General features: G+C 74.3%; 48 protein-coding genes and 2 pseudogenes (2 of these 50 only partly in view). 24 read left to right on the top strand and 26 right to left on the bottom strand.

The window, feature by feature from the left end; translation table 11 throughout:
• From OG299_RS34950 to OG299_RS34910, 9 genes are all read left to right on the top strand, one after another.
• Nucleotides 1-299 carry the 3' portion of a DUF1996 domain-containing protein gene (locus OG299_RS34950; RefSeq protein WP_266632173.1) on the top strand. Its footprint begins 694 nt before the window's first position, so only the last 299 of its 993 coding nucleotides appear in the window; the start codon falls outside the window, past its left edge; it ends in the stop codon at nt 297-299.
• 99 nt (nt 300-398) lie between these two features.
• Nucleotides 399-995 carry a sigma-70 family RNA polymerase sigma factor gene (locus tag OG299_RS34945; RefSeq protein WP_053787647.1) on the top strand — a complete coding sequence of 199 codons (597 nt, stop codon included), beginning with the start codon at nt 399-401 and terminating at the stop codon, nt 993-995.
• The gene (locus OG299_RS34940) at nt 992-1,720 is read left to right on the top strand and encodes an anti-sigma factor (RefSeq protein WP_266632169.1); all 729 of its coding nucleotides are present in this window, start codon (nt 992-994) and stop codon (nt 1,718-1,720) included. Before OG299_RS34945 ends, OG299_RS34940 begins: the two co-directional genes overlap by 4 nt.
• 125 nt (nt 1,721-1,845) lie before the next feature.
• The gene (locus tag OG299_RS34935; protein ID WP_327363665.1) at nt 1,846-5,214 is read left to right on the top strand and encodes a hypothetical protein; all 3,369 of its coding nucleotides are present in this window, start codon (nt 1,846-1,848) and stop codon (nt 5,212-5,214) included.
• Between the two features lie 142 nt (nt 5,215-5,356).
• Nucleotides 5,357-6,334 (top strand): ATP-grasp domain-containing protein, encoded by a 978-nt coding sequence (locus OG299_RS34930; RefSeq protein WP_327363664.1) that lies wholly within the window; start codon nt 5,357-5,359, stop codon nt 6,332-6,334.
• Nucleotides 6,331-7,131, top strand: a complete 801-nt coding sequence (locus OG299_RS34925) for an ATP-grasp domain-containing protein (protein WP_327363663.1) — start codon at nt 6,331-6,333, stop codon at nt 7,129-7,131. Before OG299_RS34930 ends, OG299_RS34925 begins: the two co-directional genes overlap by 4 nt.
• Nucleotides 7,132-7,239: 108 nt before the next feature.
• Nucleotides 7,240-8,094, top strand: coding sequence for a DMT family transporter (locus OG299_RS34920; RefSeq protein ID WP_327363662.1), 855 nt, complete (start codon nt 7,240-7,242; stop codon nt 8,092-8,094).
• A 55-nt stretch (nt 8,095-8,149) separates the two neighbouring features.
• The gene (locus OG299_RS34915) at nt 8,150-9,202 is read left to right on the top strand and encodes a zinc-dependent alcohol dehydrogenase family protein (RefSeq protein ID WP_266632159.1); all 1,053 of its coding nucleotides are present in this window, start codon (nt 8,150-8,152) and stop codon (nt 9,200-9,202) included.
• A gap of 83 nt (nt 9,203-9,285) precedes the next feature.
• Complete coding sequence (locus OG299_RS34910) at nt 9,286-9,642, top strand: hypothetical protein (protein ID WP_327363661.1); 357 nt, start codon at nt 9,286-9,288, stop codon at nt 9,640-9,642.
• Here the strand turns inward: OG299_RS34910 and OG299_RS34905 are convergent.
• The 9 genes and pseudogenes from OG299_RS34905 to OG299_RS34865 all read right to left on the bottom strand — a co-directional run bounded on the left by OG299_RS34905 (nt 9,639) and on the right by OG299_RS34865 (nt 19,708).
• Nucleotides 9,639-10,472, bottom strand: coding sequence for a PaaX family transcriptional regulator (locus tag OG299_RS34905; protein ID WP_266632155.1), 834 nt, complete (start codon nt 10,470-10,472; stop codon nt 9,639-9,641). The two genes, OG299_RS34910 and OG299_RS34905, sit on opposite strands and share 4 nt — an antisense overlap.
• Before the next feature lie 94 nt (nt 10,473-10,566).
• Nucleotides 10,567-11,292 (bottom strand): maleate cis-trans isomerase family protein, encoded by a 726-nt coding sequence (locus OG299_RS34900; protein ID WP_327364656.1) that lies wholly within the window; start codon nt 11,290-11,292, stop codon nt 10,567-10,569.
• Between the two features lie 88 nt (nt 11,293-11,380).
• The gene (locus OG299_RS34895; protein ID WP_327363660.1) at nt 11,381-12,298 is read right to left on the bottom strand and encodes a fumarylacetoacetate hydrolase family protein; all 918 of its coding nucleotides are present in this window, start codon (nt 12,296-12,298) and stop codon (nt 11,381-11,383) included.
• 17 nt (nt 12,299-12,315) lie between these two features.
• Complete coding sequence (locus OG299_RS34890) at nt 12,316-13,452, bottom strand: cupin domain-containing protein (protein ID WP_327363659.1); 1,137 nt, start codon at nt 13,450-13,452, stop codon at nt 12,316-12,318.
• Complete coding sequence (locus OG299_RS34885) at nt 13,449-14,483, bottom strand: carbon-nitrogen hydrolase family protein (protein WP_327363658.1); 1,035 nt, start codon at nt 14,481-14,483, stop codon at nt 13,449-13,451. Before OG299_RS34885 ends, OG299_RS34890 begins: the two co-directional genes overlap by 4 nt.
• Before the next feature lie 10 nt (nt 14,484-14,493).
• Nucleotides 14,494-16,797, bottom strand: coding sequence for an oxidoreductase (locus OG299_RS34880; RefSeq protein WP_327363657.1), 2,304 nt, complete (start codon nt 16,795-16,797; stop codon nt 14,494-14,496).
• 52 nt (nt 16,798-16,849) lie between these two features.
• Nucleotides 16,850-17,242, bottom strand: a pseudogene (locus OG299_RS34875) (acyl-CoA thioesterase); the annotation flags it as partial.
• 141 nt (nt 17,243-17,383) lie between these two features.
• Nucleotides 17,384-19,036, bottom strand: a pseudogene (locus OG299_RS34870) (AMP-binding protein); the annotation flags it as partial.
• A gap of 129 nt (nt 19,037-19,165) precedes the next feature.
• Entirely contained in the window at nt 19,166-19,708 is a 543-nt protein-coding gene (locus OG299_RS34865; RefSeq protein WP_327363656.1) for an ATP-binding protein, read from the bottom strand.
• Nucleotides 19,709-19,952: 244 nt separating this feature from the next.
• Here OG299_RS34865 and OG299_RS34860 point away from each other — a divergent pair, with 244 nt between their 5' ends.
• Both OG299_RS34860 and OG299_RS34855 read left to right on the top strand, forming a co-directional pair.
• A complete protein-coding gene (locus tag OG299_RS34860; RefSeq protein WP_327363655.1) occupies nt 19,953-20,915 on the top strand; it encodes an alpha/beta hydrolase fold domain-containing protein in 963 nt (320 codons plus the stop codon).
• A gap of 96 nt (nt 20,916-21,011) precedes the next feature.
• Nucleotides 21,012-21,785 (top strand): phosphatase PAP2 family protein, encoded by a 774-nt coding sequence (locus OG299_RS34855; protein ID WP_327363654.1) that lies wholly within the window; start codon nt 21,012-21,014, stop codon nt 21,783-21,785.
• Here the strand turns inward: OG299_RS34855 and OG299_RS34850 are convergent.
• On the bottom strand, nt 21,718-22,140 hold the full coding sequence (locus tag OG299_RS34850) for a MarR family winged helix-turn-helix transcriptional regulator (protein ID WP_266632140.1): 423 nt from the start codon (nt 22,138-22,140) through the stop codon (nt 21,718-21,720). The two genes, OG299_RS34855 and OG299_RS34850, sit on opposite strands and share 68 nt — an antisense overlap.
• A gap of 163 nt (nt 22,141-22,303) precedes the next feature.
• Between OG299_RS34850 and eno the strand changes: the two genes are divergently transcribed.
• Nucleotides 22,304-23,605 (top strand): phosphopyruvate hydratase, encoded by a 1,302-nt coding sequence (gene eno, locus OG299_RS34845; RefSeq protein WP_327363653.1) that lies wholly within the window; start codon nt 22,304-22,306, stop codon nt 23,603-23,605.
• Nucleotides 23,606-23,622: 17 nt separating this feature from the next.
• On the opposite strand, the gene OG299_RS34840 is transcribed toward eno, so the two are convergent.
• From OG299_RS34840 to OG299_RS34830, 3 genes are all read right to left on the bottom strand, one after another.
• Nucleotides 23,623-24,648 carry a LacI family DNA-binding transcriptional regulator gene (locus OG299_RS34840; RefSeq protein WP_327363652.1) on the bottom strand — a complete coding sequence of 342 codons (1,026 nt, stop codon included), beginning with the start codon at nt 24,646-24,648 and terminating at the stop codon, nt 23,623-23,625.
• Between the two features lie 59 nt (nt 24,649-24,707).
• A complete protein-coding gene (locus OG299_RS34835) occupies nt 24,708-26,258 on the bottom strand; it encodes a carboxylesterase/lipase family protein (protein WP_327363651.1) in 1,551 nt (516 codons plus the stop codon).
• A gap of 124 nt (nt 26,259-26,382) precedes the next feature.
• Nucleotides 26,383-27,114 carry a phosphatase PAP2 family protein gene (locus OG299_RS34830; protein ID WP_327363650.1) on the bottom strand — a complete coding sequence of 244 codons (732 nt, stop codon included), beginning with the start codon at nt 27,112-27,114 and terminating at the stop codon, nt 26,383-26,385.
• A gap of 578 nt (nt 27,115-27,692) precedes the next feature.
• On the opposite strand from OG299_RS34830, the gene OG299_RS34825 reads away from it, so the two are divergent.
• The 3 genes from OG299_RS34825 to OG299_RS34815 all read left to right on the top strand — a co-directional run bounded on the left by OG299_RS34825 (nt 27,693) and on the right by OG299_RS34815 (nt 31,632).
• Nucleotides 27,693-28,940, top strand: a complete 1,248-nt coding sequence (locus OG299_RS34825; RefSeq protein WP_266632130.1) for an MFS transporter — start codon at nt 27,693-27,695, stop codon at nt 28,938-28,940.
• 158 nt (nt 28,941-29,098) lie between these two features.
• Nucleotides 29,099-30,025 carry a 5'/3'-nucleotidase SurE gene (gene surE / locus OG299_RS34820; RefSeq protein ID WP_327363649.1) on the top strand — a complete coding sequence of 309 codons (927 nt, stop codon included), beginning with the start codon at nt 29,099-29,101 and terminating at the stop codon, nt 30,023-30,025.
• The gene (locus OG299_RS34815) at nt 30,022-31,632 is read left to right on the top strand and encodes a carboxylesterase/lipase family protein (protein ID WP_327363648.1); all 1,611 of its coding nucleotides are present in this window, start codon (nt 30,022-30,024) and stop codon (nt 31,630-31,632) included. The genes surE and OG299_RS34815 overlap by 4 nt, the downstream gene beginning before the upstream one ends.
• 86 nt (nt 31,633-31,718) lie before the next feature.
• Here OG299_RS34815 and OG299_RS34810 read toward each other — a convergent pair whose 3' ends face one another.
• Nucleotides 31,719-32,789: a DUF2330 domain-containing protein gene (locus OG299_RS34810; protein ID WP_266632124.1), complete on the bottom strand. Its 1,071-nt coding sequence runs from the start codon at nt 32,787-32,789 to the stop codon at nt 31,719-31,721.
• A 223-nt stretch (nt 32,790-33,012) separates the two neighbouring features.
• Between OG299_RS34810 and OG299_RS34805 the strand changes: the two genes are divergently transcribed.
• A complete protein-coding gene (locus OG299_RS34805; RefSeq protein WP_327363647.1) occupies nt 33,013-33,492 on the top strand; it encodes a hypothetical protein in 480 nt (159 codons plus the stop codon).
• Here OG299_RS34805 and OG299_RS34800 read toward each other — a convergent pair.
• Genes OG299_RS34800 through OG299_RS34780 form a run of 5 tightly spaced genes read right to left on the bottom strand, consistent with a single transcriptional unit; the run spans nt 33,450 to nt 38,266 of the window.
• Nucleotides 33,450-34,163, bottom strand: a complete 714-nt coding sequence (locus OG299_RS34800; protein WP_327363646.1) for an HAD family hydrolase — start codon at nt 34,161-34,163, stop codon at nt 33,450-33,452. The two genes, OG299_RS34805 and OG299_RS34800, sit on opposite strands and share 43 nt — an antisense overlap.
• Nucleotides 34,160-35,260, bottom strand: a complete 1,101-nt coding sequence (locus tag OG299_RS34795) for an ABC transporter ATP-binding protein (RefSeq protein ID WP_327363645.1) — start codon at nt 35,258-35,260, stop codon at nt 34,160-34,162. The genes OG299_RS34800 and OG299_RS34795 overlap by 4 nt, the downstream gene beginning before the upstream one ends.
• A 5-nt stretch (nt 35,261-35,265) precedes the next feature.
• Entirely contained in the window at nt 35,266-36,210 is a 945-nt protein-coding gene (locus OG299_RS34790; RefSeq protein ID WP_266632116.1) for an ABC transporter permease, read from the bottom strand.
• On the bottom strand, nt 36,198-37,106 hold the full coding sequence (locus OG299_RS34785) for an ABC transporter permease (RefSeq protein ID WP_327363644.1): 909 nt from the start codon (nt 37,104-37,106) through the stop codon (nt 36,198-36,200). The genes OG299_RS34790 and OG299_RS34785 overlap by 13 nt, the downstream gene beginning before the upstream one ends.
• On the bottom strand, nt 37,106-38,266 hold the full coding sequence (locus OG299_RS34780; protein ID WP_389875251.1) for an ABC transporter substrate-binding protein: 1,161 nt from the start codon (nt 38,264-38,266) through the stop codon (nt 37,106-37,108). Before OG299_RS34780 ends, OG299_RS34785 begins: the two co-directional genes overlap by 1 nt.
• A gap of 243 nt (nt 38,267-38,509) precedes the next feature.
• Between OG299_RS34780 and OG299_RS34775 the strand changes: the two genes are divergently transcribed.
• Nucleotides 38,510-39,256, top strand: coding sequence for a GntR family transcriptional regulator (locus OG299_RS34775; RefSeq protein WP_266632112.1), 747 nt, complete (start codon nt 38,510-38,512; stop codon nt 39,254-39,256).
• A 4-nt stretch (nt 39,257-39,260) separates the two neighbouring features.
• Here the strand turns inward: OG299_RS34775 and OG299_RS34770 are convergent, their stop codons facing one another.
• Nucleotides 39,261-40,187, bottom strand: a complete 927-nt coding sequence (locus OG299_RS34770; protein ID WP_327363643.1) for an NAD-dependent epimerase/dehydratase family protein — start codon at nt 40,185-40,187, stop codon at nt 39,261-39,263.
• Between the two features lie 71 nt (nt 40,188-40,258).
• Between OG299_RS34770 and OG299_RS34765 the strand changes: the two genes are divergently transcribed.
• Complete coding sequence (locus OG299_RS34765) at nt 40,259-41,143, top strand: LysR family transcriptional regulator (protein ID WP_327363642.1); 885 nt, start codon at nt 40,259-40,261, stop codon at nt 41,141-41,143.
• Nucleotides 41,140-42,717 carry a hypothetical protein gene (locus OG299_RS34760; protein WP_327363641.1) on the top strand — a complete coding sequence of 526 codons (1,578 nt, stop codon included), beginning with the start codon at nt 41,140-41,142 and terminating at the stop codon, nt 42,715-42,717. The genes OG299_RS34765 and OG299_RS34760 overlap by 4 nt, the downstream gene beginning before the upstream one ends.
• Nucleotides 42,718-42,747: 30 nt before the next feature.
• On the opposite strand, the gene OG299_RS34755 is transcribed toward OG299_RS34760, so the two are convergent.
• Complete coding sequence (locus tag OG299_RS34755) at nt 42,748-43,458, bottom strand: ABC transporter ATP-binding protein (RefSeq protein WP_266632105.1); 711 nt, start codon at nt 43,456-43,458, stop codon at nt 42,748-42,750.
• Between the two features lie 180 nt (nt 43,459-43,638).
• Here OG299_RS34755 and OG299_RS34750 point away from each other — a divergent pair, with 180 nt between their 5' ends.
• From OG299_RS34750 to OG299_RS34735, 4 genes are all read left to right on the top strand, one after another.
• Nucleotides 43,639-46,938, top strand: coding sequence for an FtsX-like permease family protein (locus tag OG299_RS34750; RefSeq protein WP_327363640.1), 3,300 nt, complete (start codon nt 43,639-43,641; stop codon nt 46,936-46,938).
• A complete protein-coding gene (locus OG299_RS34745) occupies nt 46,935-49,730 on the top strand; it encodes a hypothetical protein (protein ID WP_327363639.1) in 2,796 nt (931 codons plus the stop codon). Before OG299_RS34750 ends, OG299_RS34745 begins: the two co-directional genes overlap by 4 nt.
• Nucleotides 49,727-50,692 (top strand): ABC transporter ATP-binding protein, encoded by a 966-nt coding sequence (locus OG299_RS34740; RefSeq protein ID WP_327363638.1) that lies wholly within the window; start codon nt 49,727-49,729, stop codon nt 50,690-50,692. The genes OG299_RS34745 and OG299_RS34740 overlap by 4 nt, the downstream gene beginning before the upstream one ends.
• 93 nt (nt 50,693-50,785) lie before the next feature.
• A complete protein-coding gene (locus tag OG299_RS34735; RefSeq protein WP_327363637.1) occupies nt 50,786-52,300 on the top strand; it encodes a condensation domain-containing protein in 1,515 nt (504 codons plus the stop codon).
• A 19-nt stretch (nt 52,301-52,319) separates the two neighbouring features.
• Here OG299_RS34735 and OG299_RS34730 read toward each other — a convergent pair whose 3' ends face one another.
• Nucleotides 52,320-53,540: an RNA polymerase sigma factor gene (locus OG299_RS34730; RefSeq protein ID WP_327364654.1), complete on the bottom strand. Its 1,221-nt coding sequence runs from the start codon at nt 53,538-53,540 to the stop codon at nt 52,320-52,322.
• Between the two features lie 89 nt (nt 53,541-53,629).
• Nucleotides 53,630-53,989, bottom strand: coding sequence for a YciI family protein (locus OG299_RS34725; protein WP_327363636.1), 360 nt, complete (start codon nt 53,987-53,989; stop codon nt 53,630-53,632).
• A 175-nt stretch (nt 53,990-54,164) separates the two neighbouring features.
• On the opposite strand from OG299_RS34725, the gene OG299_RS34720 reads away from it, so the two are divergent.
• Nucleotides 54,165-54,539, top strand: a complete 375-nt coding sequence (locus OG299_RS34720; protein ID WP_266632095.1) for a DoxX family protein — start codon at nt 54,165-54,167, stop codon at nt 54,537-54,539.
• 28 nt (nt 54,540-54,567) lie between these two features.
• On the opposite strand, the gene OG299_RS34715 is transcribed toward OG299_RS34720, so the two are convergent.
• The 3 genes from OG299_RS34715 to OG299_RS34705 all read right to left on the bottom strand — a co-directional run.
• The gene (locus OG299_RS34715; protein WP_266632093.1) at nt 54,568-54,837 is read right to left on the bottom strand and encodes a hypothetical protein; all 270 of its coding nucleotides are present in this window, start codon (nt 54,835-54,837) and stop codon (nt 54,568-54,570) included.
• A 70-nt stretch (nt 54,838-54,907) separates the two neighbouring features.
• Complete coding sequence (locus OG299_RS34710) at nt 54,908-56,242, bottom strand: Dyp-type peroxidase (RefSeq protein ID WP_442817556.1); 1,335 nt, start codon at nt 56,240-56,242, stop codon at nt 54,908-54,910.
• Nucleotides 56,239-56,528, bottom strand: the 3' portion of a protein-coding gene (locus OG299_RS34705) for a molybdopterin-dependent oxidoreductase (protein ID WP_327363635.1). It continues 388 nt past the right edge of the window; 290 of the gene's 678 nt are visible here — the last part of the coding sequence; its start codon lies off the right edge, out of view — the gene reads right to left on this strand; it ends in the stop codon at nt 56,239-56,241. The genes OG299_RS34710 and OG299_RS34705 overlap by 4 nt, the downstream gene beginning before the upstream one ends.

The raw sequence follows: 56,528 nt of genomic DNA, 5'->3' as shown, positions 1-56,528 counted from the left end.
GTACGCTCGTCTTCCCCAGCTGCTGGAACGGACTGGACACCGACAGCCCGGGCCACCGCTCGCACCTGGGCTTCCCCGCGGCCAACGGCGTCTGCCCGCAGGGCACCTTCGCCGTGCCGCAGCTGCGCATCTCCCTCGCGTACGAGGTGGCGCCGGGCGTGCCGGTCGCCGTCGACTCCTTCCCCGAGCAGCGGCACAGCCCGAAGACGGACCACGCGATGTTCGTGGACGCCATGGCGGACAAGCAGATGGCCGCGATCGTCGAATGCCTCAACGAGGGGCTCGGCTGCCGCACCTGAGGGCCGCTCCGTCGAAGTGACGGGGGTCACATGAACCAGGTCCCGTCGGGAGGCGTGTTCTGTCCGCACCAGATGGGCGAGGAAGACGGAGAGGGTGAGATGGCCGGACCACTGTGGCCCCGCACGCGGCGGGGCTCGACCGACGAGGCATTGATCAGGTCGGTCTACGAGGAGCACGGCCACGCCCTGCTCGCCTACGCCACCCGGCTGACCGGTGACCGGGCCACGGCCGAGGACGTCGTCCAGGAGACCCTGATCCGGGCCTGGCGGCATTCCGAGGTCCTGGTCAACGGAAAGGGTTCGGTGCGCGGCTGGCTGCTGACGGTGGCCCGCAACATCATCACCGACCGCTACCGGGCCAAGGCCGCCCGCCCCGCGGAGGTTTCCGGGGCCGCAGCCGCTCCCCCGGTCGAGCTGGACCACGCCGATTCCGTGGTCGACACGATGACCGTGCTGGGTGCGCTCGACCAGCTGTCCCCGGAGCACCGGGACGTGCTGAAGGAGTTGTACTACCGCCAGCTCAGCGTGGCCGAGGCGGCCGACAGCCTCGGCATCCCGGCGGGCACGGTCAAATCCCGCGCGCACTACGCCCTCAAGGCACTGCGCGAGGTGTTCCGACAAGGCAGTACCAGGGAGGGCAATCGAATGGGCAGGCCGCCCCAGCAGCCCGCCGGACTGCGTGAGGTGGTGGCATGAACCGGCAGCGGCACGAGGAGGAACTGCTCGGCCCGTACGTTCTCGGCGTCCTGGAGGCGGAGGACGTCCGCCGGGTCGAAGAGCACATGAGCGGCTGCGTGCAATGCCGTGAGGAGGTGGCCGCGTTGCGCGAGATGGAAGCGGCGTTGGGCGAGGTGCCTGCGGAGGCCTTCCTCGACGGACCGCCGCAGGGCGGTGATCTGCTGCTCCAGCGCACGCTGCGGCAGATGCGCAACGAGGCGTCGGGCGAGCGGCGCCGACGATGGGGCATCACAGGACTGGCCGCGGCGGCCTCGCTGGCCGCCGTGTTCTGGGCCGGGGCGCAGTTGGGCTCGGCGGACGGCACGCAGGTGGCCCTGCCACCGCCGCCCACACCGTCGGTCTCGGCACAGCCTTCGCCGCCGCCGGCGGGTACGAAGGTGGCCTCGGCGACCGACGTGCGCACCAATGCGCGGATGACCGTACAGGTCACACCGGCGGCCAAGTGGGTCCGGGTGCACGCGGCCGTGGCGGGGATCCCGCCGGGGGAGCGCTGCCTGCTGATCGTCGTCGGGAAGGACGGCAAGCGCACGACCGCGGGCAGCTGGGTCGTCGGCATCCAGAACGGCGAGGGCAAGGGCGCCTCGCTGGACGGCTCGGCGGCGGTGGACCCGACCGACGTCAAGGAGGTCGTGGTCGAGAACGAATCGGGCAAGCGGTTCGTGTCCGTGCCCATGCCGGTGTAACCGGCGCGCTGCGGCGCACACCAGAGCCCGGGCGGCCGTACGACGGCTGCCCGGGCTCTCTGCCGTACGCGGGCACCGCGAAATCCGCTATCTCCCCAGCGGCCCCGCTGGGCACACTGGCCCCCATGCCACACCCTGTCGAACACCTGCTCGCCGCACTCGATCCGCTCCCGTACGCCGACCGGCTGCGGCTGCTCGCCACCACCGCCCGGGACCTCGCCCGCAGTGGCGAACTGCCCGGCGTGCTGGCCGAGCTGGCCGGCCGGGGCCGGTACGAGCGGCGGCTGGCCGCGCTGGCGGCACTGGCGGGGCGGCAGACCGAGTACCTGGCGCAGCGGCTGGCCGACCCGGACCCGGTGGTGCGGTCCTTCGCCCTACGGGCCGTGCGCACGCTGCCCGTGCCGGACCAGGCGATCGAGGCGGCGTACGAGGACGCCTCCGCCGCGATCCGCCGGGAGCTGTCGCTGGCCGTGTTCCGCGGCTCGCGGCGGGCGCTCGCGCAGCGGCTGACGCCCGTCCTGCGGGCCGAGTGGGGCGACGGCGAGGCCGCTTCCCTGCTCCCGGCCTGCGGGCCGGAGTTCGTCTCCGCCCTGCTGCCCGAGCTGGCCCACGCCGTCACGCACTGGGTCCGGCTGGGCCGCTGCCATCCCGGCCCGGTCCTGGACCAGGCGGCGGCCGAACTGGAGGAGCTGCCGGAGAGCCTGCGCACCGGCTGGTGGCACCGCCGGGCGCCGGGCGTGGCCGCGGCCCTGCCCGCCGCACCGGAGCGCGTGCTCGAGCTGCTGGAGCGGTACGGACCGGGCCGGCTGCCGCAGCCTCTGGAGGGCGGGGTCGGCCATCTGATCGCCGCCGACGCGGAGCGGTTCGTACGGTGGCTGACCGCGCCCGAGCGGGCGGGCGGGTACCAGGAGTACCTCCTTGCGCCCTCCCGCCTGCGACAGCTCGTCCGCGCCGATCCGCCGTCCCTGCCCGCCCTCGGCCGCCGCTGGGCGCAGTCCGGGCACCTGGCCGCGCTGCTGAAGGCGCTGCCCCCGGGCCGGCGCGAGGAGTTCCACGACACGGCCACCGCGCACACCTCCGCCCGGCGCGGGCCCAGCGACCGCAGCCTCCTGGCCGTGCTCCCCCGCGAGCGCCGCGAGGCGGAGGCTCGGCGCGAAGCGGACCGCGGCCGCCGCAAGCCGTGGCCGATCCAACGGCTCCTCGAAGAGGTGGCGTACCTTCCGGTCGCCGAAGCCAGGCCCGAACTCCTCGCCGCAACACGGCGGTCCGACGCCGACATCCGCCGGGCGGCCTGGCCGCGGCTCGTCGAGAACGCGGTGCACGCGTGCGACGCCGAAGCCCTCGGCGAGGTGCTCGACCTGATGACGGGGCGGCTGCGCAACGACCGCGATCCCGTGCGCGCCGCCGCGTTGACGGCGCTGGCGGCGGTGCCGGTGCCGCTGCTCGCCGCCGGGACGGCGGTCGCCTCCCTGGAGCGGATCGCCCTGGACGCCGTCGAGGCCCGCGACTGCTCCTCCGAGACCCACCGGGCCCTGCAGCAGCTGGTGTTCGCGGTGCTGCAGGACCCGGCGCCCCCTTCCGTACTGCTCGACTGGGCGCTGCGCACCCTCCACGAGCTCACCGTCCGCACCGGCCGCCTCGTGCACGGCGGCTACGGGACCGTGCTGCCGCCCGGCCGGGCCCGGCAGGTCTTCGACCTCCTGCGCCCCTGGCTCGACGTACGCGCGGCCCAGGGCGAGCATCAGCCGCTGCTCACGTTCGCGGAACACCTGGGAGAGCGCGGCCACCGCATGCCGGAGCTCCAGCGGATGCTCGACGAGGCTCTGCGGCGGTGCACCGACGGGGTGTTCCCGCAGCTCGCCCGGGTCTGGCTGTCGGATCCGGGGACGCGCGGCGAGCGGGTGGCCGCGCTGCTGGAGCGGGAGCCTTCGGCGGTCGCGCTGTCGCCCGTACTGGACGTGCTGTCGGCGCACCGCACCGATCTGCTGGACTCCGTACTCGCCGCGCGCCCGCCGTACGGCCGGTTCCTGCGCGAGGGCTCCGTTCGGCCGCTCCCCCGGCTGGCCGAGGCGGGCCGGTGGGTGCCCCGCCAGCAGGAGGAGGCGGCCTGGCTGGCCGAGGTCGCCGTCGGCGACGAGTCCCGGGCGGTGTACGAACGGGCCGCAGTCCTGCGCCTCGCGGCGCGGATCCCCGACCACGGGCTGGAGCTCGTACGGCGGCACGCGCGCTCGGCGGACACGCTGCTCGCGGAGACCGCGCTCGCCGCCTCGGCCCGGACGGCGGAGCCGGCGGCGGTGCTGCCCGAACTGCTCGCGCACGCGGGTGACGACCATGCCCGCGTCGCGGTGTACGCCGCCGGGCGGGCCGCGGCCGCGACCGCGCCGACGCGGCTCGCGGAGCTGCTGGACGGGCTGTTGGGCAAGACCGCGGGCGTGAAGGTGACCAGCCGCAAGGAGGCGGTCCGGCTGACCGTGCGGTTCCTGCCACCCCGGCGGGCCGTGGCGCTGCTGGCGCGCATCACGGGCGACGAGGACAGCCACCCCGATGTGGTGACCGCGGCGGTGGGCCTTGCGATCGGGCTCCTGTCGACCGGGGAGGTCTGGCCCCTGCTGGAGACGGCCGCGGCGAGCGGAACGCGCGAGGCGGGGGCCGTGATCGTGCAGACCCCGACGCTGCGGGTGGACCGGCGCCACCGGCCGCACTACGCCCGGCTGGTGGCGCTCCTCGCCGCCTCTCCCCACCGGTCCGTGGCCGCTCAGGCGATCACGGCGCTGCCGGACTGGGTCGCGTACGCGCCCGAGGCGGCGGACCCCGTGCGACAGGCCGTCTGCGACCTCGCGCCGGACCGCGGTTGGAAGGCCGCGGCGACCGCGCTGGAGAAGATCGCCGGTTCGGGGCTGCCGCACCCCGTCGGCGGCGGCGAGCCCGGAAGCCAGTTCCACCGTGCCGTGGCCGAGCTGTTGGCCGTCGTACGGTCCGGTGCGGACCCGGAGGCCGGGGCCGAACGGGACCTGCCGGCCCTCCAGCGGGTCCGGTTCCTGTGCCAGATCGTCTCGGCGGAACACCGGGAGCTGCGCGCGGCCCTGGTGCGGCAGCTCGCCGGAGAACCCGCCCTGGCCACGGTCCGGGTGTCGCTGCTGCGCCGTTCGGTCGACCTGCGCGCGGAGCTGCCGGAGCTGCGGGCGGCCCTGGACACCCTCGTGGCGGCCCACGAGGGCCGGCCCGGGCTGGCCGCGTCGACGGCGAACTCGCTGCGCGAGGGGAACTGGTACGGCGAGCTGGTCCGGGATCCCGCCGTGGTGCTGGAGGCCGTACGCGGGCTCGCGGACGACGACGCCCTGGTTCCGGGGCTGTTCGCCGTCGCGCTCACCGCGGCCATGGGCAGGCGCTGTGACTGGCCGGCACAGTGGCGTGCGGTGCTGCGGGGGCTGAGGCGGCACGCGGAGCCGGAGGTGCGGGAGGCGGCGATGGTGGCGTTCACGCACCAGGAGTGACCGGCGGGCGGCGGCCCGGTGGATCTTGTCACCGATCCTGTCACCATCCGGACTGATCATCACATTGCGCTCCATGGCATCCTGTGACGTCACAACTCGCCGGACGGGATCGGCGGACGTCCGGGGAATATGGGGAAGGTCGATGAGGCTCTGCTTCCTGGTGGAGGAGCACTACCGCCACGACGGCATGCCGAACGAGGTGATCCGGCAGCTCACCGCATGGGGACACCAGGTGGACGTGGTGCGGCCGGGCGGCTCGTTGCTGCGGATGACCGAGGTCGTGGCCTCGGGCACACACGACGCCTGGGTGCTCAAGACGGTGTCGGGCGGGCCCGGGCTCACCCTGCTCGAGGCCGCGGCCGCGGCCGGGATGACCACGGTCAACGACGCCCGCTCGATCCGGGGCGTGCGGGACAAGGCGCTGGCCGCCGCCATCGGCAGGACCCGGGGGCTTCCGATGCCCCCGACGTACGCCGTGGCGCAGCCCGAGCTGCTGCGGGAGATACCGGCGGCGGAGTACCCGCTCGTCGTCAAGCCCGCGGACGGCAGCTCCGGGCGGGCCGTGCACCTGGTGTCCTCGCCCGCGGAGCTCGAGGCGGTCCTGCCCGGGCTGGCGGGCGAGCACATGCTCATCGCCCAGCCGTACGTGCCCAACTCGGGCACCGACATCAAGGTGTACGCGGTCGGCGGGGAGCTGTTCGCCACCGAGCGCTGCTCGCCCCTGCACCCGGATCCGGCGGTGCGGGAGCGGCGCGTACCGCTGTCGGCCGAGGTCGCGGCGATCGCCGCGCAGGTGGGGGCGGTCTACGGGCTCGACCTGTACGGGGTCGACGTGCTGCTCGGTCCGGACGGGCCCGTGGTGGTGGACGTGAACGACTTCCCGAGCTTCCGTCAGGTCCCGGACGCGGCGGCCCGGGTGGCCCGGGCCGTGCTGGGGCTGGCGCGGACGGGCAGCCCGGCGGCCGCGGCGGCAACCGTGGGCCCGCCGCGCGCGCCGCACGGACTGCCCGTCTCGATCCCGGTGCAGGGGTCGCCGGTGCAGGCGTCCGCAGTGCCGGCGTCCCCGGTACAGGCGCCTCCCCTGCAGGCGTCCGCGCGGGCCGGCGAGGCCGCCCTGTGAGGGTCTGCCTGGTCACGCCGGAGCCCGGCCATCCGCTGCTGGCCGCCGCGACGGCGCTGCTCGAAGCCGCCGGGCACCGGGTGGAGTCGCTGGATCCGGGTGCGGTGGGCGAGGCCCCCGACGACCTGGCCGATGTCTACCTGCTGAAGTCGCGCACGCCGCGGGCGCTGGACCTCGCGCGGGAGCTGGAGCGTCGCGGGGCCCCGGTGCTGAACTCGGCGGCGGCGACCACGCTCTGCCAGGACCGCACGGAAATGGCGGAGCTGGCCCTGCGGGGCGGTCTGCCGTTCGCGGGGACCCGTACGTACGGCTCCCTCGCGGCCTGGGCGGCGGGCGAGCCGCTCGGCGCCTCGCCGCTGGTGGTCAAGAGCCGGCACAGCCGCAGGCACGACCTGGTCGCCCGGGTCGACGACAGCGCCCGGCTGCGCGAGCTGGCGGACGCCTGGCCGCAGGAGCCGGTCGTGGTCCAGGAGTTCGCGCCCAACAGCGGCTGGGACCACAAGCTGTGGGCGATCGGGGACCGGGTCTTCGCCGCCCTGCGGCGCTCCGAGCTCGCACCGCAGGGCCGGGGTCCGACCAGGCCGCTGGCCCTGGCCGAACTCCCGCCCGGCTGGGCGGACCTGGTCCGCCGGACCGGCGAGGTCTTCGCGCTCGACGTCTACGGGGTCGACCTCATCGACACCGGCGACGGCACCCCGCTGATCGTGGACGTCAACGCCTTCCCCGGCATCCGGGGCCAGGCCGGCGCCCCGCAGGCCCTGGCGGCGCTCGCCCTGGCCCGGGCCGCCCGCGGCTGATCCCGTCACCGCCGTCACCGCCGTCACCGGAGGACCGGACAGGGGCAATCCGCGCCGCGGGGCGTGTCGGCGGGGCGGGGGTGCGGCGGGCGGCGTGAGGATCGGCGGATGGGCGTCGTGCTGCCGGTCCTCTTCGCGCTGTTCGCGGCGCTCAGCAATGCGCTGGCCACCGTGCTCCAGCGGCGGGCCGCGCTGACCGTGCCGCAGAGCAAGGGCTTCCGGTTCGGTCTGGTCCTCGACCTGCTGAAGCGGCCCGTGTGGATCGCCGGGATCCTGGCCGTGATCGCGGCCGGGGTCGGGCAGGCCGCGGCGCTGGCCACCGGTGCGCTCGTCCTCGTACAGCCGCTGTTCGTACTGGAGCTGCCGCTCGCGCTGCTCATCGCCTCGCTGGTGACCCGGCGGCGGCTGCCCGGGGCCCTGTGGCTGGCCGTGGCGGGGGTGGTCGCCGGGCTCGGGGTGGCGCTGGCCGCGGCCTCCCCCGCCGGGAACCGGACGCACGTGCCGATCGACCGGTGGATCCCGGCGCTCGCCGCGTGCGCGGCGGTCGTCGCGGCCCTGACGGTGGCCGGGTTGCGCAGGCCGCCGGGGCGCGCCCGGGCCGGCTGCCTCGGTGCGGCCACCGCCGTCTGCTACGCGCTGACGGCCGCCCTGATGAAGCACTCCGTGTACGTCCTGACCGAGGGCGGCATCGAGGCGTTCCTGACCACGTGGCAGACCTACGCCTTCGGCGCGACCGGCATCTGCGCCCTGCTGCTGCTCGAACACGCCATGCAGGGCGGGCCGCTGGTCGCCTCGCAGCCCGCGCTGACTCTGGGCGATGCGGGCATCAGCGTCGCGCTGGGCGTGGTCCTGTACGAGGAGCACCTGCGGGCGGGGTGGTGGGTGCTCCCCCAGCTGCTGGGCGTGGCGCTGATCTGTGCGGGCGTCGTCGCCCTCGCGCGGGCCGGTACGGGTGCTCCCTGACGCCGACGGCGGGTGCGGGGTAGCGTGCCGGGCAGTCGAGTGGAGGGCGGTTCCCATGCGCGCGGTGGTGTTCGGGCAGTACGGGCAGCCGGCCGAGGTCCTCGAGGTGCCCGATCCGGTTCCGTCCCCGGGCGGGGTCGTGGTGCGCGTCGAGGCGACCGGGCTGTGCCGCAGCGACTGGCACGGGTGGATGGGGCACGATCCGGACATCGTGCTGCCGCACGTGCCCGGGCACGAACTCGCCGGCGTGGTGGAGGCGGTGGGCTCCGGGGTCGTGGGCTGGCGGCCCGGGGACCGGGCCACCGTGCCGTTCGTCTGCGCCTGCGGGAGCTGCGCCGACTGCGCGGCCGGCGATCAGCAGGTGTGCGCGCGGCAGACGCAGCCCGGGTTCACGCACTGGGGGTCGTTCGCGCAGTACGTGGCATTGGACCATGCCGACGTCAATCTCGTGGCCGTGCCGGAGGAGCTCTCGTACGTGACGGCGGCCGGGCTCGGCTGCCGGTTCGCGACGGCGTTCCGGGCCGTGGTCGCGCAGGGGCGGGTGGCGCCGGGCGAGTGGGTCGCCGTGCACGGGTGCGGCGGGGTGGGCTTGTCGGCGGTGATGGTCGCGGTGGCGGCCGGGGCGCGGGTGGTCGCCGTGGACACGGCTCCCGGAGCGCTGGAGCTGGCGCGGAGGTTCGGGGCGGCGCACTGCGTGGACGCGCGGGCGGGCGGCACGGCCGAGGCCGTACGGGAGCTGACGGGCGGCGGCGCGCACCTCTCGCTGGACGCCCTGGGCTCGCCGGTGACTGCGGCGGCGTCGGTGGCGGGGCTGCGCCGGCGGGGGCGGCACGTACAGGTGGGGCTGCTGCCGGCAGCCGCGGGGGTGACGGTTCTGCCGATGGAACGGGTGATCGGCTGGGAGTTGGAGATCCTCGGCAGCCACGGCATGGCCGCCCACGCCTACCCGCCGATGATGGAACTGGTCCGGTCCGGGGCGCTGCGGCCCGATCTGCTGGTCACCTCGACGATCGCGCTGGACGCGGCCCCGGCCGCCCTCGCCGCGATGGGCACGGCGCCCGGGCGCGGGGTCACGATCATCCTGCCGGGAGCGTCCGCGCAGGCCTGAGTTACGCTCTGCGCGCATTGACCGGATCGTGTTCCAGGAGGTGGCTGGTGGGCGTCCGCCCTCACGGCAGAGTGCCGATATCCGTGACCGCACTGCTGGCGGGCGGCCTGTTGCTCGGCGGCTGCTCCGGCGGCGCGTCCTCTGCGCCGCAGAAGTCCGGTTCGCCGGCGCCGAGTACGAGCGCGAGCCCTCCGGCGACGGCCTCGCCGACTGATGCGTCGCCTGCGGCCACGCCCGCCGCCGCCTCCGCGGAGCCGGACGAGGCCCCGGGCCCGGCGGCCACCCCCGGTGCCCGGCCGAAGGCCTCGGCCGCGCCGCGCGCCTCGCAGAACCCGCAGAACCCGAACCGCGGCCCCCACCCGCCGCCGGCCCCGCCGCGGCCCAGCCTGACGCCCGACTGGACGCCCAACCCGAAGTACACCATCGCGCCGCTGCCCTAGGCGGTGTCCGCCTCCAGGCCCGTGACCTCCCGGACGTGGTGCAGGCTCGGGTCCAGCAGGACCGCGTGGAGCTGCTGGAAGACCTGGCGGGCGGCCACCGCGTTCCAGTCGGCCGGCAGGAGTTCGGTCGGCAGGCCCGGGTCGAGGTACGGCAGGCGGCGCCACTGCGTGAGCAGCGGCACGTAGTGGCGGAACGCCTCCGCCGGGCCGGGCTCCCCCTCGGCCGCGAGGCGCTCGGCGACGGGGGCGTAGGTGTCGGTGAAGGCCGCGTACTGCGTCTGGATCGCCGGGAAGTCCCACCACTCGCTCACCGTCTGCGCCAGGTCGCTGAAGGCGGCGTAGTCGGCGGCGAACAGGTGCACGTACTCGCTGAGGCCGAGCCGTACGAGCATGCCGCGGGCGTCTTCGAGCAGCCGCCCCGGGGCCAGCCACACGCCCGGGGCTATGTTGCCGAAGCCGAGCCAGGTCAGCCGGGTGCGCAGCTGGTAGCGGTGGGAGCGCTCGGACTCCGGTACGGAGAACACCGCCATGGCCCAGCCGTCGGCCAGGTCGGCGGGTTCGAGGCTGGCGAAGATGCGGCGGTCGCCCTCGTCGAAGACGGGGTGCACGGCCGGGCTGAGCCGGTAGCCGGTGGCACCCCGGCGCTCCGGTTCGAGGACGCCGCGCTTCTTGAGCCGCGAGATCGCCGACCGCACCGCCGGGCCGTCGACGTCCAGCTCGCCCATCAGCGTGATCAGGTCCGCGATGGAGATCCAGCCGCCGAGGCGGCGCAGGAACGCTCCGTAGACCGTGTTGATCAACGAGCTGGGCCTGAGGGGGCTGTCCGACATGATCGCCTTCCGTTGTACGCGGTCGCGATCATATCGAGCCCGCCCCGGGCCTGACGGGGACCCAGGGGTGTCCGGCGGATCACCGCCGGCACCCCTACTGCGGCAGCGGGGCCTCCGCATACGCGCCGGAGAGCAGGTGTCCCGCCCCCGGGGCCACCGCCGGCAGGTCGAGGGCGCGCAGCATCTGGTGGGCGGTGCAGACGGCCGCCGACACCACCGGCTTGCCCAGGAGCTGTTCGGCCTCCTCGATGGCGCCCAGGGAGGGCATCTGCACGCAGGCGGAGAGCACGACCGCGTCGGCGTCCGCGTAGTCCAGCGCGCGGGCGAGACCGGGCAGCTCGGCCGGGTCGTGGGCGGCCACGTCGAGGTTGTCCGGGATTTCGAGGGCCTCGTAGTCGAGTACCTCGATGCCCTCGTGGGTGAGGTAGTCCACGACGGTCCGCGTCAGCGGGCGCATGTACGGGGCGAGCAGCGCGATCTTGCGGGCGCCGATGGTGTGCAGTCCGTGGACGAGGGCGCCCGCGCTGGTGACGACAGGGGCGGGGGCGCCGTTCTCGACCGTACGGGTGTGCAGCCGCTGCTCGGAGGTGCGGTGGTAGCCGAGGCCCATGCTCATGATGGCGACCAGGCAGGCGTAGCCGAGCACGTCGACCCGGGCGTCGGACAGTTCCACGGCGCAGCGGTCGGAGTCGGCGTCCATGGCCTTGAGCTGTTCCGGTGTCACATGGGTCATGCGCATCCGGCTGGAGTGGAAGGTGAACCTCTCGTCGGGCAGGACCGCCTGGCGGGCGCGCAGGATGGCGGGGACCTCGGTCTCCATGGTCACGTTCGAGCTCGGCACGATCTGGCCGATGCGGTAGGTGCGGGGCGGCACGGGTGCTCCTCGGTGCTTGCTGGGCGTACGGGGATCAGCGGGCGTCGACGACGGGGTTGGCCAGGGTGCCGATGCGCTCGACGGTCGCCTCGACCGTGTCACCGGGGACCAGGAACTCCGGCGGCACCATGCCGGCGCCGACGCCGGAGGGCGATCCCGTGGCGATGACGTCGCCGGGCTCCAGGGTCACGCCGGAGCTGATGTCGGCGATGAGGCGGGCGATCGGGAACAGCATGTGCCGGGTGTTCGACTTCTGCTTGGTGACGCCGTTGACGCGCAGCGAGAGGTCCAGGACCATGGGGTCGGGGATCTCGTCCGCCGTGACCACCACCGGGCCCAACGGCGCGTACGAGTCCTGCCCCTTGGAGAAGAACCACTGGCCGGAGCGGCGCTGGTCGCGGGCGCTGATGTCGTTGACGATGCTGAAGCCGAAGATGTGGTCGTACGCGTCCTCCTCGCTCACCCGGAACGCGGTGCGGCCGATGACGACGGCGAGTTCGCACTCCCAGTCGAGCTGCTGCGTGAGGTCCCCGTTGTGCAGGATGGGCGCGCCGGGGCCGGTGACGGCGGTGGCGGGCTTGCTGAACAGCACGGGGCGGGGCGGGAGTTCCTTGTCGGTGTCCAGGCTGCGGCTGGACTCCTCGACGTGCTCCACGTAGTTGAGGCCGACCCCGATGATCTTGCCGGGGCGCAGCGGGGCGGCGAGGGTGACGTCTTCGAGCCGGTGGACGGCCCCCGCCGGGCGGGCGGCGGGGTCGGCGTCGACGAGGCGGCGGGCGGCCTCCCGGGCGGTGGGGCCCGCCTGGACGAACGCGAGCAGATCGCGCGGGAGGTCCACGCCGGCGTGGTCGGCCAGGACCCCGAGGTCGAGGACGAGGCCGTCGACGTCGGCGCCGAGGCGGGGGGCGGCCTCGCCGGTGGCGGCGGCGGTGGTGAAGGTCAGCAGACGCATGGTGGGGCTCCTCGGGGTCAGGCGGTGGCGGTCGGGGCGGCGGCCGGCATCGGCTGGTGGCCGTCGTTGTCCGGATACGCCTCTTCGCGGTGGAAGCCGAGCGAGCGCATGACCGGGAAGTCGTTGAAGGAGAACAGGCAGGCGTCCTCGGACTGGTCGAGGTTGTGGTGCTCGTGCCAGGCCCAGGAGGGGACGCAGAAGATGTCGCCCTGGCGCCATGCGAAGCGCTGCCCGGCGATGACCGAGACCCCGTGCCCCTTGGCGGCCGTGTAGATCACCGAGCCGGTGTGCCGGTGGGCGCGGGTGGCCTGCCCGGGGCGCAGCAGCTGCATGTGGGCGCCCATGGTGGGCATCACGGAGCCGCCCGTGACCGGGTTGGTGTACTCGGCGATGATCCCGTCGTACGGGGAGCCCTCGCTCGCCTTCGCGAGGCCCAGCAGGGCCTCGTACGTGGGCTCCCAGGGGTAGGCGAGCAGCGGTGAGTAGGGCCGGCTCCACCGCTCCGAGCCGTACGGGAGCAGGTTCGCGCTGTACTGGAGCACGGAGGAGTTGACCACCTTGCCGGGCGTCTGGTGGAGCTCGGGGTGGACCTCGTAGAACCCGGCGTCCAGGGCGTTGACGAGGGGGATGTCGAGGCCGTCCTGCCAGATGACGGGGGCGTCCTCGGCGTCGTTGCCGTGCTCGTGCCAGGTGCCGTTGGGCGTGATCGCGAAATCGCGCGGGCCGACCTTCAGCTTCTGGCCGTCGACGACGGTCCAGGCGCCGGTGCCCTCGTGGACGAAGCGCAGGGCGGCGGCCTGGTGGCGGTGGGCGGTCATCGCCTCGCCGGGGCCCATGATCTGGAGCCCGGTGTAGAGGAGCCCGGCGGCGGCGCTGACGTCCTTGCGGCCGGGGTTGACGAGCATCACGACGCGCCGGCCGGCGTCGTCGGCCTTGACCATGCCGAGGGCCTTGTGGACCAGGGGCCGCAGCTCCTCGTAGCGCCACAGCACGGGAACCGACTTGGGCTGCGGGTACCAGGGTTCGATGTCGTTGGCGACGGTCCACAGCGCGCCGGCGTCCAGGGCTTCGAGCTCGCCGTAGTACGCGGTGAGCTCGGGGGTGTCGAAGACCCGGGCGCGGCCGAGCATGGTGTCGTCCTGCGGGGTGGTCATACGTCCTCCTCAGGCGTGGTGATCTGGGGGCCCGCGGGCGGCGCGGTGAAGGTCACCGGCAGGCGGGGGCGGTTGTCGACTTCGAGGCGGAAGATGTCGAAGCGGTTGTAGTGGCCGGTGATGTCGTGCATCTGCTTGGGCTGGATGCAGCGGCCGAGGTCGATCTCGCCGTAGACGATGCCCTCGTCGTCGACGAGCGGTTCGGTGACGGGGCGGCCGTCGGGGCCGAAGATCCCGGACAGGGCGCTGCGGGGCCGCTGGAACAGGGCGCGCAGCTCCTCGTCGTCCCCGGCGAGCAGGTCCACGATCTCCGGGGAGACGGTGGAGCAGGCGACGACGGAGAAGACCTTGCCCTCGAAGCTGTGGGCGGCGGTGCGGACGGCGATGGCGTCGGCCATGTCGTAGTCGGCCGGGGCCACGGGCAGGGCGATGTAGCAGGAGGCGTGGACCAGTTCGCCCTGCGCGAGGAGGGTGAAGCGGGCCAGCGTGTTGGTGTTCTCGCCGCAGGCGAGGGCGCCGAGCGGGCCGACGGGGGTGGGGTGGACCCGCAGGGAGCTGCCGTCGCCGCCGGTCCAGGTGAGCTTCTCGGCCCAGGTGGGCACCAGCTTGCGGTGGATGCCGAGGAGTCCGCCGTCGGGTCCGATGGTGAGCAGGGTGTTGTAGAGGACGCCGAGGCTGTGCGCGGCGCGCTCGTTGACGCCGATGACGAGGACGACCCCGTACTGGCGGGCCGCCGCGCGCAGGGTGTCGACGTACGGGCCGGGGATGTCGACCGAGGCGCGCTGGAGTCGCTCGAACCAGGGCGAGCCCTGGACGGGGTTCATCGTCCAGTTCCAGTAGGGGTAGCCGGGGACGAACACCTCGGGGAAGACGACGAGTTCGGCGCCGTTCGCGGCCGCCTCGGCGATCAGCGCGACGGCCTTGTCGACAGTGGCGGCGGGGTCCAGGTAGACGGGCGAGGCCTGGACGGCCGCCGCCGTGAAGCGGGGCAGGTGGTGCAGGGGCGGGCGGTTCGGGGACGGGGTCTGCATCAGGGTCTCCTCAGTTGGCCGGCGCGGTGGCGGCGAGGCGCGGCAGCCAGCGCTGGTGCACCGGCGCGGCGGGCTGCCGCAACAGCTGCAGGCGCGGCGGGACCCGGTCGGTGCGGGCGGCGGGCGGTCTGCCGCTGCCCGCCTTCCAGGAGGGGGCCCACGGGGCGGCGGGCCCGTGGTAGCCCTGGGCGGCCGCGGCGTGCAGGGTCCAGAGCGGGTCGTGCAGCTGGGCGCGGCCCACCCCGCAGAGGTCGGCCCGGCCGGCCAGGACGATCGAGTTCACGTCGTCGTACGTGGAGATCGCACCGACGGCGATCGTGGGGACCCCGGTGGCGTTGCGGATCAGATCGGCGTACGGGGTCTGGTAGCTGCGCCCGTAGCGGGGCCGCTCGTGGGCGACGACCTCGCCGGTGGAGACGTCGATCCCGTCGGCGCCGGCCTCGGCGAGGGCGCGGGCGATGGCCACGGCGTCGGCCTCGGTCAGCCCGCCCTCGGCCCAGTCGGCCGCGGAGATCCGGACGAGCAGGGCCTTGCCGGCGGGCCACACCGCCCTTACGGCGTCCAACACTTCCAGCGGGAAGCGCAGCCGCCCGGCGAGGTCGCCGCCGTACGCGTCGGTGCGCAGGTTGGTCAGCGGCGAGAGGAACCCGGACAGCAGCTGGCCATGCCCGTACTGCAGTTCCAGCACGTCGAAGCCCGCCCGGTCGGCGCGTCGGGCCGCGCGGACGAAGTCCCGTACGAGAAGGTCCATATCGGCCCGGGTGGCCTCGCGCGGGGCCGGGCTGCGCTCGTCCCAGGCCAGGGCGGACGCGGCGATCGGCGGACCGTCCCCGGTACCGGCGCGGCGGCCGGCGTGGGTGAGCTGGATGCCGAGGCAGGTGTCGCACTGGCCGTGGACGAAGTCGGTGATCCGCCGCCAGGCGGCTTCCTGTTCGTCGGTGTAGAGGCCGGGGCAGCCGGGGGCGTCCCGGCCTTCGGCGCTGACGGCGGTCATCCCGGCGAGCACCAGGCCGGAGCCGCCGAGCGCCTGGGTGCTCAGGTGGACGAGGTCGAAGTCCCCCGGGATGCCGTCGCGCGCCGTGCCGAGGGCGGTGGGCGGCACGACGACCCGGTTGCGCAGGAGCAGCCCGCCGAGCGGGAAGGGGCGGAACATCGGGGGCACCGGAGCGGAGGAGTTGACGATGGTGGTGAACTCCTCGTCGCGCACGCGCAGGTTGTCGTAGGTGACGCGGCGGCTGCGGGTCAGCAGGTTGAACGCGAACTGGGGCGGTTCCTGACTCGTGTAGCGGCCGATGTTCTCGAACCACTCGAGGCTGGCCTGGGCGGCGCGCTGGGTCGATTCCACGACCGGGCGGCGCTCTTCCTCGTACGCGGCGAGCGCGCCGGGCACGTCCGGGTGCTCGTGCAGGCAGGCCGCCAGCGCGAGGGCGTCCTCCATGGCCAGCTTGGTGCCGGAGCCGATGGAGAAGTGGGCGGTGTGGGCGGCGTCCCCGAGGAGGACGACGTTCTCGTGCCGCCAGGAGCGGTTGCGCACGGTGGTGAAGCGCAGCCACTTGGAGTTGTTGGGCAGGAGCCGGTGCCCGTCCAGATGGCCGGCGAGTATCTCCTCGCAGCGGCGGATGCTGTCCGTGTCGCTGGTGCCGGGCGGGTGGTCGCGGTCCGCGAACTGCGCGAAGCCCGCGCGCCGCCAGGCGGCCTCGTCCATCTCCACGATGAACGTGGAGCGGGTGGAGTCGTAGGGGTAGGCGTGCACCTGGAGGGTGCCGAAGTCCCGCTCCTCGACGAGGAAGGTGAAGGCCTCGAAGACCTTGTCCGTGCCGAGCCACATGTAGCGGCCGGAGCGTTCGTCCAGGTCGGGCCCGAAGGAGTCCGCGTAGGCGGCGCGGGTGGCCGACCGTACGCCGTCGCAGGCGACGACGAGGTCGTACGCGGCCGCCAGCTCGGCGGCGGGCGGGGCCTGCGTGCGGTAGCGGACGTCCACCGCGAGGGCGGCGCAGCGCTCCTGGAGGATCCGCAGCAGCTGCCGGCGGCCGAGGGCGGCGAAGCCGTGGCCGCCGGAGGTGAGGGTCCGGCGCCGGTGGGTGACGTCGATGTCGCTCCAGCGGGCGAACTCCGCCGACATGGCCGCATAGACCTCGGGGTCGGCCTGCGCGATGCCGTCGAGGGTCTCGTCGGAGAAGACGACCCCGAAGCCGAACGTGTCGTCGGGGGCGCCCCGCTCCCAGACGGTGACGTCCCAGTGGGGGGAGAGCTGCTTGGCCAGGGCTGCGAAGTACAGCCCGCCGGGCCCTCCTCCGATGACTGCTACGCGCACGGCGTACCTCCTCGTGGTTCCGGAACAACATATGGTTCAGATTTGGCGACCGTCAACAATGCTCGATATCCCTCGTGAGGAGTTCCGGTGCCTGGGGGCCCGACTTCGTCAGCACCTCGCGTACGTCGGCGGGCCAGGGCGTGGTCCCGGTCGCACGGGAGGCGGAGTGGGCGATGACCATCCGCCCGGCGGCGGCCTCCACGTCCCCCTCGCCGTGGACCGTGAACACGTAGTGCAGGGAGCTGGCGCCGACCTTGGCGACGCTCAGCTCGATGCGCACGGCCTCGCCGAACCAGAGCCGGGCCCGGTAGTCGGCCTCGAAGTGGACGCGGGGGGTGCTGCCGAAGAGGTGTGCCAGGCCCAGGCGGCGCAGCAGCACGGCCTCGGCCGCCTCGACCCAGCGCACGACGGTGGAGTGGTGGTAGTGCCCGGCGGCGTCGGTGTCGGGCCACTCGACGCGGCGCTCGACGACCACGCTGGGCAGGTGCGGAACGAGGGCCTCGGGGCAGCCGGCGGCGCAGCCGCCGTCGGCGCCGGTCCCGGCTTCGGCCGGGGCGGGGGCGGGGGCCGGGATCCGGGCCGGGGCCGGGGCCTCGGCGGCGGAGCGGGCCCACTCGCGCAGCTCGCCGCGCTGGAGCTTTCCGTTGCCGGTGCGCGGGAGCCGTGTGACGAACTCGACGGCACGCGGGTACTTGTACGGGGCGATGGCCCCCTTGACGTGGGCCTGCAGCTCACGGGCCGTCGCCTCGTCCGCCGGCACACCGGCGCCGAGCACGACGTACGCCTTGACCAGCATGCCGCGCCGGTCGTCGGGGGCGCCGACGACCCCGCACTCCTCGACGTACGGATGGGCGACGAGGGCCTTCTCGACCTCCGGGCCCGCGATGTTGTAGCCGGAGGAGACGATCATGTCGTCGCTGCGGGCCACGTACCAGAAATAGCCGTCGGCATCGCGGATGTAGGTGTCGCCGGTGATGTTCCAGCCGTTCCTCACGTACGCCGTCTGGCGCGGATCCGCGAGGTAGCGGCAGCCGGTGGGTCCGGTGACCGCCAGCAGGCCGGGCTGCCCGTCGGGGACGGGTTCGCCGTACTGGTCCACCACGGCGGCGCGGTACCCGGGCACGGGCCGGCCCGTGGCACCGGGCCGGATGTCCCCGTCGGCGGCGGAGATGAAGACGTGCAGCATCTCGGTGGCGCCGATGCCGTCGATGATGCGCAGTCCGGTGGCGGCGTGGAACTCCTCCCACACGGCGGCGGGCAGCGCCTCTCCGGCGGACACGCAGCGGCGCAGCCCGGCCAGTCGGCCCACTGCCCCGGCCGCCATGATCGCGCGGTAGGCGGTGGGCGCGGTGAACAGCACGCTCACGCCGTGCTCGGCGACGAGGTCGGCCAGCTGCTCCGGGGTCGCCTGCTCGATCAGCAGGGTCGCGGCCCCGACGTGCAGCGGGAAGACCACGAGCCCTCCGAGGCCGAAGGTGAAGGCGAGCGGCGGCGTACCCGTGAAGACGTCGTCGGGGCGCGGCTTCAGCACGTGCCGCGAGAACGTGTCCGCGTTGGCGAGCACGTCGCGGTGGAAGTGCAGGGTCGCCTTGGGGCGCCCGGTCGTACCCGAGGTGAAGGCGATCAGCGCCACGTCGTCCGCGGCGGTGGGGACGGTGGCGAACACGCCGCTCTTGGCCGCGCAGCGCGCGGTCAGGTCCATGACCCCGGGGCCGCCGTAGGCGAGAACCGGCAGGCCGGCGAGGCCCTGGCCGGCGAGGCCCTGGCCGGCGGCCGCGGCGAGCTCGTCGACGTAGCGGTGGTCGCACACGGCGACGGTGGGGCGGCTGATCTCGCACAGCTCGGCGAGTTCGGCGGCGCGCAGCAGCGGCATCGTCGTGACGGCGACGCCGCCGGCCTTGAGGACGCCGAACCAGGCGGCCACGAGCCAGGGGTTGTTGGGGGCGCGCAGCAGGACGCGGTTGCCGGGGACGAGGCCGAAGTCCTCGGTGAGGACCTGGGCGACCTGGTTGGCGCGCTGCTGGAGCTCGCCGTAGGTCCAGCGCTCGGTCGGGGTCAGCAGACAGGTGCGGTCGGCGCCCCAGCGCTCGACGGCATCGTCGAGCAGGCGTCCGGCGCAGTTGAGGCGGTCGGGGTAGGCCAACTCCGGGAGATCGAAGTGGAGTTCGGGCCAGAGGGGGAAGGCCGGCAGCCGGTCCCTGCAGAAGGGGTCGGCGTGGGCGGAAGGGGAGAGCTCCATGGGGCGGCACCTCAATCAGGGAGCAGCGGGGGAGATGCGGAGCAAGTTATCTCGATATTTTTACGTCCGTCAACGTTGCTCGATATTTCGATGAACGCCGGGCAGCCTCCGGACCACCCGCGAACCGGTTCAGACGGTCGGCGCGACCGGCAGGCAGACCCGCACGGAAGTACCGAACTCAGCTGCCACGACGGAGAGTTCGCCACCCGCCTCGGCCGTGAGCAGCTGGACGATCAGCAACCCGCGGCCGCTTTCGGCATCCGGGTCGATCTCGGCGGCAGGGTGGGGCAGTCGGGGCAGCCCGGTCCCCTGGTCGGTGACCTCCAGCCGCAGCCATCCCCCGCCGAAGGCCACCCCGACCCGCATCCGCCCGGTGGCGGCGGCCGCATGCTGGACGACGTTCCCGGCGAGTTCACTGACGGCCAGCAGCAGGACGTCCACGGCCTCGGCGGCGATGCGCCAGCCCTCCAGCACGGCCCGGACGCGGGCCCGCACCAGCGGGACGGCGACCGCGGTGGGCTCGACCGCCCAGTGGGCGAAGCTGCGGACCCGGGCGGGAGCCGGGGCCGGAGCCGGAGCCAGGGCCAGGGCCAGGGCCGGGGCGCCGGCGGGCTGCGCAGGGACGGCGGCGGCCGAGGCGGCTCCGGCGGGAAGGGTGGCGGTGGTGAACATGACGCGCTCCCGGAGGGGGAATGCGACGCTTCCGAAGTGACTCGTGTAACTACCCAGGAACTCGGGTACCCAATGGGCTTGTGGTCAGCGGAAATGCGTCGCTAGAGTCGTGATTACACGTGTAACACGCTATGCCTCCCCGGTGCCCCGCGCAAGCATTTCGGACAAACGTTACGAAGCCTGGGCCGCCCGCACCGGGACCCGCCGGCCTCCGAGGCCGCACACCGAATGGGATGAGCCGTAAATGACGCAGTCTCCCCCGGCCGAGTTCGACATCGCCGACATGACCTGGCCACCCCCGCCGTACCGGCAGCCCGTCGCGCCCGTGACCGGCGCGGACGGCATACGCCGCTTCGACGGGATCACCTACGCGACCACCCCGGGCTACCGCCCCCGCCTCCTCGACGTACAGCTCCCCGCGGGCGAGGGCCCCTTCCCGGCGGTCGTCTGGATCCACGGCGGCGGCTGGCTGGACGGCGACCGCCGCTACCCGCCGCCGACCGTGCCCGCCGCCCTGCTGCACGGCGCCGTCCTCGGCGCCGGGCTCGCGCTCGTCTCCATCGACTACCGGCACAGCCTCGAGGCCCCGTTCCCCGCGCAGCTGCACGACGTCAAGGCCGCCATCCGCTACGTACGGCAGTTCGCCCCCGCCCTCGGCATCGACCCGGACCGGATCGGCGTCTGGGGCGAGTCGGCGGGCGGCCACCTGGCCGCGCTCGCCGGCCTCGTCCGCCCCGGCAGCACGGACTCCGGGACCCTGGCGGCACTGGAGGGTGCCCACGGCGTCGGCTCCGGCGACACCGACGTCCTGGCCGTCGTCGACTGGTACGGGGTCCACGACCTGCCCGCCCTGGCCGCGCACCCGCTGCCGATGCCGACCGGCGCCGAGTTCCCCAACCCGTACGACGCCCTGCTGGGCGTACCCGCGGCCGAGCAGGCGGAGCCGGCCCGGGCCGCGAGCCCGGTCACGTACGCCGTCCCGGGCTCGAACCCGCCGCCGTTCCTGCTGGTGCACGGGACCGCGGACGGGCTCGTCCCGTACAGCCAGAGCGAGGCCCTCGCCGAGGCACTGACGGGCGCGGGGGGTGAGGTGACGCTGCAGCCCGTGGAGGGCGCCGACCACATCTTCCTCGGCTCCCCCGACATCCCCGCGATCGTCGCGGGGAGCGTCGCGTTCCTGGCCCGGCACCTGGACGCGGGGGCCTGAGCCCCGCCCCCGTCCCCGGACACACCACTCCACAGACCGGTCCCACCGTGGGGGCGCGGCCGCGCCGCGCCCCCACGCGTACGTCGAAAGGCAGCCATGTCCCGGCACACAGTCACTTCGGCCCGCCCCACCGCGGCGGCCCGGCCGGAGGCGGCGGACCTGCGCCGCCACCCCGGCACCCTGCTCCTGGCCGCACTGCTGCTCGGCCTGACCGCGGCGCTGGCCCTCACCGTCCGTACGGACGTCGCGAACCCGCCGTTCCAGGGCGCGGACGACCGGTGGCTGCGCTGGATGGGCGGCCCGCACGACGGGCTCCCTGCGGCCCCCGCGGCCGTCCTGAACTGGTTCGGCGGCCCGCTGGGCGTCGTCGTGCCGCTCGGGATGCTGGTCTTCCTGCTCGTCCGCAGGCGCTGGACTTCGGCGGGCTTCCTGCTCGGGGTCTACCTCGTGGGCAGCATGCTGGTGGTGCAGGCGCTCAAGCACCTGGTGGACCGCCCGCGCCCGGCGCACCCGCTGGTCCGCGTCGACCACGGTTCCTTCCCGTCGGGCCATGCGGCGGGGGCGGCCCTGCTCGTCGTACTGGTCGGTGTCCTGCTGGTCCCGGCGGCCCGGCGGCGGGCGTGGTGGGCCGGCGGCGTGTTGTTCACCCTGGCCATGATGTGGAGCCGCACCTGGCTCCATGCCCACTGGCTCACCGACACGGTGGCCGGCGCAGCGGCCGGCGCGGGGGCCGCACTGCTGGCGTGGTGGGCCTTCGCCCCCGCCCTCGCCCGGGAACAGGCCCGTGGTCGCGATCGACTCCCTAGCGCGCGGCGAGCCGCTCCATCAGGACGGCGCTGCGCGCCAGCACCTCGCGCTCCTCGCCGGTGAGCTCGCCCTCGATGGCCTGGGCGAGCCAGCCCGCCCTGCGTCCGCGCTCCGCCTCGAGAGCGGCCCGCCCCGCAGGGGAGAGCTCCACCAGGGACTTGCGGCCGTCCGTGGGGTGCGCCCGGCGGACGACGAGCCCCTGTTCCATGAGCAGCCCGACCGAGCGGGCCATGGACTGGGGCCGTACGCGCTGGTCCGCCGCCAGATCGCTGGTGGTCATGGCCCCGTCGCGATCGAGGGTGCCGAGCACCGAGGCGTGGCCGAGCGGGATCCGGTCCTCGTGCTTCACGCGCCGCGTGAGCTTGCCCATCGCGGTACGCAGTTCGGTGGCGACGGCGGCGGGTTCCGGGGTGGTCATAGGGCACTTTAACCGGTGCTCACCAGCAAAGCGGGCCACCTCATCTGCACAGCCAAACTGAACAGCAGAACTGAACAGCATTGCTGTAGAGTCAGGGCTGTCGCGGCACGCGCCACCGTTGTCGCAGCAGGGCCGCGGCGTGTGTCAACGCGAAGGACCTCCCATGGTTTCCACGGCAGTCGAGTCCACCGTCATCCAGTCCGTCACCGCCCGCAGGGTCCTCGACAGCCGGGGCAACCCCACCGTCGAGGCCGATGTCCTCCTCGCCGACGGATCCCTCGGCCGCGCCGCCGTCCCCTCCGGCGCCTCCACCGGCGCACGGGAAGCCGTGGAGCTGCGTGACGGGGACCCCGGGCGCTGGCACGGCAAGGGCGTCGACCGTGCGGTCGCCCACGTCAACGGTGAGATCGCGGCAGCGGTCGTCGGGCGCGACGCCGGCGACCAGGCGGGACTCGACGCCGCGCTCGTCGCGCTCGACGGCACGGCCGACAAGTCCCGGCTCGGCGCCAACGCGCTCCTCGGCGTCTCCCTCGCCGCCGCGAAGGCCGCAGCTCGCGCCCACCGCCAGCCGCTCTACCGCTACCTCGGCGGCGCCGACGCCCGCCTTCTCCCGCTGCCGATGATGAACATCGTCAACGGCGGCGCCCACGCCGACAACCCGCTGGACTTCCAGGAGTTCATGATCGCTCCGATCGGTGCGGAGACCTTCGCGGAAGCCGTCCGGATGGGCTCCGAGGTCTTCCACACGCTCCGCCGCGATCTGCTGTCCGCCGGACACTCCACGGGCGTCGGCGACGAGGGCGGCTTCGCCCCCGCGCTCCGTACCGCCGAGGAGGCGCTCGACTTCGTCATGAGGGCCGTCGAGCGCACCGGCTACCGGCCCGGCACGGACATCGGCCTGGTCATGGACCCGGCCTCGTCGGAGTTCTTCCAGGACGGTACGTACGTGTACGCGGGCGAGGGCGTCCGCCGCACGCCCACCGAACACGCCGACTACCTGGCCAAGCTGATCGACGCGTACCCGATCGTCTCCATCGAGGACCCGATGGCCGAGGACGACCTCGACGGCTGGCGGGAGCTGACCGCCCGCGTCGGCGACCGCTGCCAGCTCACCGGCGACGACGTGTTCTGCACCAACGAGAACCTGCTGCGCGAGGGCATCCGCACCGGTGTCGGCAATTCGGTCCTGGTCAAGGTCAACCAGATCGGCACCCTGACCGAAGCCCTCGCCACGGTCGCCACCGCACACCGCGCCGGCTGGACCGTCGTCATGTCGCACCGTTCCGGCGAGACGGAGGACACCACCATCGCGGACCTGGCGGTGGCGACGGGCTGCGGCCAGATCAAGACCGGCTCGCTGTCCCGGTCCGACCGTACGGCGAAGTACAACCGGCTCATCAGGATCGAAGAGGAGCTGGGTGCATCCGCGCGGTACGCGGGCGGAGCGGCGCTGGACCGTTCCTGACGGGGGCGAGCGAGGGCTCAGGACGTGGCGCGGTGGACGAGACGGGCCTCTGTCGCGGGGACCGGGGGCGTGTTCCCCGTCTCGATCAGCTCGTGGAGGGCGTCGGCGACGCGGGCTGCCGACGGCAGGTCCAGCCGGACCGTCGTGAGGGGCGGTTGCTGGAGGGAGGCAAGGACCAGGTCGTCGGAGCCGACGATCGCGACCTCGTCCGGTACGGCGATGCCCTCGGCCTGGAGGGCGTGCAGCAGCAGCGCCGCGTACTCGTCGTTGTACGCGAAGACCGCGTCCAGGCCCAGGCTCGGCCAGCGCCGGGCGAGGGCGGTGGCGGACTCCCGGGTGTACGCGAGCTCCACCGGGGTCACCGTCGCCATGTGCCGGGCCGCGACCGACTCGGCCCCGGCGAGGCGCGGGCCGGCGAGGGTGCCGAGGCCGCGTTCCTGGGGCATGACCACGCCGATCCGGCTCCGGCCCCGGGCGATGAGGTGCTCGGCCGCGGCGGCGCCGATGTCCGCGTGGTCGAAGCCGATGGTGTGGACGCCCTCGACCGGGCGGGCGGCGAAGGCCATCAGGGCGCGCACTCCGGCGCGGCTCAGCAGCTCGGCCGCCTGGGCGGTGAAGCGGTCGCCGTCGAGGGCGATGACGGCCGCCGGGCGCAGTTCGGCCCAGGCCCGGGCGGCGTCGAGGGGGTCGGCAAAGCGGCCCGCGTGCAGGACGGCCGTGTAGCCGTGGCGGTCGAGCTCGCTGTGCAGGTCGTCGACCCAGTCGCTGACGAGCCGGCCGATCGCGGAGATCGAGGCGGGCATCAGGACGAGGTTGCTGCGGCCGGCCCGCAGGGACCGGGCTGCGGCGTGCGGTACGTAACCGAGCTGCCGGGCGGCGTCGAGCACCCGCGTGCGGGTGCCCTCGCTGACGCGGTGGCCGGGGGTGTCGTTCAGCACGAACGACACGGTGGCGCGTGACACCCCGGCCAGCCGGGCCACGTCCGCGCTGGTGATCGACACGGGCGACGCGGGGGTGCTCGTCTCCCTGGGCTCCCTGGGCATGGTCCTCGGCGCTCCCTCGGGTCGACCTACACCTCTCCTCCCAGGTTACACGAGTTAGATCATTGGCCTCTGCGGCCTTCGTGCAAGCGCCGCGAGGCCCCTGCGAGGTCATCGAGGGCGGTGACGACCGAGTCGAAACGCATCGTGATCCGCGACTGCGCTCCGTACGGCTGCCACGGCGGCATGCCCGGGTGGTTCGGGTCGCCGGTGCGGACGAACGCGATCCAGGCCCGGTGCATGGTCTGCGCGAGGCCGTCGCGGACGGCGGGAGTGAGCCCGGAGAGGAAGGGTGCGTGCGACCACTGCTCGAAGTTGTCGAAGACGAAGGGGAGTTCGAGGCAGTGCGCGGCGCCGAGCCGGCCCTCGTACGCGGGCGTGGGGAGGTCGAACTGGTAGGCCCAGACCGGGTGCTCCGAACCGGCCCTGGCCTCGGCCAGGGCGACGGAGGGGACCCGGAAGAGCTCGTCCGTGATCAGGTCCATGAGGACGCCGGCCGGACCGGCGCCGGGGCGGGCCGTCTCGTACGCGGCATAGACCTCGGGGGCGGCCTCGGCCCCGAAGGTCTCCGCGATCCGGTCGGTCACCTGCTCCCGGGTGGCGGCCGCGTACCCCTCGTCGAGGCCGAAGCCGAAGTTGGCCTCCTCGCGGGTCCACCCGATCATGACGTCGATGCCGGCCGCGGCCCCGTGCAGCAGGGCCTGCGCCGGATGGCGCTCGAGCGTTTCCCCGTCGACGACGGGCAGGAACGGCGTCGGCCAGTGGCCCCACCGCATCGTGCGGGCGAACAGGCCGCCGGCCGCGCCGATCAGGGCCGGCCAGGGCAGTGCGCGCAGCTCCTGCGCGGTCTTGGCGCCGGCCAGCTCCCGATAGGCCTCGGTGCGCTCCCGGTACGTGTCGGGGTCGGGGAGGTCGAGCCCGAACGGCGGGCTCTGCAGGATCACCCGGCGGATCAGGCCGGCGGCCTGCGGGTGCCCGGCGAGGGCCGCGGTGGAGACGGCGCCGCCGGACTGGCCGGCGACGGTGATGCGGTCGGGGTCGCCGCCGAAGGAGGCGATGTTCTCCTTCACCCAGTGCAGGGCGGCGAGCTGGTCGGAGAGCCAGGGGTTGGCCACCTCGTCGCCCCCGTCGCCGTCGCTGCCCTCCGGGGGGAGGTAACCGAGCGGCCCGATGCGGTAGTTGATGCCGACGAACACCAGGTCGCCGTCCCGCGCGAAGGTCGCGCCGCCGTAGCCGGGCAGCGAGCCCGATCCGGAGACGAAGCCGCCGCCGTGGATCCACACCAGTACCGGGCGTCGGGCGTCGTCCGCCGCGGGCGTCCAGACGTTGAGGGTGAGGCAGTCCTCGTCGAAGGGGGGTGACCCGTGGCCGCCGAGGACCGGATCGCCGCCTTCCACGTACATCTGCGGGGCGCTGGGGCCGTCGGCGCTCGCGTCGCGCGTGCCGCTCCAGCCGGGATGCGGCCGGGCGGGCCGCCAGCGCAGGTCGCCGACGGGGGGTGCGGCGTACGGGACCGCCCGGAAGACGCAGAGCCCGTCTTCGATCGCGCCGCGCAGCCGGCCCGCGGGCAGGTCGACCACGGGGGGCGGGGTGCGGTTCTCGGTGTGTGCCATGGGGGCCTTCCTTTGTTGCTCCGGGGGCCGGCGGCGCGGTGGACGCACGCCGGCTCCGGATCGAGGATATGGCGATTATTGGACGACCGTCAATGATTCTCGATATGCGGTGGGCCTGCGGGTCTCACAGCCACAGGCTGCCGGCCTCGACCCGCTCGGCCTCGACCCGCAGCAGCGGCGCGAACGCCCTCCACAGCAGCATGCAGCTGCCGGCGCCGGCCAGCGCCCCGGCGACGGTGTCGCTGAGCCACTGCGCGTGCAGCCAGGTCCGACTGCCCATCATGGCGACGACGTACAGCGCCGCGAAGAGCCACCACCAGCGGCGCGCCCGCGGCGGGAACACCAGGACGGCGGCCACGAACACCAGCGTCACGGCACTGAACACCTGGCCGGAGGGGAACGAGCCGTCATTGACCAGCACCCACGGGTGCGGCGGGCGGGGACGGTCGACGAGCTGCTTGAGCGGGAGCACCAGGAGGACGTTCGCCACGATGCCGGCGGCGAAGGCGAACAGCCCGGACCGCCAGCGCCCGTAGACGCAGAGGCAGCCGATCAGACCGAGCGGCAGGACCAGGCCGAGCGGGCCGCCGAGCCGGTCGAAGACGGTGGCGAGGCCGGTGAGGGCGTCGGCGCGCGAGCCGTCCATGGATGCGGCCCAGCTGTCGTCGAGCCCCTGGAAAACGGGGCGTTCACCGACCGAGACCAGGAGGCCGATCAGCAGCGACCCGAGCAGGAGACCTGCTCCGACGGGTACGGCATGGCGGGGCGGGACCGCCGGGAGGTGGTGCCGGGGAGCGGGGATCAGGGGCGGGGACGCGCGGTGCCCGGACCGGGGCACGGCGGAGGAACGTGGCATGACAGGCCTTTCACGGTGGTCTCCCCAGGCGGTGGGGGCACGCGGAGAGCAGGCACAGGCGGTGGAGGACTTCACGGGGCCGAAGGCCGGGGGCAGGTGCCCCGGACAGGGGCCCGGGAGCGGTGGCCCAGGAGCGGGGGCCCGGGACGGCAGGCACCAGGAGACGCCGGCCGCGGCCTATTGCGGCGAGCGGTGACGGGAGTCTTCGCGATGCGGCACCGGAGTATTGCGGATGCGTGACTGCCGCCACAAGCGCAAGAGGGATTTTGGACACAACAGCCCAGCTCAGTGGCTTGAGGTGGTGGTTACACGTCCTCGCAGAGTTACCCGCCGGTCGGTCACGATCCGCACATCGCCACGTCCCGGCCTCTAGCAACGCCCCGAAATGGGTGCTACACAGTGTCCAAGCGCCGAAGGTGACACGTGTAACAACATCATGTGAACCACAGCCGCCCGCCGAGCCTTCCCCGGGCGGCAGCACCTCGCCGCAGCCCCACGCACGGTGCACGCCTCTCCGCCACGGGCCCCCCGCGCCGAGCCTCCGCACCCCTTCTCGCCCCGTCCCCCGAGGAGTCGTCATGGCCCAGAACGAACTGATCGATTCACCCGCCCCGGCGGATCCCGAACCTCCCCGCCAGCGCGCGCTCCTGCCCCTGCTGCTGGTCGCGAACTCCGCCCTGCTGGCCGTCTACATGGGCGTCGGATCGATCCTGCTGCCCACTCAGGTCGCGGAGATCGACCCCGCCGACAAGGTCGCCGTACTCGGGGTGATCGGCGGGATCAGCGCGGTCTTCGCGACCGCCTTCAACCCGATCGCCGGCGCCCTCTCCGACCGCAGCGGCCGCCGCAACCCGTGGATCCTCGGCGGCGCCTTCGCCTCGCTCGCCGCGCTCGCCTTCGTCGGATACGCGACCACCGCGCTCCTCGTCGGCATCGGCTGGTGCCTCGTCCAGGCGACCATGAACGTCTACCAGGCCGCGGTCACCGCGATCGTCCCCGACCGGGTGCCCGTCGCCCGGCGCGGCACCGCGTCCGCGCTGGTCGGGCTGGGCCTGCCGATCGGCGGCACGGTCGGAGTGCTCATCGCCTCCAAGACCGCCGACCACCTGCAGACCGGGTACCTGGTCTTCGGCGCGATCGTCGCCGCTTCCGCACTGCTGCTCACCCTGCTGTGCCGGGACGTCCCGCGCACCGGCCCCGCACCGGCCGCCGCCCCGAAGCGGGCCCAACTCGCCGCGTTCCTCTCGGCGTTGGCGAACCACGACTTCCGGTGGGCGTTCATCGGCCGGGCCCTGATGGTCCTCGGCTACTTCTCCGTCGTCGGCTACCAGCTGTACATCCTGGACGACCACATCAGCCTGCCCTCCGGCCTGACCCCGCCCGCCGCGATGGCGGTGCTCACCCCCGTGTCGATGGTCGCGATGGCCCTCTCGACCGTGGTGGGCGGGATGCTCTCCGACCGGTGGGACCGCCGCAAGGTGTTCGTCGGCGTCTCGGCGGCCCTCGCCGGGCTCGTCATGGTGGTCCCCGTCATCAGCCCCACCTGGACCGGCATGCTCGTCTTCAGCGCGCTCAACGGGCTCGCGTTCGGCTGCTTCATGGCCGTCGACACCGCGCTGGTGACCCTGGTCCTGCCCCGCGCCGAGGACGCCGCCCGCGACATGGGCGTCCTCAACATCGCGAACGCCGGGCCGCAGATCATCGCCCCCTTCGTCGCCTCGGCCGTGGTGACCGCCCTCGGCGGTTACACCCCGCTCTTCCTCGTCGGCGGGGCCCTGTCGCTGATCGGCGCACTCGCCATCCTCCCGATCCGCAGCGTGCGCTGACCGGCGCCGGGCCGCCGTTGCCGCATCGCGGCGGCCCGGCTCGAACTCCGGCGGGCGCATGCCGAGGGTCGTGCGCCCGCCGGTCCTGCACCACACCCTCCTCGCACCACCCGTACCGCACCCTCGCCTCCCTCCCCTCCCCTTCCAAGGAGTTCCCTGTGAGACGCAAGCGAGTTCTGCCGCCGGCCGTCCTCATCGTGTGCACCGCAGCCCTCGCGGGTACGGCGCCCGCGGTCGCCTCGCCGCAGACCGCGCCCGCGGCGAGTACGGCGGCTCCCGCGGCCCCGCTGCGGATCCTGCTCACGAACGACGACGGGTACAACGCACCCGGCATCCGCAAGGCGTTCGAGCGGCTCACCGCCGCCGGGTACGACGTCACCATCGTCGCCCCGCTCACCAACCAGAGCGGCACCGGCACGAAGATGATGAGCGCCCCCACCATCGCGGTGAAACACCCCGAGCCGAAGGTGTGGGCCGTGGACGGCACGCCCGGCGACTCCGTCGCCTTCGGCCTCTCCGAGGTCTTCGAGGGACGCGCCCCCGACCTGGTGGTCTCGGGCACCAACTTCGGCCCGAACGTGGCCGGTCTCGCCACCCACTCCGGTACGGTCGGCGGCGCCGTCACCGCCCTCGAGAGCGGCGTACCGGCGATCGCGCTGAGCACCGGCGGCCTGGCCGTGCCCGATCCGACCGCCACCGTCAACGCGATGGGCCCCACCCTCGACTTCGCCGTGAAGCTGATCGACCGGCTGCGCAGCCGGGCGAGGTCGGGCCCGCTGCTGCCGAAGGGCGTCGGCCTCAACGTCAACCACCCGATCGTCGGCGCGGACGGCAAGGGAACGGCGGCCGGTGTGGCGGCGACCTTCCAAGACCCCCAGGCCCCGCTCCAGGCGGACTTCACCGACTCCGGGGACGGCACCTGGAAGGTGACGGTGCAGGTCCGCCCGCAGCCGGCCGCCAAGGGCGGTGACGTGGAGGCGGTGAGTGCCGGCAAGATCGCCGTCAGCCCGATGAACGCCGACTGGAACACCGGGCCCGCCGACTTCGCGGTCACCTCGGCCCTCATCGCCGGGCTCCGCCCGTGAGTCGGCCGCGTACGGCACGGTCGCTGCTCGCCGCCGCCTGTGCGCTGGCGGCCCTGCTCGCCCCGGCGCTCCCCGCAGCGGCGGCCACCGCGGCTTCGTCCGGCGGGTCTGCGCGCCCGCAGGCCACCATCGCGCAGGGCGTGCTGCGCGGGCGGAACGACGACGGCTCGGGCGCCCAGGAGTTCCTCGGCGTCCCCTACGCCGCTCCCCCGGTCGGGGACGCGCGGCTGCGCGCGCCGCAGCAGCCGCGCCGCTGGACCGGGGTCCGGGAGGCGGTCCGGCAGGCCCCGGCGTGCCTGCAGTTCTCGCCGTTCGGGCTGCGTGATCCGCAGGCCGTCAGCGAGGACTGCCTGTATCTCGACGTGTACCGGCCCCGCACGGCCCGTGCCGGAGCCCGGCTGCCGGTGATCGTGTGGATGCACGGGGGTGCGTACAGCCAGGGCACGGGCACGCAGTTCGGCGGCCGTACCATGGCCGATCTCACCGGCACTGTCGTGGTCAGCATCAACTACCGTCTGGGGCAGCTGGGTTATCTCGGGCTGCCCGAGCTCGCCGGGGAGAATGCGCAGCGCTCCGGCTCCTTCGGGCTGATGGACCAGATGGCGGCGCTGCGCTGGACCCGGGAGAACATCGCCGCGTTCGGCGGGAACCCCGGGAACGTCACGGTCTCCGGGCAGTCGGCGGGCAGCGGTTCCGTCTGTGCGCTGCTGGCCGCGCCTTCGGCGGCCGGGCTGTTCCACCGGGCGGTGCTGCAGAGCGGGCCGTGCACGCTGCTGCGTCCGCCGGACCGCGCGCAGGCCGAGTCGCAGGCACGGGCCTTCGCCATGGCCGCGGGCTGCACGGATCCGGCCGCGCCGGCCGCGTGCCTGCGGGCCGCCTCCGGGGCGGCGCTGGTCGAGGCGGCCCGTACGGTGCCCACCTCGGGTCCGGCCTCCGGTGACGGGCTGCTGCCGGTCGATCCGGCGACGGCCATCGGGAGCGGGCACTGGAACAAGGTGCCGGTACTGATCGGGAGCACCCGGTCCGAGGCGCGCCTGTTCGTCGCGCTGACCCAGCCGCACCTGACGCAGGAGCAGTACACCGCGCAGGTCCTGGCGGGGTACGGGGCGGCCGGCCCGGAGGTGCTCGCCCGGTATCCGGTGTCGGCGTACGGGTCCCCGTACCTGGCGCTGTCGGCGCTCACGACGGACTCGACGTTCGCCTGCCAGACGGCGTGGACGGCGCAGCTGTTCGCCGCGCAAGTGCCCACGTATTTCTACGAGTTCGACGATCCGAACTCGCCGACGCTGGCCGGGGCGCAGGTGCCCGGTCTCGACGAGTCGAATGCGCACAGTGCGGAGCTGGCCTATCTGCACGACTTCACCATGGGCGACCGGCCGCTGACCGCGGAGCAGGTCGCGCTCGCGACCCGGATGAAGCGCTACTGGGGTGCGTTCGCGCGCTACGGCGTCCCGGCGGCGGCGGGGCAGACGGCGTGGCCGGCGACCGGGGCCGGGGCCGCTGCCACGGTGCTCACCCTCGACCCCGCGGCGACGCGGACCGGCACCTCGTTCGGGTCGGACCACCAGTGCGCGTTCTGGCGGACGCAGCCGCCCCGGCCGGTGTAGATCCGGCCGAGCGCAGTGCTACGGGGGCGGCCGCGGCCCGGGATCTCGAGGATCGCGGGCCGCGGCCGCGCTGCGCATCGGGTCGGTCAGGCGCTCGCGCTGCGGGACCTGCGGCGGCGCAGGGTGAAGGCGCCCGCCGCGAGGGCGACGAGAACGGCCCCGACGGTCAGCAGCCAGGCCGGGATCCCGCCGACGGTGAGCAGTTCGTTGGTGTAGATCACCTTGCGGTACGGGGTGTCGGCGGCGGTGGCGCGCAGTTCGTGGTCGCCGTCGATGCGGCCCGGCTCCGGGAACTCCTGGTCGATCGCCGTCAGGAAGGCCGGCTTGCCGCCGGTGAGCGTGGCGAGCCCGCCCTCCGGGGTGACCGTGCCGGCGAAGGTGATCTTCGGCTTGGCGCCGCCGATCGCGGAGGCCGGCTCCATGCGGTGATCGGCCAGGATGTACAGCCCGAGGGACTGCGGGGTCTTGGCCAGCCGGGACAGCCGCATCGGGTAGACCAGCCGGTTGCTGTCGAAGCGGATCTTCAGCGGGTCGAGGGTGCCCGTGAGCTTCTTGCCCGGCTCCCGGGGGGCGAGGCGTACGGCGACGTACTCCCACTTCTGGTCGACGTACGGCTTCAGTTCGCCGGTGAGGCCGTCGGGCAGCTTGAAGCCGTTGGTCTCGAGCCAGTTGCGCAGTGCGCCGGGGTCGGTCGCGGTGAGGCGTGCGACGTCGAAATCGCCGAGCTGTTCGCGGCCTACGACACCGACCGAGGGGGCGCCCGCACCGGGCATCGGGGCCCCCACTGAGTCGCCCGTACGGGAGGAGAACGGCCAGTCCCGGTCGCGCGGCCAGAAGTAGCTGCGGGTCTTGAACTCGGGCCGGGTCAGCCAGGTCAGCTGCCGGAACATCTCCTCGTCGCCCAGCTCCACCGTGGCCCGCCCGGGTACCGGCATGATCCAGGCCGCTCGCGGGGCGTCCCCGCGGACGACGAACCGCATCACGATCTGTTCCGTACGGCCGTCGAAGCGCACGACGGAGGTCTCCCGTTCGACGCCGATCCGGGCGTAGCCCTCGGGGATCATCGCCCCGCAGCCGCAGGCGTACGCAGGGCTGATCAGGGATCCCAGCTGCGTCGCGAGCAGGGCCAGGAGCAGGGCGGCAATTCTTCGTTTCATCCACACGGGGTCTCAGACGTGGGCCCCCGCGATCCGGTTCCGGCCATGATCCGGGCCCCTGTCCGGGACACGGTGCGAAGCCCGGACAAGGGCCCGGACCGGGTCCGACGCCGGGGCCCGGTCCCGGGCTCGCTGCGGGCCCCGCTCCCGCCCCTGGTCACGGGGCCGTTCCGACTGGCGGAACCCCCTGGTCAGGCCGGTTCCCGATCCCCATACTGCTCGCATGAGAGGGACGGACAAGCCGCGCAGCAGCCCCTTGGTGCCCGACGCGGTGGGGGCGGAGATCGCCCGGCACGACTGGGAGAGCGTCACGTGCGGCTGCGGCCGCAGTGCGGGGCATCTCGTGGACACCTTGTGGGCGGTGGCCGAGGGACACCCGGCCGCCTTCCGCGCGTTGGAGGGCCACGCCTTCCTGTCCGGGCACCTGCACCCGCCCGCTCCGGCGGTGTGCGGGGTGCTGATGGCCGTCTGGTCGGCGGGCCCGCCGCGGCTGGCCACCCGCGAGGCGCTGCTGTGGACCCTGCTGTCCCTGCTCGGCAGCGAGGACGACGGGTCCTCGCACGAGGCCGGGCTGTACGGGCAGTGCGCGGCGTTCGTCCGGGCCGGTCTGCCCTCGCTGCGCCGCGCGGCCGCCGTCGCTCCGGGCTCCGTGTCGGCCGCCTACGTGGACGGCGTCGTGGAGCTGCTCGGCCTGGGTTCCTGACGGTCCTGCCGCGGGACGCCCCCGCCGAGGCAGCGCCGCAGCAGGTCCGGAGTCACGTCCTCCAGGGACTGCGCGAAGGTCCGTACGGGCGAGGCCGGCACCTCCAGCAGCGACGGGACCACCAGCACCGCGCACCCGGCGGCCTCGGCGGAGGCCGCCCCGTCGGGCGAGTCCTCCACCGCCACGCAGTCCCGTACCGCGGCGCCGAGCCGCTCGGCGGCCGCACGATACGGGTCCGGGTGCGGCTTCGTCCGGTCCGTGTCGTCGGCGGACAGGGTGAACGCGAACGGGACATGGGCCAGCGAACCGCCGACGACCGAGTCGACGACCAGCCGCGGCGAGGCGCTGACCAGGGCGAAGGGCACGCCCTCGGCCTCGAGCGCGGTCAGCAGCCGCTGGGCGCCGGGCCGCATCGGCGCCCCGGCCTCCACCCGGCGGAAGAAGTCCGCGGTCAGGTCCTGCGCCACCTCGGACGGATCTCCCCCTCCGGAGACCCGTACGAGGTGTGCGGCGGTGTCCTCGACGGCCCGGCCGACGACCTCGGGCGCGTCCGCGCCGGTCAGTTCGTGGCCGAGGCCCTGCGCGATCCGCTCGGTGGTCCTCCACCACAGCACCTCGGTGTCGACCAGGGTGCCGTCCATGTCGAACAGGACCGCCGCGAGGCCGCTCACGCGGACCGGGCCACGACGAGCGCCGGACGCTCGGCCAGGCCGACGGCGGCCCGCGCCCCCGGCGCCAGCTCGCCCGCGTCCCGCGAGGGCAGGTCCGCCTTGACGGAGGTGCCGCCGGGCAGTTCGAGGTGGAGCCGGGTCACGGCGCCGAAGAAGGACGCGGAGACCACGGTGGCCGCGCCTTCGGGGTCGGCGGTCGCGGTGACGTTCTCGGGCCGGACCAGCACCTCCACCTCGCGCGTCGCCGTCGGGACCGGGCCGTCGACGGGCAGCCGGGCGCCGGCCACCTCCACCAGCCCGGAGTCGGTGAGCTGTCCGGGCAGCCGGTTCATCGTGCCGACGAACTCGGCGACGAACGGCGTCGCGGGGCGCTCGTACAGCTCGGCCGGGGCCGCGCACTGCTCCAGCCGGCCTGCGTTCAGGACGGCGACCCGGTCGGCCATCGACAGGGCCTCCTCCTGGTCGTGCGTGACGAACACGGTGGTGATGCCGAGGGAGAGCTGGAGCCGGCGGATCTCGTCGCGCAGGTTGGCCCGTACCTTGGCGTCGAGCGCGGAGAGCGGCTCGTCGAGCAGCAGCACGCGCGGGCGCAGCGCCAGGGCGCGGGCGAGTGCGACGCGCTGCTGCTGGCCGCCCGACATCTGGTGCGGGTAGCGGTCGCCGTGGTCCGGCAGGCCGACCAAGTCGAGGAGTTCGGCGGCCCGCTCGCGGCGCTGGGCCGCCCCGACCTTGCGTACGCGCAGCCCGAAGGCCACGTTGTCGCGTGCACTGAGGTTCGGGAAGAGGCTGTACGACTGGAACACCATCCCGGCGTCACGCCGGTTGGCCGGTACGCGGGTGATGTCCTCGCCGTCGACCAGGACTTCACCGGAGTCGGGCTGTTCGAAGCCCGCGACCACGCGCAGGGCGGTGGTCTTTCCGCAGCCCGACGGGCCGAGCAGGGCGACGAGTTCGCCCGGCTCGATGGTCAGGTCGAGCCCGTCGAGGGCGACGGTGGAGCCGAACGCCCGCCGCAGGCCGCGGAATTCGACGCGCGCGCCCGGCGCGGAGCTCGCGGGCTCCTCGGGCTTCCTGGCCGCGGGAAGGGTGGTGGACATGGAGGTCAGGACTCCTTGCGGGAGGTGGGGGACGTACGGGGGGCGGAGGACACCGTGGCGGGGTTGGTCCCGGCCCGCGAGAGGACGAGCAGCAGCAGCCAGGTGATGAGCAGGCTGAGGATGGAGACGGCGACCGACATCCGGGCGTGGGCTCCGGAGATCGTCACGATCCACACGGCGAAGGGCCGGAAGCCCAGCAGGGAGGCGATGGTGAACTCGCCGAGGACCAGGGCCAGCGTGAGGAAGGCGGCTCCGGCGAGCGAGGACCGCAGGTTGGGCAGCAGCACGCGCAGGACCACGTACGGCCAGCTCGCGCCGCAGCTGCGGGCTGCCTCGACCAGGGTCGGCACGTCGACGGCGCGCAGTCCCGCGTCGAGCGAGCGGTAGACGAAGGGCAGCGCCAGCACGGTGTACGCGAGGACCAGGACGACGGGGAACTGCTCGTTCTGCACGGCCAGGAAGGTCTGGTAGAAGGGCGTCCGCGACAGGTGCTCGGGGCCCCAGCGCAGCACGGTGGTGATACCGGTGACCAGCGCGATCGGCGGGACCACCAGGGGCAGCATGCACATCACTTCCACGACCGGGCGCAGCCGCGGCGAGCCGAGCCGTACGGCGACCAGTGCGGGCACGGCGAGCAGCAGCGACAGCGCGATGGTGGCGGCGGCCAGCCCGAGGGAGAGCAGCATGCTCTCGGTGAACCCGTCGGCGGAGAGCAGCTGGGTGTACGCCTCGAAGCTGATGCCCTGGCCGGGCACGTGCACGGTGAAGACGAAGGAGGCGATGAGCGGGACGAGGAAGTACGCGCCCGCCAGCAGGAGTACGGCTCCGCGCCAGACCCGGGGACGGGGGCGGCGGCCCGGCCGGGAGGCCGGAGCCGGCGCCGTGGTGCCGGCGGGCGCCGCCCCGGTGTCCGGGGCGGTCGGTGCGGGCGTCGGGGTCATCGCAGCCATCGGGCGCTCCGTCGCTGGAGGGGCAGGTAGACCGCCATGACGAGGCCGGCGATCAGGATCATGTCGAGGCCGAGGGCGAGCGCCACGTTCTCCTGTCCGGTCAGTACGTTGCCGGACAGCGCGTCGGCGATCTTCAGCGTGACCAGCGGTACGGAGCCGCCGACGAGGGCCGCGGCCGTGGCGTGCGCGGCGAACGCGGTGCCGAAGAGCAGCACGAACCCGCCGAGCAGCGAGGGGGCCAGGACGGGCAGTCCGACGTGGCGCCAGAACTGCCGTCCGGTGGCCCCGTTGTTCTGGGCGGCTTCGCGCCATTGCGGGCGCAGTCCGTCCAGCGCGGGGGCGATCACGAGCACCATGAGCGGGATCAGGAAGTACAGGTAGACCACGGCGAGGCCGGTGAAGGAGTACAGGCTCCAGCCGAGGCTCGTGAGGTCGGCGAGCTGGGTGACGACGCCGGAGATGCCGACGGTGGCGATGAACGCGAACGCGAGCGGCACGCCGCCGAAGTTGGCGAGGACGCCGGAGGCGGTCAGCGCGGCACTGCGCAGGGCTTGGGAGCGGGAGGTGACCACGGCCTGGGCGATGAGGACCCCGAGCACGCCGCCGATCAGAGCGGTGAGGGCGGAGAGCTGCACGCTGCCGATGAGCGAGCCGAGGTAGGGGCCCTGGAGCGAGCGAGCGAGGTGCTCGCCGGTCAGCCGGGTGGCGCCGCTCGACGGGTCGGTCCGGGTGACCGCGCCGAAGGCGATGGCGCCGAGCGGGACGCCGAAGCAGAGCCCGGTGAAGACGAGGAGCGGGAGGGCGGCGAGCCAGGTGCGCGGGCCGCGCCGCCGGCGGCGGCCGGTGCTGCCGCCGGCGGTGCCCTCCGAGTGGGAGGCGGGGGTGGAGGGGGACATCAGGAGAGGGCCTTGTCCCACTTCTCGGCGAGGGTCGCCTTGGCCTTGTCCAGCTCCGCGGAGGCGGGGAAGGCCGGGGTGCCCTGGATCTGCGGGAGCTTGGCGGCGGCATCCTTGTCGACGGTGCCGTCCTGGGTCATGACCGGGAGCAGGACCGGGCGGGCGTGGCCCTTCAGCCACAGGTTCTGGCCCTCGGCGCTGTACAGGAACTCCATCCACAGGCGGGCGGCCGCCGGGTTGGGGGCCTCCTTGTTGATGGCCTGCGAGTAGTACTGGGCGTAGACGCCGTCGGCGGGGACGGCGACCTTCCAGTCGACGCCCTTGCCCTTGAACTGCTCGGCGTAGCCGGCGTTCAGGTAGTCCCAGTCGATGGAGATGGGCGTCTCGCCCTTCTCGACGGTGGCCGGGGTGGACTCGACCGGGATGAAGTTCCCGCTCTTGCGCAGCTGGCCGAAGAAGTCGATGCCGGGCTGGATGTCCGCGAAGGAGCCCTTGTTGGCGAGGGCGGCCGCGTAGACGCCACCGAAGGCCGAACCGGACTTGGTCGGGTTGCCGTTGAGGGCGACCTTGCCCTTGTACTCGGGCTTCAGCAGGTCCGCGAAGGTCGTCGGGCAGTTCGGGATCTTGGCCGCGTCGCAGCCGATGGAGATGTAGCCGCCGTAGTCGTTGTACCAGCGGCCGTCGGCGTCCTTCTGGCCGGCCGGGATCTTGTCCCAGGCGGTGACCTTGTACGGGGCGAACAGGTTCTCGCCGGCTCCGCTGCGCGCGAAGGCGATGCCGAGGTCCATGACGTCGGGGGCGCGCTTTTGGCCCTTGCGGGACTTCACGGCGGCGATCTCGTCGGAGCTGGAGGCGTCCGGGTTCTCGCTGTTGACCTTGATCTTGTACTTGGCCTCGAAGGCCTTGATGATCTCGCCGTAGTTCGCCCAGTCCGGCGGCAGCGCGATGACGTTGAGCTGGCCCTCCTTCTGGGCGGCCGCGACGAGGGCGTCCATGCCGCCGAGGTCGGTGAGCGAGGCGGCGGCGCCCGGCTGGACCTTGGACTTGCCGTCGGCAGCACCGGCGGCCTGGTCCGGAGCGGCGCCACACGCGCTGAGCGTGGTGAGGACGGCGGCGCTGAGCAGTACGGCTGCACCACGGCGGGCGGAGGAACTGAGCACGGTCTCTCCCGGAGACGGGTTCCTGACGGGGGTCTACTTGTCTGAACAAGTTGGCTCCAGTTCGCCCGGCCTCCCTGTACGGACGGTGAACGGGGACTGGACCGCGGGGCACGGCTCGACGAAGAGAAGAGAATGACCGAAAGAAGTCGTGACAGGAGGGGTGTAATGATCTTCGAGGCCTAGCCTGGCGGGGACTTCGGGTTACGGTCGTCGGCAGATCCGACAGCGAGGGGGCGGCACGGAATGGGCACGGTCCGGTATCTGGAGATCGCCGGGGCACTGCGCTCGGCGATCCTGTCCGGCGAGTACGCCGTGGGCGCCCAGCTGCCCTCGGAGAGCGATCTGGCCGCGCGCTGGTCCGCCTCGCGCGGAACCGTCCGCCAGGCGGTGGCCACGCTCGCCGCGGAAGGGCTGATCGGTTCCCGCCAGGGCGCCCGGAGGATCGTTCTGCGCCACGAGCGCCGGCACAGCTTCGGCGAGCTGAACAGCTTCGCCCAGTGGGCCGAGGGGCTCGGCCAAGAGGTCACCAGCCGCTTCCTCTCCCGGACCCGCCGGCCGGCCACCGCCGAGGAGGCGGAGCGGCTCGCGCTCCCGCCCGGCACCGGCATCCTGTACGTGGTGCGGCTGCGGCTCCTCGACGGGGAGCCCACCATGGTGGAGCGGACCGCGTACGCCGACTGGGTCGCGGCCGCGGTGGAGGCGATGGCGGACGACGTCCGCTCGGTGATGGACGGCCTCGCGAACGACTCCGGGATCGTCGCCCACTACGGCGAACACCTCATCGACGCCCTTCCGGCCGGCAGCGAGGACGCCCGGCTGCTGGAGATCCGGCGCGGGAGCCCGCTGCTGCGCCAACGGCATGTTTCCGCCACCGCAACCGGTCGCCCGATCGAGTGGACGGACGACCGCTACCGCGCGGGGAGCGTGACGTTCAGTGTGAGCAACTCTGCGGTAGCCACCCCGTTGGAGCGCCGTACGGGCGACGGGTGAGGGGTCAGCGGGCCATCTCGGCGAGCTCCGCGGTGATCGCCCCGGGCAGCCAGTCCGCGACCCGGCCGAAGCCGAAACCCAGGCCGGCGGCCCGGCTGTTGTCCAGGGCGTAGGAGCGGTCGAAGGAGAACGGCGAGGCCGGAGCGCCCTGTTCGACGACCCGGTGGCGAGCGGGCCGGCCCACCCGGTCGGCGACCAGCTCGCACAGCCCGAGGACGTCGAGCGCTCCGTGGGAGGCGGCGTCGACCGCGCCGGTGAAGGACTGCCCGGCCGCCCACTGCAGGAAGCGGGCGATCTCCCGGTGGTGGATGAAGGAGGTGGCGTACGGGGCTGCGTGGACGTCCACCGGGGTCCCGGCCGCGATCCGCCCGACGTAGTGCGCGAGACGCCCGGTGAAATCCTCCCGGCCGCCGCCGAGGACGTGCGCGGTCCGTACGGCGGCGAAGCCGAAGGGCGCGGGACCGCCGTCGAAGGGACCCCCGCCCGCGGGGCCGCCGGTTTCCGGGCCGCCGGTTTCCGGGCGTCCGGCCACCGGGCCCCCGGCCTCCGGGCCGCCCCGGAAGACGGCTTCGGCCCGCCGCTTGCCCTCGGCGTAGGCGCGGGCCTCGGGGGTGGGCGGCGCGGGGTCGTAGACCTCCATCGTGGAGGTCATCACGTACCGCTCGGTCCGGCCCGCGAAGACCCGGCGGGCCACGGCCGCCTGCAGCGGCGTGTAGCAGACCTGATCGACGACGGTGTCAAAGGTGCGCGCACCCAGGGCCTCGAGCAGCTGCGCCGCGTCGTCGCGGTCGGCGACGAGACGGCCCACGCCGGGCGGCGGGGCGGCGGAGCCGCGGTTGAGGACGGTGACCTCGTCGCCCGTGTCGCGCAGCAGGGTGACCAGGTGCTTTCCGAAGTACCGGCTTCCGCCGATCACAAGAATCTTCTGCATGGCCTCGACTGTGCCGCTGTATCGTCCCCAGCGGAACCGATCACCTGCTGAACGGGTATGAAGGAAAACTGATGATCGATGTGCAGCGGCTGCGCATCCTGCGCGCCGTCGCCGAGCACGGCAGCTTCAACAAGGCGGCCGGGGCCCTGCGGCTGACCCCCTCGGCCGTCTCTCAGCACATCGCCTCGCTGGAGCGGAGTCTGGGCCACCCGGTGGCACTGCGCAGCACCCGCGGGGTCACCCTGACCGAGCCGGGGCGGCTGCTGGTGGAAGCGGCGGAGACGATCTCCGCCGAGCTGGACCAGGTCCGCCACGAGATCGACCGGCTGACGGCGCAGCGGCCCCGGCTGACGGTCGCCACGTTCACCAGCGGCGGCCGCCGTCTGCTGCCGGCGGCGCTGGCCCGGTTCGTGGCCGCGCACCCCGATGTCGAGCTGACCGTACGGGAGGCCGAACCGGAGGCCGCGGTGCCGTTGGTGCGCAGCGGCGGCGCCGACCTGGCGCTGACCTATCACTTCGACGGTCCGCTGCCCCTGCAGGCCGGGCTCGCCTGGACGCCGCTGATGGACGATCCGCTGTGGCTGGTCCTGCCGCGCGAGCACCGGCTCGCCGGGCGCGGCTCCCTCGGCCTCGCCGAACTGGACGCCGACCGCTGGGTCATCGGCTGCCTGAAGACGGAGGCGTTCCTGCGCCGGTACGCGGGGCTCGCCGGCTTCGACCTGCGGGTGGCGGCCTCCACCACCGACTACTTCTTCGCGCAGACCCTGGTCGCCGCGGGTGTCGGGGTCGCCCTGATCCCGCACGTGTCGCTGGCTCCGGAGGCGTCACTCGCGGTCGTACGGGTCGAACCGCCGCGCCCGGCCCGCCACATCGGGGTGGTCACCCCGCGCCGGCGGCGCCCGGACCCGTACGCCGAGGCCCTGACCGAGGCCCTGGCCGCGGCGGTGACGGGGTGACCGGGCACCTGCTGCCCGGCCTCGGCGCCAATCCGGCGCTGCCGGCGGAACTGCTCGACCGGCTGGTCGAGCGCGCCGCCTCGGACCCGGAGCTCGCCGATGCGCTGAGCGGGCGCACCGACCTCGGTCCCGCCCGGGTGGCCGCGCTGGCGGCGCACGACGAGCCCGCCGCGCTCCACCTCGCCCACGCCGGTCTGCTGCGCGCCGCCGACGTGGACCCGGTGGCCCGGCCTTCGGTGGCCCTGGCCCTGCTGGACGAGGGTGCCGGGCTTCCCGCGTGGGCCCGGCTGCTGGCGGCCCATCCGGACCGGGAGATCCGCGAGGCCCTGACCTCCCGGCCCGGCCTGCCGCCCGACGTACGGGAGACCCTGGCCGCCGATCCGGAGGTCGGGGTGGTCGCAGAGCTGGCCCGGTGGACGACCGAGCCGTCCGTAGCCGCCCGGCTCGCCGCGCATCCGCACGCCGAGGTGCGCAGGGGCGCCGCGGCCAACGAGGCGACCCCGCCCGCCGCGCTGGCCGCGCTGATCACCGGCGAGGGGCTCGCTCCGGCCCGCTCCTGCCTGGTCTGCGACCGCGAGGAGATCCCGTTCACGCACGATCCGTACTGTCCCCGGACGGACTGCGACCTGCGCGGTGGCGCGGCGTGCGCGGGCGGGCACGAATCCACCCTGCACGAGATCCGGCAGCAGGCCGCGCGGAACCCGGCCGCGCCGCCGGCCGCCGCGGCATCCCTCGCCGGCCATCCGTCCCTGCTGATCCGCTGGGCGCTGGCCGAACGGGCCGACCTGTCACAGGAGTTGTACGCACGGCTCGCCGAGGACCCTATCCCGGCAGTGCGGGCCGAGGTGGCCGGGAACCCTGCGATCGGCGAACCCCTGATCCGCGCCATGGCCGCCCGCTGCGAGAACGGCCGGAACGGCGGAAAGGGCGGAACCGGCGGGGACGAGGTCGCCCACGGCCTCGCCCGGCACCCGCGGGTGCCGCTCGACGTCCTCGCGCACCTGGTCCGGGCGGCCCGGATCGGGCCCACCCTGTTGCCGCGGATCGCCGATGCCTCGCCCGCCGAGCTCTCCGGGCCGGCCGCGTCCGCGGATGCCCGCGTACGGATGCTCGTGGGCCAACGGCGCGATCTGGCACCGGAATTGCGCGACGCCCTGGCCGCCGATCCTGATGCGGCGGTCGTCAAGGCCGTCGCCCCGCATCCGGGTCTCTCCGAGGCGCAGCTGCGCGCCATGGTCGCACTGCACGGCGTACGGGTCCTCGCGCGGGTGGCGGCCAACCCGGACGCCCCTGCGGCCCTGCTGGAGGAGCTGGCCCGGCACGATCCGCCGGTGCGGCGGGTCTTGCGCGAGATCGCCGGCCACCCGAACGCGACGGCGGGGGCGCTGCTGCCCTGCCTGGACGACGAGAGGGCCCGGCCCCGCGCCGCCCGTCACCCGGCCCTGCCCCCGGCCGTCCTCGTCGGCCTGCTCACCGACGCCGATCCCGAGGTGGCGGGGGCGGCGGCCGCCAACCCTTCCCTTCCGGTCGACGTGATGACGGACCTGCTCGCGGGCCGGCTTGCGGACCGGTAGGGGGAACGGGACGGGGCGTCGGACCGCCGCTCAGGCGCCCGGGCCGTCGACGATCCGGCCGTCGCGCAACTCCACCACTCGGTCGGCGAGTTCGATGAGGTTCTGGTCGTGGGTGGCGACCAGCACGGTGACCCCCTCGCTGCGCACCACCGCGCGCAGCAGCTGCATGATCGAGCGGCCGGTCTCGGAGTCGAGCTGGCCGGTCGGCTCGTCCGCGATGATCAGCGCGGGCTCGTTGGCCAGGGCGCGGGCGACGGCGACCCGCTGCTGCTGGCCGCCGGAGAGCTCGCCGGGGCGCTGGTCCATGTGGTCGGCCAGGCCCACCAGGGCCAGCAGGGTGCGGGCGCGCTCCTCGCGCTGCTGCGCCGGTACCTTGCGCATCCGCATCGGGATGCCGACGTTCTCGAGGGCGGTCAGTACGGGGATCAGCCCGAAGGACTGGAAGACGAAGCCGATCCGGTCGCGGCGCAGGGCGAGCAGTGCGGCCTCGTCCAGCCCGGCGAGGTCGGTGCCGTCGAGCGTGACCGTGCCGCCGGTCGGGGTGTCGAGGCCGCCGACCAGGTTGAGCACGGTGGTCTTGCCGGAGCCGGACCGGCCCTTGAGCGCGGTGAGTTCGCCGCGGCGAATCTCGAACGACACCCCGCGCAGCGCGTGGACGGCCCGGGGGCCGCTGCCGAAGCTCCGGTGGAGGTCCTGCACCGTCACCATGGGTGCTGACGTGCTGTTCTGATGCTGCGTCATGGTCTGGATCCCCCTGGAATCGGCCCGGCGGGCACCGTCTGACATCCCGTCCTTTCGAATTTGCTCATCCGTCACATCATTCACGCAAGCCCCTTCCGGTCCCTTCCGCTCTGCATTCGAATCTGACAGCATCGTCCGCTATCCGGTGCCAACGGTCCGGATGGGGGAGGAAAACGGCACATGCTCGGCTTCGTCGTGCGCCGGCTCCGGGGGCGCCTGCCGCTCGCCGCCGCCGTACTGCTGACCGTACTGATCACCACGACCGTGCTGACCGCACTGCTCGCGTTCCACCGCAGCGTGGGCGAGGCGGGGCTGCGCCGGGCGCTCCAGGCACCGGGCCAGACCCGGACCACCGTCCTGGTCGCCGGCGAGCATCCGGCGGCCGCGCGCAGCAAGGACGACGAGGCCGTACGGGCCTTCTCCGCCGAGGTGTTCGGCCGGCTTCCGGTCACCGTCGAGAGCGTGGCGCGCAGCCGCTCGTACGGGCTGCCCGGCGTCCGCGCCCCCGGCCGGGACGCCGACCTGACCCTGCTCGCGGCGCTCGCCCGGGACCGCGTACGCCTGGTCTCCGGGCAGTGGCCCGAGCCGGCCGCCGCGCCGGGCGGCCGGGTGCAGGCGGCCGTCCCGCAGGCGGCGCTGACCCGGCTCGGGCTGGCGCCGAGCGCGCTTCCCGCCGAGGTGCGCCTCGACGACCGGTACGGCGGCGCCCCGCTCACCGTGGTGATCACGGGCGTGTACCGGGCGGCCGACCCCGACGCCGCGTACTGGCGGCTCGACCCGCTCGGCGGCCGGGAGTTCCAGGTCGGAAGTTTCACCACGTACGGACCGCTGCTCGTGGACGACACCGTCTTCGGCGCCGGCGGGATCGTGCAGAACGGCCGCGACTGCCTCCTCACCGCCGACTTCGCCACCGTCCGCGTCGCCGAGACCGAGGCGCTGCGGGCCCGCGCCGTCGGTGCGGCGGACGCCCTCGCCGGCGCCTCGGGGCTGCACGCCAGGACCGAACTGCCGCAGCTGCTGGGCGAACTGGAGTCCGGGATGCTCGTCGCCCGCTCCACCCTGCTGGTCGGCGCACTGCAGCTCACCGTCCTGGCCGCGGCCGCACTGCTGCTCGTCTCCCACCTCCTGACGGACCGGCAGGAGACCGAGCGCCTGCTGCTCGCCGCACGCGGGGCCTCCCGGCGCCGCGTCGGAGCCCTCACCGCGGCGGAAGGCCTGCTGCTCGCGCTGCCGGCCGCCGTCCTCGCACCGCTGCTCACGCCTCCGCTGCTGCGGCTGCTCGCAGGTTTCGGCCCGCTGTCCCGGGTGCCGCTGGACAACTCCGGGACCTGGCTGCTGTGGCCGGTCGCGGCGGGCTGCGCCCTCGCCTGTGTCCTGCTGACCGCGCTGCCCGCCGTACTGCGCGGCGCGGCGGCCGCGGCCCTGCGCCGTACGCGCGGCCGGCAGCTGCTCACCGCGCGCGCCACCCGTTCCGGGGCGGACCTGGCGCTGGTGGCGCTGGCCGTCCTCGCGTACCAGCAGCTGTCCCGCTACGGCGACGCCGGGCCCGGGGGTTCCGGCGCGTCCGGCGCGTCCGGCGCGTCCGGCGCGTCCGGCGCTCTGGGCATCGACCCGGTGCTGGTCGCCGCGCCGAGCCTCGCGCTGTGCGCCGGCACCCTGCTGGTGCTGCGGCTGCTGCCGTTCGCCGCCGCCCGGCTGGGCGGGCGGCTGGCGGCGCGCGGGCGCGGCCTCGGCCCGGCGCTGGTCGGCTGGCGGCTCGCCCGGCGGCCCGGTCGCGCCACCGGGCCGGTGCTGCTCCTCGTCCTCGCCGTCTCCAGCGGGGTGCTGGCCCTCGGCCAGCACAGCGCGTGGTCCGCCTCCCAGCGCGACCAGGCCGAGTTCGCCACCGCGGGCGGGCTGCGGATCTCCGGGGCCGATCTGTCGGCCATGGGCCAGGGCGGACGGTACTCGGCCCTCCCGGGCGGCGAGCGGGTGATCCCGGTGATCCGCGAGCAGCAGGAGCTGGTGGGCGGTACTGCCGCGGAGTTGCTCGCGCTGGACGCCGGGGCCGTGGCGGAACGGGTGCCGCTGCGGGCCGATCTGCGCGACGGGCGCCCGATGGCCGAACTGTTCACCCCGCTCGCCCTCGACGCGGGCACGCCCGCTGCCGGCGGTGTCGTACTGCCCGGCACACCCGTGCGGATCGACGTCGACGTGGCGCTGCACGGGCACCAAGGCGGCAACCCCGGCATCTCGCTGCTGCTGCGCGACCGGTTCGGCCTGACCTTCCGGACACCGATGATGACGATCCCCGCCGACGGCGAGGCCACCCTCTCCGCGGATCTGGGCGCCCTGACCGATGCCCCCGTCGGCTCGGCCGCCGCGCCGCTGAGCCTCGTCGGCATGGCGGTCGGATACTCCGCCATCATGCCGGAACCCGGGGGGTTCCGGGTGTCCGCCGGAGAGCTGGCCGTCCGCCGGATCTCCGCCTCCGACACGGCGAGCGGCGCGGCCGTCCCCGTCCCCCCGTCCGCGACGGCCGGCTGGAAGCTGTCGGCGCCGGCCCTCAAGGACGGGGCCGCCGCCGTGCAGTTGCCGGGCGCCACCGACGGCTCGGAGCTGCTGCGGATGAGCTACCGCGGCGGGGCCGACGCCGTGGGCCGCGCCGACATCATGCTGACCCCCGCCGCCGTGCCGCCGGCCGCCCGCGAGCTCCCCGGCATCGCCACGCCCGGCTACCTCGACGCCGTGGGAGCGAAGGTGGGCGATACGATCCCCGTCCGGTTCGGCGTCTCGGCCCTGCGGGTCCGGGTGACCGCGGCCGTGAGCTCGCTGCCCGTGGCCGGAGACACCGCGCTGGCCTTCGATCTGGCCGCCCTGGGCCGGATGTTCGCTGCGGAGAACGGGCGCGCGCTCCCACCGCCCACCGAATGGTGGCTGCCGGCGGCCTCCGCCGACGATCCGCGCCCTGCGCGGGCGGCCGCCGAACTGCGCTCCGGCGCCGGCCTGCAGAAGGTGCAGCTGCGCGAGGAGGTGGCCGCGGAACTGCTCGACGATCCGCTGAGCGCGGGCCCGCAGAGCGCGCTGGCCGCCCTCGCCGTCGCCTGTGCGGTCCTGGCCGCGATCGGCTTCGCGGCCTCGTCCGCGGCAGCCGCACGGGAGCGGACCCGGGAGTTCACCGTGCTGTCGGCCCTCGGTGCGCCCCGGCGGAGCCTGGCCCGCACGGCTGCCGCCGAGAGTCTGCTCCTGGTCGGCCTCGGCAGCGCCGTGGGCGTGGGGCTGGGCGCCGCGATCGTGCACCTGGTCGTGCCGCTGATGGTGCTGACACCGGCCGGCCGCCGCCCGCTGCCGACCGTGGTGGTTGATCTGCCGGACGGCCGCACGCTGCTGCTGGCCGTCGCGATCGCCGTGCTGCCGCTGCTGTCGGCTCTGGCCGGCGGCCGGCGTGACCAGAACGCCCGGAGCACAGCCGCCCGGCTGCGGTACGTGGAGGAGATATGACCAGCCCGGCCACGCCGGACGCCGGCACGGCGCCCGATTCCCCGCCCGATTCCCCGCCTGGCGCCCGGCCCGGCACCCCGCCCGGGTCCGCCATCCGCCCGGCGCCGTGGGTGCGCACCCGGCTGAGTGCGGCGCCGCTGACCGCCCTGCTCGCCGCCGCGCTGGCCTTCGTCACCGTGCTGCTGTCGGCCGCCCTGCCGCGCGCCATGGACCGCGGCGCCGATCAGGGGCTGCGCTCCTTCCTGCACGACCGCGGCGCGAGCGCGACGAGCGTGCTGGTCACCTCCCCCGCGCAGGACGGGCCGCAGAGCCCCGAGGGCCTGGACACGGCGCTGGCCGCCCTGCTCGCCCGCACCGGCCCCGGATACGGCATCGCGCCGAGCGGGCCGGTGTACGGCGCCCGGGGCGTCAAGCCGCGCTCCCTCGACAATCCCGAACTGGCCCGGCCCGAAAAAGTTTCGCCGATCCTCCACCTGATGCACGTGCACGGGGCCGAGGAGCACGTACGCCTGGTGGAGGGGCGCTGGCCGGGCGGCGGGACGCCCGACGGCCCGGTCCCCGTCGCGCTGCCGCAACAGACTGCGCAGACCCTCGGTGCCAAGGTCGGCACGGTGCTGCGGAGCTCCTCCGGCACCTCGGACGCCATGAGCGCCGAAGTCGTCGGCCTCTACGCCGCGCACGACGAGGCGGACGTCTTCTGGACCGACCTGCCCTGCCCCACCCACGCCTGTCAGCGCTACACCCGCGCGCGCCTGCCGGAGATGTACTGGGAGGCCGCCGCCCTCGTCGGGCCGGACGCGCTCGGCCGGCTCGGCGCGTGGGGCGGGAAGGCCGAGGAGTTCTGGCGGCTCCCGGTGGACACGGACGTGCTCCGGGCGGATCGACTGGCCGCCGTCGGGCACCAGATCGCGGCATATGCGGCCGGGCAGACCGCCACCGACCTGGCGCAGGCCACGGGCCGGCCCCGGCTGCAGATCAGTTCCGGGCTGCCGGCGCTCTTCACCCAGGCCCGGGCCCGGGAGTCGGCCGCCGCGCCGCTCGCCGCGATCGGCCCGGCTGGGGTCGCCGGGGTGGCCGTCGTGGTGTTCTGCCTGGCCGGCGCGCTCACCGGGGACCGGCGCGAGACCGAGCTGCGGCTCCTGCACGCCCGCGGCGGGTCGCGCCGGGGCATCCTGCTCCGCCTGCTCGGCGAGGGCGCGGTCACCGTCCTGCCGGCCGCCGCGCTCGCGACCGCGCTGGCCGTACTGCTGCTGCCGACCCCGCGGTGGACGGCCACCCTGCTCGCCGCGTCGGCCGCCGCGCTGTTCGCGCTGCTCGCCTTCCCCGTACGGGCCGCCGTGGTGCTGTCCGCGCGGCGCGGCCCGCGCCCCCGGCGCCGGCTGGCCGGCGAGCTGCTCGTCCTCGTCACGACAGCCGCCGCCGTGTTCGAGGTCCGGCTGCGCGGGGTCGCCCCGGCCGGGGAGGGCGTGGACCCGCTGCTGGTCGCCGCCCCGCTGCTGCTCGCCCTGTGCGGCGGCCTGGTGCTGGCACGGCTCGTACCCGCCCTCGTCGGAGCGCTGGCCTGGCTCGCCGGGCGGCGGTCCGGACTCATCGGCTTCCTCGGGCTGGCCCGGGCCGCACGCGGCACCGGCGGCCGGCGCCGCCCTTCCGTACTGCCGGTGGTCGCCCTGCTGCTCGCGATCACCACGGGAGGGTTCGGGGCCGCCGTCCTCGCCACCGTGGACAGCGCCAGGACCGAGGTGGCGCGGGTGAACGTGGGCGGCGACGCGCAGGTCACCGCACCCTACGGGGAGATCCTGCCGGAGTCCTTCCTCGAGGCCGCCGCCGCGCTGCCCGGGGTGCGGCTGTCCGTACCGGTGTGGACGGACGACGACGCGTTCGTGTTCGGCACCGACCAGGGGTCGACCAAGGTGCGGGTGGTCGTCGCCGACCCGGTGACGTACGCGCAGCTGGCCCGGGCCGTGGGGTGGGGCGAGTTCGACCCGGCCCTGCTGGCCCCGGGCGCTGCCGGCACGCCCGTACCCGCGCTGTTCAGCCGTGACTTCGCCCGGCTGGCCGGGTCCGGCCCGCACGAGCTGCGCCTGGACAACGCCGGGGCGTTGCCGGTGAAGGGGGCGGGCGTGGTCGAGGGCACGCCCGCCCTGCCGGGCGTCGGCGGCTCCTTCCTCGTCCTGCCGGCCGGCCCGGCCACGGCGGCGGTCGCCCAGACGACGCACCCGACCCGGTGGTTCGCCCTCGGCTCCCCCGACAAGGCCGCGCTGGACGAGCTGGTCCGCGCCGTGCCCAGGAGCCCCACCTTCGCGGGCTGGGCCGTGCACACCGGCGCCGACGAGAGCGCCCGGCTGGCGCGCGACCCGCTGGGGCGCTCGGCGGCCCGGCTGTTCTGGGCGTCGGTGGCCGGCGCGGGGGGCCTCGCCCTGTTGGCCGTCCTGCTCACCATGGTCCGGGCCGCGCCCGAACGGACCGCGCTGCTCGCGCGGTTGCGGACCATGGGCCTGCGTCCCCGGCAGGGCATGGCGTTGATCCTGACGGAGGCGCTGCCCCAGGCCCTGGCCGCCGCACTGGGCGGCGCCCTGGTCGCGGCGGCCGCCGTGGCCCTGCTGGGGCCGGCCGTGGACCTGTCCGCGCTGGTCGGCTCGCACGCGCACACCGGTGTACGGCCGGCCCTGTGGCCCGTACTGGCGCAGGCCCTGATCCTGGCCGGGCTGGTCGCGGCGGCCGTGCTCACCGAGGCTGCCGTGACCGGGCGGCGCCAGATCACCACCGAGTTGAGAGCGGGAGACCAGCGTTGAACAGCGACCAGCCGACCTACGAAGAGCTGCGCCGGCAGGCCCTGGCCGCCGCCGAGCCCCGGAGCATCGGGGCGGACACGGCCATCGCCTGCGAGCGTCTGGTCCGGATCTTCAGCAGCGACGGCATCGAGGTCCAGGCCCTGCAGGGGCTGGAACTGACCGTCGCCCAGGGGGATCTGGTGGCCCTCGTGGGCGCCTCCGGCAGCGGCAAGTCCACCCTGCTCAACATCCTGGCGGGCTTGGACGTGCCCACCGCGGGCACCGCGACCGTCGGCGGCTACAACCTGCTGGAGATGTCCGCGAAGGACACCCTGCGCTACCGCCGCGAGGCGGTCGGGTTCGTCTGGCAGCAGACCGCCCGCAACCTCCTGCCGTTCCTGACGGCAGCTCAGAACATCGCGGTGCCACTCCAGTTGAAGGGACCTGCGGGGCGCGGTGCGGGGAAACGCCATGCCGCCCGGGTCGCGGACCTCCTCGAAGCACTCGGGATCGGCCACCTCGCCGACCGCCGCCCCGCCCAGCTGTCCGGCGGCGAGCAGCAGCGCGTGGCCGTCGCCGTCGCCATGGCCAACAACCCGCCGGTCCTGCTCGCGGACGAGCCCACCGGCGAGCTCGACTCCGAGACCGGCGCCGCGATCTTCGAGGCGTTCCGCACCGTGAACCGGGAGCTCGGCGCCACGGTCGTCATCGTGACGCACGACCCGCTCGTCGCGGGCGAGGTCCGCCGCACGGTGGCCATCCGCGACGGCCGCACCAGCAGCGAGGTGCTGCGGCGCACGGTCACGGACGAGCACGGCGCGGAGTCGGTGAGCGAGCGCGAGTACGTGATGCTGGACCGGACCGGCCGCGTGCAGCTCCCGTACAAGTTCCTGGAGGCCCTGGGCATGGAGCACCGCGTGGCGGTCGACCTGGCCCCGGACCACATCGAGATCCGCCCCGACTCCGCGCAGGACCCGGCCTGAGCCGGGGTCGGCCGTCCCGACCCGGGCGTCACTTCCGTGGGGCGGGTGTCGTTAGGGGCTCGGGGTTGACTCTGGGGGCGAAGGGATGACGGAATGCGGCAGTTTCCTCTGGAGATGCACCACATGGCACCCGGACGGGTCGTCGAGTGGCGGTTGCGGTCCACGGCCGGGGCGGCGGCGGACGCCGACGGCACGGGCGATGCGCCGGGCGGTGCAGCGAGCGATGCGGCGGGCAGGAGGGCTTCGTTCAACCAGGACAAGCACTTCACCGTCGCCGAGGAGAGCCGCGGCGCCGACGACCCCGTGGCGTCCTGGGTCGCGGTCACCTTCGAGGTCGCGGGTGCGCTCGACGAGCAGGCCCTGACCCGGGCCCTGCTGGCCTTCGTACGCCGGCACGAGGTGCTGCGGTGCGAGTTCCGGCGCCTCGCGGGGGAGTTGGCGTGCGAGCCGATCGACGCCGGCGAACTCGCAGTCGACTCCGCGCCCGTGGCCGCCTTCGACTCCTCCGAGGCCCTGCGCGCCTTCCTCGTCGAGCGGTTCACGCGCAGCATCGACACCCTCTCCTGGCCGCTGTTCACGATGGGCGCCGTCCTGCGCGAGGACTCCGCGACCGTCTACCTGGCCTTCGACCACATCGTGTGCGACGGCCTGTCGATGCCGATCGTCGTCCAGGAGGTGCAGAACGCGTACGAGGCGCTGCTGCGCGGCGAGGACATCGATCTGCCGCCGGCGCCGAGCTACCTCGACTTCGCCGAGGAGCAGCGCCGCCGCTACCTCTCCATCGATGCCGACGACGAACGCCTCGGCTATTGGAAGTCGTTCATGGCGCGCGGCGGCGGCGAGTTCTTCCCCCGGTTCCCGCTCGAGCTCGGCGTGGAGCCGGACCGGATGTACCCGATCGTCAACGAGGCCTCGACGCTGCTGGACGCCGCCGAGGCCGAGGTGTTCGAGAAGGCCTGCCGGGCCGTCGACGGCAAGCCGTTCATGGGAGTCCTCGCCGCGGTCGCGGTCTGTCTGCGCGAGGCCGGCGGGCCGGGCGTGTACCGGGGCTTCATGCCGCTCAGCGAGCGCGGCCGGGGCGGCTGGGCGAACTCGGTGGGCTGGTTCGTCAACACCCTGCCCATCGAGTTCGACGCGTCGCCCGGCCGCGACTTCGCCCAGGTCATCGCGGCCGTCCGGGCCGGGTTCGGCGAGATGATGAAGCACATCGACGTACCGTTCGTCCGGGCCTGGCAGCTGCTGGCGCCCACCGAGTTCGCCGCCCGCTCCTGGCCGTACCCGGTGAACTTCTTCTCGTACATCGACGTCCGCAAGTGTCCCGGCGCCGATCGGCACGAGGACTGGCGGCCGACCTCGCACGTGTGGTCGGCGCGCGCCAACGGCGCCTGCTCCTGGTTCCAGCGGGACGTGGAGGGCCTGCACATGAACTCGCTCTACGTGGACACCGCCGCCGCCCGCCGCACCATGGACGACTTCCAGGAGGCGCTGCGCCAGACGGTCCGGGAGATCGCCCGGCACGGCGCGTTCCGCCGGCCGATCGCGCTGACCTCGCCGCGCCGCGCCGTCGACACCCCGCTCGACGCGGCCCCGTACGCCCGCCGCTCCTGACTACGCCGGCCGCCCGTGTTCACGCGCGGGCGGCACGCCCCAGCAGCAGCGCCCGTTCCCGTGCGTTGCGCGTGAGCGAGGCGGCGCGCTCGAACTCCGCCCGGGCCTCCTCCCGGCGGCCCAGCCGCTCCAGCAGGTCGCCCCGTACGCTCGGCAGCAGGTGGTAGGCGCGCAGGGCCGGTTCCGCGGCCAGGGCGTCGACCAGCGGGAGCGCCGCTTCCGGGCCCTCGGCCATCGAGACGGCGACCGCCCGGTTGAGTTCCACGACCGGTGACGGGACCAGCTCGACGAGCCGTCCGTAGAGGGTGGCGATCGTCGCCCAGTCCGTATCCTCGTAGCGGACCGCCTCCGCATGGCAGCCGGCGATCGCGGCCTGGACGGAGTACGGGCCGCTCCCCGCGTGCTGCATCGCCAGGGCGCCGCGGCGGATCAGCATCCGGTTCCACTTGGACCGGTTCTGGTCGGCGAGCAGTACGGGCTCGCCGTCGGGGCCGGTGCGGGCGGAGATCCGGGAGGCCTGGAACTCCAGCAGGGCCGCCAGTCCGTGCACCTCGGGCTCCTCGGGCATCAGGGCGGCCAGCACCCGGGCCAGCCGGAGGGCGTCCTCGCACAGGGCGGGGCGGACGAGGTCGTCGCCGGCGGTCGCCGAGTAACCCTCGTTGAAGATGAGGTAGATGACCTCCAGGACCGAGGCGAGCCGCACCTCGCGGTCGGCTCCGTACGGGACCTCGAAGGGCACGTCCGCCTTGGCCAGCGCCCGCTTCGCCCGGACGATGCGCTGGGCGACGGCCGGCTCCGAGGCCAGGAAGGCGCGGGCGATCTCCTGGGTGGTCAGTCCGCCCATCAGGCGCAGGGTGAGCGCGATGCGGGCCTCGGTGGCCAGGACGGGATGGCAGGCGGTGAAGATCAGCCGCAGCAGGTCGTCGTCGATGTCGTCCGGGGCCGCCGGCTCGGCGGGCGGGGGCACGTCCTCCAGGCTCCGGCCGACCTCGGCGAGCTTGCGGGCGTACGTCTCCTTGCGGCGCACGAGGTCGATCGCGCGGTGTTTGGCGGTGGCCATGAGCCAGGCGCCCGGCTTGTCCGGGACACCCGACTCCGGCCACTGTTCCAGGGCGGCGACCAGCGCGTCCTGGGCGATCTCCTCGGCGATTGCGACATCGCGCACGATGCGCGCGACACCCGCGATGATCCGCGCCGACTCGATCCGGAACACCGCTTCGACCGCCTGGGTCGCACTCACTGCCGTCACGGCCACCCATCAGAGCAGCCGTGACGGGGCAGGGCAAACGCGCGACGTACCGGCGCGGCGCGAGGCGCCGCCGCGTGCGGTCAGCCCTCGTCGATCTGGCGCAGCTCGGCGCCGACCGTCCACTCCACGGGGTGGATCTCGAGGAACCGCTTCGTCCACTCCAGCGCCTCGGCCTTGTCCTTGGCCTGGAGGATCGCGTAGCCGCCGACGACCTCCTTGGTCTCGGTGAAGGGCCCGTCGGTGTAGCTCAGCTTGCCGCCGGACCAGGTCACCCGGGTCCCCTCGGAGGTCGGGAGCAGCCCGGCGGTGTCCAGCATGACCCCGGCCTTGGTGATCTCCTCCATCAGTGCGCCCATCCGCTGCCCGAACTCGGGCGGGAACTCGGTGTCGGAGGGAAGGGCCTGCTCGTCGATACGGATCATGGAAAGGAAACGCGGCACGGTGACTCCTCGGTCGGACGGGCGGGGGCTTTCCCCGCCTCTCACTCCTGCGTCGAACGGGAGACGCCCGGATCGACAGCTCCCCGGAGATTTCTTCAAAAGAAATCTTCCGGCCCCAAAGGCCCTACCCGCGAGTAGGATCGCGGGGCTCCGGCCCCTCCGAGAGGACCTTCCGATGCCCCGCACCCCTTCTTCCCCTGCCCTGCTCGCCGGCCTGCTGGCGACCGCGGGCCTCGCCCACGCGGTCGCGCCGAAGCAGTTCGACGCGACCGTCCCGAGCGCCCTGCCCGGCACCGCCCGGCAGTGGACGTACGCGAGCGGCGCGGCCGAGCTGGTGCTCGCCGCCGGTGTCGCCCATCCGCGGACCCGCCGGGTCGCGGCGCTGGCCGCGGCGGCGTTCTTCGTCGGGGTGTTCCCCGCGAACGTGAAGATGGCCGTCGACGCCCGCCGCCGCTCCCCCGCCGTGCAGGCCGTGACGATCGCCCGGCTGCCGCTTCAGCTCCCGCTGGTCCTGTGGGCCCGGAACGTGAGCCGCGGCGCCGCCGGCTGACGCCCCGCCACCGGGATCACGGGCCGGGTCACCGGCTGTCGCCCGACCAGTCCCAGTGGTCCGGGTCGGCCGCGCGGCGCCGGTAGTGGGCGCGGCCGCCGGCGCCGTAGCGCCCTATCTCGGTGGGGAGCCGGGCCTCCTCGGCGAGTTGGGGCGAACTCCAGCCCGTGATGTCCAGCAGGAGCCCGTCGAGGGGGCCGCCCACGAGTTCGCCGTAGACATGGCCGGGGCGCGGGCCGGGGTCGGGGTCGTCGTGGTCGGCGCCGTAGACCCGGCGCCGGAGCATCCTGTCGTCCATACCGCCCAGCTTCACAGGCACCACTGACAACGAGCCCCGAGGGCCTCGGCCTGCCGGGGGCGGTCCGGCCTCAGCCCAAGAGCAGGCGCTGCCCTACGTACTCCCCCGGCGCGGCCCCGCCCGGCACGGCGAACAGGCCGGACGCCTCGTGCTCGATGTAGCGCGCGAGGGCGTCGCCCCGGGCCAGCCGCTGCTGGACGGGGACGAAGCCCGTTCGGGGGTCGGCCTGCCAGGCGACGAAGAGCAGGCCCGCGTCCGGCGTCCCGTCGGGTCGCAGGCCGTCGTAGTACGACCAGCCGCGCCTGAGCATCGTCGCCCCGGCGTTGGTCCGCGGCGCGGCCAGCCGGATGTGGGCGTTGGTCGCGATGACGGGGATCCCGTCGGACCGGGCGGCGTCCAGGTCCACGGGGGTGCGCTCGGTGCCGCCGGTCAGCGGGGCGCCGTCGGCCACGCGCCGCCCCACGGCCTGTTCGCGGTGGTCGACGGGCAGCCCCTCCCAGGTGTCGAGGAGCATCCGGATCCGGCGTACGACCACGTACGAGCCGCCGGCCAGCCAGGCGGGCGCGTCGGGGCCGGTGACGAGGATCCGGGACCGCTGGGCGGGGTCGTCGGCCGGGGCCGGGTTGGCGGTGCCGTCGAGCTGGCCCATCAGGTTCCGGTGGGTTCCGGACCCGGAGCCGGTCCCGGTCCCGGTCCCGGACCCGGACCCGGAGCCGGCGGCCGCACCCGCCCCGGGCGGCCGGGTGAAACCGGACATCACCCAACGGGTCCGCGCCGCGCCCCGGGCCAGCCGCTGCAGGGTGCGCAGGGCGTGCACCGCGACGAACGGGTCGTCGGCGCCGATCTGCACCAGCAGGTCGCCGCCGCAGCGGGCGGGATCCAGCCGGTCGTCCGGGAAGGCGGGCAGCGGGGCGAGGGCCTGCGGCCGGGCGGCGGCCAGCCCGAGCCGGTCGAAGAGGCCGGCCCCGAAGCCGAAGGTGGCGGTGAGCGCGGCCGGGCCGGCGCCGAGGGCGACGCCCGTGTCGTTCCCGGCCCCGGAGCCCGCACCGGCACCCGCAGCGACGTCGGCCCCGCCCCCTGCCCCGGTCGGCGGCTCCCCGCGGCTCATCCGGGCGGCCGCCCCGGTCCATGTGCGCAGCAGGGCGGCGGCCCCCGCCCGGTCGGTGCCGGGCCCGAGGTCGAAGGCGGCGAGGTGGGCGTACGGCTGGCGCCGGGTCAGGATCCCGGCCTGGTGCGGGCCGTGGAAGGGGATGACGGAGGCGGGCCGCGGCTCCCCGATCCGGGCGCCGGCCGTGGTCAGTACGGCGCCGCCCGCGGCCAGGGCGGCCAGTCCGCCGGCTCCGAGCAGGGCCCGGCGGGCGACCCGGGACCGGCCGCTGCCGGACTCGTCGGCCTCCACCGTCACTTCGCCCCGTCGACCACCGGGTCGACGACCCCGACCCACAGCTGGTTCAGCTCGGACACGTACCGGCCGCCCTTGGTGTCCTGCGGTACGACCAGGCGCGGTCCGGCCGCGTCGTCGAAGGGCACGCCGTCCTCGGAGACCGCGAGGAGGATCTGGCTCTTGGAGAAGCCGGGGTCGAGCTCGGCCCAGGCGAAGACGGCGCGGTAGTCGCCGCCGCCGGTCGCGGCGACCACCCCGCGGAGCTGGCCGTTCTTCTTGCTCTGGTCGAAGCGCGGCTCCGCCGTCT

This window comes from Streptomyces sp. NBC_01296, from assembly GCF_035984415.1.
Lineage (GTDB): Bacteria > Actinomycetota > Actinomycetes > Streptomycetales > Streptomycetaceae > Streptomyces.
The sequence above is the reverse complement of the archived record's forward strand: the minus strand, read 5'-3'. Positions and strand labels throughout refer to the sequence as shown.

Excerpts from the sequence above, each read along its gene's own strand:
- OG299_RS34795 (WP_327363645.1), bottom strand. The coding sequence starts at position 35,260 with ATGTCCACCACCCTTCCCGCGGCCAGGAAGCCCGAGGAGCCCGCGAGC.
- OG299_RS34745 (WP_327363639.1), top strand. The coding sequence starts at position 46,935 with ATGACCAGCCCGGCCACGCCGGACGCCGGCACGGCGCCCGATTCCCCG.
- OG299_RS34765 (WP_327363642.1), top strand. The coding sequence starts at position 40,259 with ATGATCGATGTGCAGCGGCTGCGCATCCTGCGCGCCGTCGCCGAGCAC.
- OG299_RS34720 (WP_266632095.1), top strand. The coding sequence starts at position 54,165 with ATGCCCCGCACCCCTTCTTCCCCTGCCCTGCTCGCCGGCCTGCTGGCG.
- OG299_RS34855 (WP_327363654.1), top strand. The coding sequence starts at position 21,012 with ATGTCCCGGCACACAGTCACTTCGGCCCGCCCCACCGCGGCGGCCCGG.
- OG299_RS34755 (WP_266632105.1), bottom strand. The coding sequence starts at position 43,458 with ATGACGCAGCATCAGAACAGCACGTCAGCACCCATGGTGACGGTGCAG.
- OG299_RS34865 (WP_327363656.1), bottom strand. The coding sequence starts at position 19,708 with ATGTTCACCACCGCCACCCTTCCCGCCGGAGCCGCCTCGGCCGCCGCC.
- OG299_RS34900 (WP_327364656.1), bottom strand. The coding sequence starts at position 11,292 with ATGGAGACCGAGGTCCCCGCCATCCTGCGCGCCCGCCAGGCGGTCCTG.
- OG299_RS34790 (WP_266632116.1), bottom strand. The coding sequence starts at position 36,210 with ATGGCTGCGATGACCCCGACGCCCGCACCGACCGCCCCGGACACCGGG.
- OG299_RS34920 (WP_327363662.1), top strand. The coding sequence starts at position 7,240 with ATGGGCGTCGTGCTGCCGGTCCTCTTCGCGCTGTTCGCGGCGCTCAGC.
- OG299_RS34785 (WP_327363644.1), bottom strand. The coding sequence starts at position 37,106 with ATGTCCCCCTCCACCCCCGCCTCCCACTCGGAGGGCACCGCCGGCGGC.
- OG299_RS34885 (WP_327363658.1), bottom strand. The coding sequence starts at position 14,483 with ATGCAGACCCCGTCCCCGAACCGCCCGCCCCTGCACCACCTGCCCCGC.
- OG299_RS34940 (WP_266632169.1), top strand. The coding sequence starts at position 992 with ATGAACCGGCAGCGGCACGAGGAGGAACTGCTCGGCCCGTACGTTCTC.
- OG299_RS34750 (WP_327363640.1), top strand. The coding sequence starts at position 43,639 with ATGCTCGGCTTCGTCGTGCGCCGGCTCCGGGGGCGCCTGCCGCTCGCC.
- OG299_RS34930 (WP_327363664.1), top strand. The coding sequence starts at position 5,357 with ATGAGGCTCTGCTTCCTGGTGGAGGAGCACTACCGCCACGACGGCATG.
- OG299_RS34810 (WP_266632124.1), bottom strand. The coding sequence starts at position 32,789 with ATGAAACGAAGAATTGCCGCCCTGCTCCTGGCCCTGCTCGCGACGCAG.
- OG299_RS34850 (WP_266632140.1), bottom strand. The coding sequence starts at position 22,140 with ATGACCACCCCGGAACCCGCCGCCGTCGCCACCGAACTGCGTACCGCG.
- OG299_RS34840 (WP_327363652.1), bottom strand. The coding sequence starts at position 24,648 with ATGCCCAGGGAGCCCAGGGAGACGAGCACCCCCGCGTCGCCCGTGTCG.
- OG299_RS34860 (WP_327363655.1), top strand. The coding sequence starts at position 19,953 with ATGACGCAGTCTCCCCCGGCCGAGTTCGACATCGCCGACATGACCTGG.
- OG299_RS34890 (WP_327363659.1), bottom strand. The coding sequence starts at position 13,452 with ATGACCACCCCGCAGGACGACACCATGCTCGGCCGCGCCCGGGTCTTC.
- OG299_RS34915 (WP_266632159.1), top strand. The coding sequence starts at position 8,150 with ATGCGCGCGGTGGTGTTCGGGCAGTACGGGCAGCCGGCCGAGGTCCTC.
- OG299_RS34715 (WP_266632093.1), bottom strand. The coding sequence starts at position 54,837 with ATGGACGACAGGATGCTCCGGCGCCGGGTCTACGGCGCCGACCACGAC.
- OG299_RS34825 (WP_266632130.1), top strand. The coding sequence starts at position 27,693 with ATGGCCCAGAACGAACTGATCGATTCACCCGCCCCGGCGGATCCCGAA.
- OG299_RS34775 (WP_266632112.1), top strand. The coding sequence starts at position 38,510 with ATGGGCACGGTCCGGTATCTGGAGATCGCCGGGGCACTGCGCTCGGCG.
- OG299_RS34895 (WP_327363660.1), bottom strand. The coding sequence starts at position 12,298 with ATGCGTCTGCTGACCTTCACCACCGCCGCCGCCACCGGCGAGGCCGCC.
- OG299_RS34830 (WP_327363650.1), bottom strand. The coding sequence starts at position 27,114 with ATGCCACGTTCCTCCGCCGTGCCCCGGTCCGGGCACCGCGCGTCCCCG.
- OG299_RS34935 (WP_327363665.1), top strand. The coding sequence starts at position 1,846 with ATGCCACACCCTGTCGAACACCTGCTCGCCGCACTCGATCCGCTCCCG.
- eno (WP_327363653.1), top strand. The coding sequence starts at position 22,304 with ATGGTTTCCACGGCAGTCGAGTCCACCGTCATCCAGTCCGTCACCGCC.
- OG299_RS34835 (WP_327363651.1), bottom strand. The coding sequence starts at position 26,258 with ATGGCACACACCGAGAACCGCACCCCGCCCCCCGTGGTCGACCTGCCC.
- OG299_RS34945 (WP_053787647.1), top strand. The coding sequence starts at position 399 with ATGGCCGGACCACTGTGGCCCCGCACGCGGCGGGGCTCGACCGACGAG.
- OG299_RS34770 (WP_327363643.1), bottom strand. The coding sequence starts at position 40,187 with ATGCAGAAGATTCTTGTGATCGGCGGAAGCCGGTACTTCGGAAAGCAC.
- OG299_RS34735 (WP_327363637.1), top strand. The coding sequence starts at position 50,786 with ATGCGGCAGTTTCCTCTGGAGATGCACCACATGGCACCCGGACGGGTC.
- OG299_RS34805 (WP_327363647.1), top strand. The coding sequence starts at position 33,013 with ATGAGAGGGACGGACAAGCCGCGCAGCAGCCCCTTGGTGCCCGACGCG.
- OG299_RS34905 (WP_266632155.1), bottom strand. The coding sequence starts at position 10,472 with ATGTCGGACAGCCCCCTCAGGCCCAGCTCGTTGATCAACACGGTCTAC.